The organism is Staphylococcus sp. NWU MKU2 (assembly GCF_033283605.1).
GTDB classification, from domain to species: Bacteria; Bacillota; Bacilli; order Staphylococcales; family Staphylococcaceae; genus Staphylococcus; species Staphylococcus haemolyticus.
In genome coordinates, this window is sequence record NZ_JAVSMH010000004.1 from 115,343 (window position 1) to 173,013 (window position 57,671).

The 57,671-nt window shown below is 34.0% G+C and carries 54 protein-coding genes, 3 pseudogenes and 1 other annotated feature (1 of these 58 cut by a window edge); of the genes and pseudogenes, 34 read left to right on the top strand and 23 right to left on the bottom strand.

The features are described from left to right. Window positions 1-316 precede the first annotated feature (316 nt). The 6 genes from rpmH to noc all read left to right on the top strand — a co-directional run bounded on the left by rpmH (window position 317) and on the right by noc (window position 6,053). On the top strand, window positions 317-454 hold the full coding sequence (gene rpmH / locus SBL15_RS08025; protein ID WP_000240855.1) for a 50S ribosomal protein L34: 138 nt from the start codon (window positions 317-319) through the stop codon (window positions 452-454). A gap of 111 nt (window positions 455-565) precedes the next feature. Beyond that, window positions 566-916, top strand: a complete 351-nt coding sequence (rnpA, locus tag SBL15_RS08030; protein ID WP_160380507.1) for a ribonuclease P protein component — start codon at window positions 566-568, stop codon at window positions 914-916. Window positions 917-1,069: 153 nt separating this feature from the next. Further along, window positions 1,070-2,449 (top strand): tRNA uridine-5-carboxymethylaminomethyl(34) synthesis GTPase MnmE, encoded by a 1,380-nt coding sequence (gene mnmE / locus SBL15_RS08035; RefSeq protein ID WP_053016916.1) that lies wholly within the window; start codon window positions 1,070-1,072, stop codon window positions 2,447-2,449. A 119-nt stretch (window positions 2,450-2,568) separates the two neighbouring features. Further along, entirely contained in the window at window positions 2,569-4,446 is a 1,878-nt protein-coding gene (gene mnmG / locus SBL15_RS08040) for a tRNA uridine-5-carboxymethylaminomethyl(34) synthesis enzyme MnmG (protein ID WP_011276914.1), read from the top strand. Further along, a complete protein-coding gene (gene rsmG, locus SBL15_RS08045) occupies window positions 4,446-5,168 on the top strand; it encodes a 16S rRNA (guanine(527)-N(7))-methyltransferase RsmG (RefSeq protein WP_107611647.1) in 723 nt (240 codons plus the stop codon). Before mnmG ends, rsmG begins: the two co-directional genes overlap by 1 nt. Window positions 5,169-5,213: 45 nt before the next feature. After that, window positions 5,214-6,053: a nucleoid occlusion protein gene (gene noc, locus SBL15_RS08050; RefSeq protein WP_053041805.1), complete on the top strand. Its 840-nt coding sequence runs from the start codon at window positions 5,214-5,216 to the stop codon at window positions 6,051-6,053. A gap of 394 nt (window positions 6,054-6,447) precedes the next feature. Here noc and SBL15_RS08055 read toward each other — a convergent pair whose 3' ends face one another. Continuing rightward, window positions 6,448-6,894, bottom strand: coding sequence for a helix-turn-helix domain-containing protein (locus SBL15_RS08055; protein WP_107611646.1), 447 nt, complete (start codon window positions 6,892-6,894; stop codon window positions 6,448-6,450). A gap of 561 nt (window positions 6,895-7,455) precedes the next feature. Continuing rightward, window positions 7,456-7,620 (bottom strand): annotated as a pseudogene (locus SBL15_RS08060) (replication initiator protein A); the annotation flags it as partial. Between the two features lie 115 nt (window positions 7,621-7,735). On the opposite strand from SBL15_RS08060, the gene SBL15_RS08065 reads away from it, so the two are divergent. From SBL15_RS08065 to SBL15_RS08080, 4 genes are all read left to right on the top strand, one after another. Beyond that, window positions 7,736-8,098 (top strand): DUF3147 family protein, encoded by a 363-nt coding sequence (locus SBL15_RS08065; RefSeq protein ID WP_016930935.1) that lies wholly within the window; start codon window positions 7,736-7,738, stop codon window positions 8,096-8,098. 18 nt (window positions 8,099-8,116) lie between these two features. Next, window positions 8,117-8,515, top strand: a complete 399-nt coding sequence (locus tag SBL15_RS08070; protein ID WP_053016914.1) for a DUF3147 family protein — start codon at window positions 8,117-8,119, stop codon at window positions 8,513-8,515. Next, the gene (locus tag SBL15_RS08075; RefSeq protein ID WP_107611931.1) at window positions 8,478-9,017 is read left to right on the top strand and encodes a TetR/AcrR family transcriptional regulator; all 540 of its coding nucleotides are present in this window, start codon (window positions 8,478-8,480) and stop codon (window positions 9,015-9,017) included. The genes SBL15_RS08070 and SBL15_RS08075 overlap by 38 nt, the downstream gene beginning before the upstream one ends. Window positions 9,018-9,274: 257 nt before the next feature. After that, window positions 9,275-9,847 (top strand): helix-turn-helix domain-containing protein, encoded by a 573-nt coding sequence (locus SBL15_RS08080; protein ID WP_107611930.1) that lies wholly within the window; start codon window positions 9,275-9,277, stop codon window positions 9,845-9,847. A gap of 57 nt (window positions 9,848-9,904) precedes the next feature. Here the strand turns inward: SBL15_RS08080 and SBL15_RS08085 are convergent, their stop codons facing one another. The 5 genes from SBL15_RS08085 to SBL15_RS08105 form a co-directional block, all read right to left on the bottom strand. Next, window positions 9,905-13,558, bottom strand: coding sequence for a Spy0128 family protein (locus SBL15_RS08085; protein WP_317955707.1), 3,654 nt, complete (start codon window positions 13,556-13,558; stop codon window positions 9,905-9,907). 513 nt (window positions 13,559-14,071) lie between these two features. Then, complete coding sequence (locus SBL15_RS08090) at window positions 14,072-14,266, bottom strand: VraH family peptide resistance protein (RefSeq protein WP_053041810.1); 195 nt, start codon at window positions 14,264-14,266, stop codon at window positions 14,072-14,074. A gap of 27 nt (window positions 14,267-14,293) precedes the next feature. Next, a complete protein-coding gene (locus SBL15_RS08095) occupies window positions 14,294-16,177 on the bottom strand; it encodes an FtsX-like permease family protein (protein ID WP_107611928.1) in 1,884 nt (627 codons plus the stop codon). Further along, window positions 16,167-16,925, bottom strand: coding sequence for an ABC transporter ATP-binding protein (locus SBL15_RS08100; RefSeq protein WP_053016909.1), 759 nt, complete (start codon window positions 16,923-16,925; stop codon window positions 16,167-16,169). The genes SBL15_RS08095 and SBL15_RS08100 overlap by 11 nt, the downstream gene beginning before the upstream one ends. A gap of 23 nt (window positions 16,926-16,948) precedes the next feature. After that, a complete protein-coding gene (locus tag SBL15_RS08105) occupies window positions 16,949-17,356 on the bottom strand; it encodes a YxeA family protein (protein WP_107611927.1) in 408 nt (135 codons plus the stop codon). 352 nt (window positions 17,357-17,708) lie between these two features. Here SBL15_RS08105 and lepB point away from each other — a divergent pair, with 352 nt between their 5' ends. The 4 genes from lepB (at window position 17,709) to SBL15_RS08125 (ending at window position 21,686) form a co-directional block, all read left to right on the top strand. Then, window positions 17,709-18,281 (top strand): signal peptidase I, encoded by a 573-nt coding sequence (lepB, locus tag SBL15_RS08110; protein ID WP_053018869.1) that lies wholly within the window; start codon window positions 17,709-17,711, stop codon window positions 18,279-18,281. A 238-nt stretch (window positions 18,282-18,519) separates the two neighbouring features. Next, a complete protein-coding gene (locus tag SBL15_RS08115) occupies window positions 18,520-19,593 on the top strand; it encodes a zinc-ribbon domain-containing protein (RefSeq protein ID WP_317955709.1) in 1,074 nt (357 codons plus the stop codon). Beyond that, on the top strand, window positions 19,593-20,999 hold the full coding sequence (locus tag SBL15_RS08120) for a zinc ribbon domain-containing protein (protein WP_107611925.1): 1,407 nt from the start codon (window positions 19,593-19,595) through the stop codon (window positions 20,997-20,999). Before SBL15_RS08115 ends, SBL15_RS08120 begins: the two co-directional genes overlap by 1 nt. 144 nt (window positions 21,000-21,143) lie before the next feature. Next, on the top strand, window positions 21,144-21,686 hold the full coding sequence (locus SBL15_RS08125) for a GNAT family N-acetyltransferase (protein ID WP_107609725.1): 543 nt from the start codon (window positions 21,144-21,146) through the stop codon (window positions 21,684-21,686). A gap of 490 nt (window positions 21,687-22,176) precedes the next feature. On the opposite strand, the gene SBL15_RS08130 is transcribed toward SBL15_RS08125, so the two are convergent. Together SBL15_RS08130 and SBL15_RS08135 are read right to left on the bottom strand one after the other, a co-directional pair. After that, window positions 22,177-23,901 (bottom strand): glycoside hydrolase family 3 protein, encoded by a 1,725-nt coding sequence (locus SBL15_RS08130; RefSeq protein ID WP_107611923.1) that lies wholly within the window; start codon window positions 23,899-23,901, stop codon window positions 22,177-22,179. Between the two features lie 18 nt (window positions 23,902-23,919). Beyond that, entirely contained in the window at window positions 23,920-24,756 is an 837-nt protein-coding gene (locus SBL15_RS08135) for an HAD family hydrolase (RefSeq protein WP_107611922.1), read from the bottom strand. 46 nt (window positions 24,757-24,802) lie between these two features. On the opposite strand from SBL15_RS08135, the gene SBL15_RS08140 reads away from it, so the two are divergent. The 8 genes from SBL15_RS08140 (at window position 24,803) to uidA (ending at window position 34,653) form a co-directional block, all read left to right on the top strand. After that, the gene (locus SBL15_RS08140) at window positions 24,803-26,020 is read left to right on the top strand and encodes a helix-turn-helix domain-containing protein (protein ID WP_107611921.1); all 1,218 of its coding nucleotides are present in this window, start codon (window positions 24,803-24,805) and stop codon (window positions 26,018-26,020) included. Window positions 26,021-26,417: 397 nt separating this feature from the next. Continuing rightward, window positions 26,418-27,056: a bifunctional 2-keto-4-hydroxyglutarate aldolase/2-keto-3-deoxy-6-phosphogluconate aldolase gene (locus SBL15_RS08145; RefSeq protein ID WP_107611920.1), complete on the top strand. Its 639-nt coding sequence runs from the start codon at window positions 26,418-26,420 to the stop codon at window positions 27,054-27,056. A 4-nt stretch (window positions 27,057-27,060) separates the two neighbouring features. Then, entirely contained in the window at window positions 27,061-28,071 is a 1,011-nt protein-coding gene (locus SBL15_RS08150; RefSeq protein ID WP_107611919.1) for a sugar kinase, read from the top strand. 15 nt (window positions 28,072-28,086) lie between these two features. Continuing rightward, window positions 28,087-29,490 carry a glycoside-pentoside-hexuronide (GPH):cation symporter gene (locus SBL15_RS08155; RefSeq protein WP_107613202.1) on the top strand — a complete coding sequence of 468 codons (1,404 nt, stop codon included), beginning with the start codon at window positions 28,087-28,089 and terminating at the stop codon, window positions 29,488-29,490. Window positions 29,491-29,505: 15 nt separating this feature from the next. Then, window positions 29,506-30,909, top strand: a complete 1,404-nt coding sequence (uxaC, locus tag SBL15_RS08160) for a glucuronate isomerase (protein WP_107613203.1) — start codon at window positions 29,506-29,508, stop codon at window positions 30,907-30,909. A 12-nt stretch (window positions 30,910-30,921) separates the two neighbouring features. Then, window positions 30,922-31,968 carry a mannonate dehydratase gene (gene uxuA, locus SBL15_RS08165; RefSeq protein ID WP_107611916.1) on the top strand — a complete coding sequence of 349 codons (1,047 nt, stop codon included), beginning with the start codon at window positions 30,922-30,924 and terminating at the stop codon, window positions 31,966-31,968. Window positions 31,969-31,987: 19 nt separating this feature from the next. Further along, window positions 31,988-32,830 (top strand): SDR family oxidoreductase, encoded by an 843-nt coding sequence (locus SBL15_RS08170; protein WP_053016890.1) that lies wholly within the window; start codon window positions 31,988-31,990, stop codon window positions 32,828-32,830. 17 nt (window positions 32,831-32,847) lie between these two features. Continuing rightward, window positions 32,848-34,653, top strand: coding sequence for a beta-glucuronidase (gene uidA, locus SBL15_RS08175; RefSeq protein WP_107636057.1), 1,806 nt, complete (start codon window positions 32,848-32,850; stop codon window positions 34,651-34,653). 80 nt (window positions 34,654-34,733) lie between these two features. Here the strand turns inward: uidA and SBL15_RS08180 are convergent, their stop codons facing one another. From SBL15_RS08180 to abc-f, 3 genes and pseudogenes are all read right to left on the bottom strand, one after another. Next, window positions 34,734-35,120 carry a VOC family protein gene (locus SBL15_RS08180; RefSeq protein WP_104948244.1) on the bottom strand — a complete coding sequence of 129 codons (387 nt, stop codon included), beginning with the start codon at window positions 35,118-35,120 and terminating at the stop codon, window positions 34,734-34,736. A gap of 39 nt (window positions 35,121-35,159) precedes the next feature. Further along, a pseudogene (locus SBL15_RS08185) lies at window positions 35,160-35,623 on the bottom strand (DinB family protein). Between the two features lie 206 nt (window positions 35,624-35,829). Beyond that, window positions 35,830-37,449, bottom strand: coding sequence for a ribosomal protection-like ABC-F family protein (abc-f, locus tag SBL15_RS08190; RefSeq protein WP_107614057.1), 1,620 nt, complete (start codon window positions 37,447-37,449; stop codon window positions 35,830-35,832). A 372-nt stretch (window positions 37,450-37,821) separates the two neighbouring features. On the opposite strand from abc-f, the gene SBL15_RS08195 reads away from it, so the two are divergent. After that, complete coding sequence (locus tag SBL15_RS08195) at window positions 37,822-38,595, top strand: inositol monophosphatase family protein (protein WP_107611912.1); 774 nt, start codon at window positions 37,822-37,824, stop codon at window positions 38,593-38,595. Between the two features lie 115 nt (window positions 38,596-38,710). On the opposite strand, the gene SBL15_RS08200 is transcribed toward SBL15_RS08195, so the two are convergent. The 5 genes from SBL15_RS08200 to SBL15_RS08220 all read right to left on the bottom strand — a co-directional run bounded on the left by SBL15_RS08200 (window position 38,711) and on the right by SBL15_RS08220 (window position 46,033). Next, a complete protein-coding gene (locus tag SBL15_RS08200) occupies window positions 38,711-39,454 on the bottom strand; it encodes a cyclase family protein (protein WP_107613207.1) in 744 nt (247 codons plus the stop codon). Between the two features lie 265 nt (window positions 39,455-39,719). Next, window positions 39,720-41,969: a 5-methyltetrahydropteroyltriglutamate--homocysteine S-methyltransferase gene (gene metE, locus SBL15_RS08205; protein ID WP_107611910.1), complete on the bottom strand. Its 2,250-nt coding sequence runs from the start codon at window positions 41,967-41,969 to the stop codon at window positions 39,720-39,722. Next, window positions 41,966-43,804, bottom strand: a complete 1,839-nt coding sequence (locus SBL15_RS08210) for a bifunctional homocysteine S-methyltransferase/methylenetetrahydrofolate reductase (protein ID WP_317955714.1) — start codon at window positions 43,802-43,804, stop codon at window positions 41,966-41,968. The genes metE and SBL15_RS08210 overlap by 4 nt, the downstream gene beginning before the upstream one ends. Continuing rightward, window positions 43,758-44,933: a cystathionine beta-lyase MetC gene (gene metC / locus SBL15_RS08215; protein WP_317955716.1), complete on the bottom strand. Its 1,176-nt coding sequence runs from the start codon at window positions 44,931-44,933 to the stop codon at window positions 43,758-43,760. The genes SBL15_RS08210 and metC overlap by 47 nt, the downstream gene beginning before the upstream one ends. Continuing rightward, entirely contained in the window at window positions 44,930-46,033 is a 1,104-nt protein-coding gene (locus SBL15_RS08220; protein WP_107611907.1) for a PLP-dependent transferase, read from the bottom strand. Before SBL15_RS08220 ends, metC begins: the two co-directional genes overlap by 4 nt. 71 nt (window positions 46,034-46,104) lie before the next feature. After that, window positions 46,105-46,512: a binding site (T-box leader), on the bottom strand. A 332-nt stretch (window positions 46,513-46,844) separates the two neighbouring features. Here SBL15_RS08220 and SBL15_RS08225 point away from each other — a divergent pair. The 4 genes from SBL15_RS08225 to ychF all read left to right on the top strand — a co-directional run bounded on the left by SBL15_RS08225 (window position 46,845) and on the right by ychF (window position 50,071). After that, window positions 46,845-47,675: a ParB/RepB/Spo0J family partition protein gene (locus SBL15_RS08225; RefSeq protein ID WP_317955717.1), complete on the top strand. Its 831-nt coding sequence runs from the start codon at window positions 46,845-46,847 to the stop codon at window positions 47,673-47,675. Between the two features lie 180 nt (window positions 47,676-47,855). Next, window positions 47,856-48,737, top strand: coding sequence for a mechanosensitive ion channel family protein (locus SBL15_RS08230; protein ID WP_011276872.1), 882 nt, complete (start codon window positions 47,856-47,858; stop codon window positions 48,735-48,737). 21 nt (window positions 48,738-48,758) lie between these two features. Continuing rightward, complete coding sequence (locus SBL15_RS08235) at window positions 48,759-48,962, top strand: DUF951 domain-containing protein (RefSeq protein WP_011276871.1); 204 nt, start codon at window positions 48,759-48,761, stop codon at window positions 48,960-48,962. 11 nt (window positions 48,963-48,973) lie between these two features. Next, window positions 48,974-50,071: a redox-regulated ATPase YchF gene (gene ychF, locus SBL15_RS08240; protein ID WP_037537775.1), complete on the top strand. Its 1,098-nt coding sequence runs from the start codon at window positions 48,974-48,976 to the stop codon at window positions 50,069-50,071. A gap of 142 nt (window positions 50,072-50,213) precedes the next feature. Here the strand turns inward: ychF and SBL15_RS08245 are convergent, their stop codons facing one another. Beyond that, the gene (locus tag SBL15_RS08245; protein ID WP_011276869.1) at window positions 50,214-50,405 is read right to left on the bottom strand and encodes a hypothetical protein; all 192 of its coding nucleotides are present in this window, start codon (window positions 50,403-50,405) and stop codon (window positions 50,214-50,216) included. A 65-nt stretch (window positions 50,406-50,470) separates the two neighbouring features. Next, window positions 50,471-51,277 carry a glycoside hydrolase family 25 protein gene (locus SBL15_RS08250; RefSeq protein WP_107611906.1) on the bottom strand — a complete coding sequence of 269 codons (807 nt, stop codon included), beginning with the start codon at window positions 51,275-51,277 and terminating at the stop codon, window positions 50,471-50,473. Window positions 51,278-51,567: 290 nt separating this feature from the next. Here SBL15_RS08250 and rpsF point away from each other — a divergent pair, with 290 nt between their 5' ends. Genes rpsF through rpsR form a run of 3 tightly spaced genes read left to right on the top strand, consistent with a single transcriptional unit; the run spans window position 51,568 to window position 52,688 of the window. Beyond that, window positions 51,568-51,864 carry a 30S ribosomal protein S6 gene (gene rpsF, locus SBL15_RS08255; RefSeq protein WP_011276867.1) on the top strand — a complete coding sequence of 99 codons (297 nt, stop codon included), beginning with the start codon at window positions 51,568-51,570 and terminating at the stop codon, window positions 51,862-51,864. 21 nt (window positions 51,865-51,885) lie between these two features. Continuing rightward, window positions 51,886-52,398 carry a single-stranded DNA-binding protein gene (gene ssb, locus SBL15_RS08260; protein ID WP_317955719.1) on the top strand — a complete coding sequence of 171 codons (513 nt, stop codon included), beginning with the start codon at window positions 51,886-51,888 and terminating at the stop codon, window positions 52,396-52,398. Window positions 52,399-52,445: 47 nt separating this feature from the next. Then, complete coding sequence (gene rpsR / locus SBL15_RS08265) at window positions 52,446-52,688, top strand: 30S ribosomal protein S18 (RefSeq protein ID WP_317955721.1); 243 nt, start codon at window positions 52,446-52,448, stop codon at window positions 52,686-52,688. A 207-nt stretch (window positions 52,689-52,895) separates the two neighbouring features. Here the strand turns inward: rpsR and SBL15_RS08270 are convergent. The 3 genes and pseudogenes from SBL15_RS08270 to SBL15_RS08280 form a co-directional block, all read right to left on the bottom strand. Beyond that, window positions 52,896-53,033, bottom strand: a pseudogene (locus SBL15_RS08270) (Ltp family lipoprotein); the annotation flags it as partial. A gap of 96 nt (window positions 53,034-53,129) precedes the next feature. Next, window positions 53,130-53,966, bottom strand: a complete 837-nt coding sequence (locus tag SBL15_RS08275) for an Ltp family lipoprotein (RefSeq protein ID WP_317955723.1) — start codon at window positions 53,964-53,966, stop codon at window positions 53,130-53,132. 203 nt (window positions 53,967-54,169) lie between these two features. Continuing rightward, complete coding sequence (locus SBL15_RS08280; protein WP_011276864.1) at window positions 54,170-54,427, bottom strand: hypothetical protein; 258 nt, start codon at window positions 54,425-54,427, stop codon at window positions 54,170-54,172. Between the two features lie 215 nt (window positions 54,428-54,642). Here SBL15_RS08280 and SBL15_RS08285 point away from each other — a divergent pair, with 215 nt between their 5' ends. Continuing rightward, entirely contained in the window at window positions 54,643-55,392 is a 750-nt protein-coding gene (locus SBL15_RS08285) for an amidohydrolase family protein (protein WP_317955725.1), read from the top strand. Between the two features lie 177 nt (window positions 55,393-55,569). Further along, complete coding sequence (locus tag SBL15_RS08290; RefSeq protein WP_011276862.1) at window positions 55,570-55,818, top strand: GlsB/YeaQ/YmgE family stress response membrane protein; 249 nt, start codon at window positions 55,570-55,572, stop codon at window positions 55,816-55,818. Between the two features lie 57 nt (window positions 55,819-55,875). Here the strand turns inward: SBL15_RS08290 and SBL15_RS08295 are convergent, their stop codons facing one another. Continuing rightward, window positions 55,876-56,109 carry a hypothetical protein gene (locus SBL15_RS08295; protein ID WP_107611902.1) on the bottom strand — a complete coding sequence of 78 codons (234 nt, stop codon included), beginning with the start codon at window positions 56,107-56,109 and terminating at the stop codon, window positions 55,876-55,878. A 454-nt stretch (window positions 56,110-56,563) separates the two neighbouring features. Here SBL15_RS08295 and SBL15_RS08300 point away from each other — a divergent pair, with 454 nt between their 5' ends. Together SBL15_RS08300 and SBL15_RS08305 are read left to right on the top strand one after the other, a co-directional pair. Continuing rightward, window positions 56,564-57,193, top strand: coding sequence for a LysE family translocator (locus tag SBL15_RS08300; RefSeq protein WP_107611901.1), 630 nt, complete (start codon window positions 56,564-56,566; stop codon window positions 57,191-57,193). Window positions 57,194-57,216: 23 nt separating this feature from the next. Further along, window positions 57,217-57,671, top strand: the 5' portion of a protein-coding gene (locus tag SBL15_RS08305; RefSeq protein ID WP_317955727.1) for a histidine phosphatase family protein. The gene runs 124 nt beyond the window's last position; only the first 455 of its 579 coding nucleotides appear in the window; it begins with the start codon at window positions 57,217-57,219; the stop codon falls past the right edge of the window.

Genomic DNA, 57,671 nt, shown 5'->3' on the forward strand with positions numbered 1-57,671 from the left:
ACAACAGCTTTGGGAAATAATTTATAAAGATGAATTTAAAATGAATAAAGTGTGTAAGACGCACGTATAGCGAAATGTATAAATATTAAAAAAATGGATGTTGACGAGTGGTTAAAAAAATAACATCTTAATGCAAATGCTGCTTGCTTTATAAATAGTAATTTGTTATATTGTAGTAGTTGCTTGAATTATGACTAGATAAAATTGAATTAAAACAAGAATTCTGATATCAGAAATTATAATTTATCTATTAAAATAATCAGGATCACTACAAGAGCGAGTGAGCTGGATAAATATGTAGATGGAGGTGTTTTGCATGGTAAAACGTACTTATCAACCAAATAAACGTAAACATAGTAAAGTTCATGGTTTCAGAAAACGCATGAGCACTAAAAATGGCCGTAAAGTTTTAGCACGTCGTCGTCGTAAAGGCCGTAAAGTTTTATCAGCATAAGATCACTGACTTCTCAGTGGTCTTTTTTTTCGTTTGAATAGGTATAAATTGAGATACGCTATATCAAAACTAACTTAACTAAGATGGCAAAGAATAAAATAAGCGAGTGATGTGAACGTGGAGAAAGCTTACCGTATAAAAAAGAACACTGATTTTCAAACGATTTATAAAAGAGGAAAATCGGTAGCAAATAGACAGTTTGTTGTTTATACCTATAATAGTAATAAAGATCATTTTCGATTAGGTATTAGTGTATCTAAAAAATTAGGCAATGCAGTGACTCGAAATAGAATTAAACGTGCGATAAGGGAGAATTTCAAAATTCATAAAGAAGATATTATTGCACGTGATATTATCGTTATTGCTAGGCAACCAGCTAAGGATATGACTACACTTGAAATCCAGGGTAGCTTAGAACATGTATTAAAAATTGCAAAGGTCTTTAATAAAAAGATTAAATAAGAGGGTAGGGGAGTTTTAGACGCCCGTTAGTCTGAGGTTAGACAAACCGAAGTCTTACCTTATGAGCGAAAAATCAACTTATTAGCAATTTTTATAGAAGCAAATTACAATGTTATAATGAAATTTTACTTGAATAAGGAGGCGAGGATAATCATGGATTTTGATACGATAACAAGTATTTCAACACCTATGGGTGAAGGAGCAATCGGTATTGTCCGTTTATCTGGACCACAAGCCGTTGAAATTGGAGATAAGCTATATAAAGGAAAGAAAAAGTTAGAAGACGTAGATTCACATACGATTAATTATGGTCATATCGTAGATCCTGAAACAAATGAAGTTGTTGAAGAAGTTATGATATCTGTACTAAGAGCACCAAGAACATTTACACGCGAGGACATTATTGAAATTAATTGTCACGGTGGTATTTTAACAATTAATCGAATATTAGAACTTACAATGACGCATGGTGCAAGAATGGCAGAGCCAGGCGAATATACAAAGCGTGCATTCTTGAACGGGCGTATCGATTTATCACAAGCTGAAGCTGTTATGGACTTTATTCGTTCTAAAACAGATCGTGCTTCTAAAGTTGCCATGAACCAAATCGAAGGGCGACTAAGTGATTTAATTAAGCGACAACGTCAATCCATTTTAGAAATTCTCGCGCAAGTAGAAGTGAACATTGATTATCCCGAATACGACGATGTTGAAGATGCTACAACTGAGTTCCTATTAGAGCAATCTAAAAAGATTAAAAACGAAATTAATCTATTATTAGAAACTGGAACACAAGGTAAAATTATGAGAGAGGGTCTTTCAACCGTTATCGTTGGTAAACCAAATGTAGGGAAATCGTCAATGTTAAATAACCTTATTCAAGATAATAAAGCCATCGTAACTGAAGTTGCAGGTACAACTCGTGACGTTTTAGAAGAATACGTCAATGTTAGAGGTGTACCATTAAGATTGGTAGATACTGCAGGTATTCGTGACACTGAAGATATCGTTGAAAAAATTGGTGTCGAACGTTCACGCAAAGCCTTAAGTGAAGCAGATCTAATCTTATTTGTATTAAATAACAATGAGCCATTGACACAAGAAGATCGTACATTATATGAAGTTATTAAAAATGAAGATGCCATTGTAATTGTTAACAAAACTGATTTAGAACAAAACTTAGATATAAATGAAGTAAAAGAAATGATTGGTGATACACCACTTATCCAAACATCTATGCTTAAACAAGAAGGTATTGATCAACTAGAATTACAAATACGAGATTTATTCTTTGGTGGCGATGTTCAAAACCAAGATATGACGTATGTATCTAATTCAAGACATATCTCTTTATTAAAGCAAGCTAGAAATGCTATTCAAGATGCGATTGATGCAGCTGAATCAGGTATTCCTATGGATATGGTTCAAATTGACTTAACGCGTACTTGGGAATTATTAGGTGAAATTATTGGTGAATCTGCTAGTGATGAATTGATTGATCAACTATTTAGTCAATTCTGCTTAGGAAAATAATAGTTTCTACCTTATAGCTATGTAACGTTTAAGAAATGATAAATATTAAAGAAACTGAGACGGTAGGAAGTCTTATTTATAAAAATAAAGACAAAGGAAATTTAAAGGAGGTCAATTAGGTGGTTCAAGAATATGATGTAATCGTCATTGGTGCTGGACATGCAGGTATTGAAGCAGGTTTGGCATCTGCAAGACGTGGCGCAAAAACACTAATGCTAACAATTAATCTAGATAATATTGCATTCATGCCATGTAACCCATCAGTAGGTGGTCCAGCGAAAGGTATTGTCGTTCGAGAAATTGACGCATTAGGTGGACAAATGGCTAAAGCGATTGATAAAACACATATCCAAATGCGTATGTTAAATACTGGTAAAGGACCAGCAGTACGTGCGTTACGTGCTCAAGCAGACAAAGTGTTATATCAACAAGAAATGAAACGTGTCATTGAAGATGAAGATAATTTAGACATCATGCAAGGTATGGTGGATGAATTAATTATTGAAGACAATGAAGTAAAAGGTGTCCGCACAAATATCGGTACTGAATATCGTGCTCAAGCGGTTGTTATTACGACAGGTACATTCTTACGTGGTGAAATAATCTTAGGTAACATGAAATATTCAAGTGGTCCAAATCATCAACTTCCATCTATCACGCTAGCTGATAATTTAAGAGAATTAGGGTTTGAAGTTGTGCGCTTTAAAACGGGTACACCTCCACGTGTAAACGCGAAAACAATTGACTATTCTAAGACGGAAATTCAACCTGGTGATGATGTAGGTCGTGCATTTAGTTTTGAAACTACAGAATATATCCTAGACCAATTACCTTGTTGGTTAACATATACCAATGATCGTACACATAAAGTCATCGATGATAATCTACATTTATCAGCTATGTATTCAGGTATGATTAAAGGAACAGGTCCTCGTTATTGTCCATCAATTGAAGATAAATTTGTACGTTTCAATGATAAACCTAGACATCAACTTTTCCTAGAGCCTGAAGGTCGTAATACAAATGAAGTTTACGTTCAAGGACTTTCAACAAGCTTACCAGAACACGTACAACGTCAAATGTTAGAAACGATTCCTGGTCTTGAAAAGGCAGACATGATGCGTGCAGGTTATGCCATTGAATATGATGCGATTGTGCCAACGCAATTATGGCCAACATTGGAAACTAAAATGATTAAAAATTTATATACGGCTGGACAAATCAATGGTACTTCAGGATATGAGGAAGCGGCTGGTCAAGGTATTATGGCTGGAATCAATGCTGCAGGTAAAGTGCTTGGTACCGGAGAGAAAATCTTAAGTCGTTCAGATGCATATATCGGTGTTTTAATTGATGACTTAGTTACAAAAGGGACGAATGAACCTTACCGCTTATTAACATCTCGTGCAGAATATAGATTATTACTACGTCATGATAATGCTGACTTGCGTTTGACAGATGTAGGTTATGAATTAGGTATGATTTCAGAAGAACGTTACGCGCGTTTTAATGAAAAGCGTCAACAAATTCAAGATGAAATCCAACGTTTAACTGATATTCGTATTAAACCAAATGAACACACACAATCTGTCATTGAGGCAAATGGTGGTTCACGTCTAAAAGATGGCATTCTAGCAATTGATCTATTACGACGTCCTGAAATGACATACAATACAATCTTAGAAATTCTAGAAGAAAGTCATCAATTACCTGAAGCGGTTGAAGAACAAGTTGAAATTCAAACGAAATACGAAGGCTATATCAATAAATCATTGCAACAAGTTGAAAAAGTTAAACGCATGGAAGAGAAAAAAATTCCGGAAGACTTAGATTATAGTAAAGTGGATAGTTTAGCGACTGAAGCTCGTGAAAAATTAGCTGAAGTTAAACCATTGAATATTGCACAAGCATCACGAATCTCTGGTGTTAACCCAGCAGACATCTCAATCTTACTTGTTTATTTAGAGCAAGGTAAATTGCAAAGGGTGAAAAATTAATGAATGGCGTAGAATGGCTAGCTAAAGAATTAAGTGAACATGGAATTGAATTGTCAGATAAACAAAAAGAACAATTTCAAATATATTATCGTTTACTTGTAGAATGGAATGAGAAAATGAATCTCACAAGTATTACAGATGAACATGAAGTTTATTTGAAACATTTCTATGATTCAATTACACCAAGCTTTTATTATGATTTCAATCAGCCTTTAACCATCTGTGATGTTGGTGCAGGTGCAGGTTTCCCAAGTATTCCATTGAAGATTGTTTACCCTGAATTGAAAGTAACCATTGTAGATTCTTTAAATAAACGTATTCAATTTTTAAATCATCTAGCTGCTGAACTTGGCTTAACACAAGTTAGCTTTGTACATGATCGCGCTGAAACATTTGGTAAAGGCGTAAACAGAGAAACGTATGACGTAGTTACAGCACGTGCAGTAGCCAGACTTACAGTGTTAAGTGAATTGTGCCTTCCTTTAGTTAAAAAGGGTGGCCAGTTCATCGCATTGAAGTCTTCTAAAGGAGAAGAAGAATTAGAAGAAGCACAATTTGGGATTAGTATATTAGGTGGCGTCTTTAGTGACTCTTATACATTTGATTTACCAGAAGATGCTGGTGAACGACAAATGATTATTATAGATAAACGTCGTCAAACATCTAAAAAATATCCTAGAAAACCTGGTACGCCTAATAAATCTCCTTTACTAGAAAATTAATAGCACCTACATGTTAAAATTAATTTTAAGAGGAGTGAATGGATAATGAAAAAGCCTTTTTCAAAATTATTTGGATTGAAAAATAAAGATGACATCGTTGGATACATTGAAGAAGATCGCAATTCTAGCGTCGAATCCATTCAAATTGAGCGTATTGTACCTAACCGTTATCAACCAAGACAGGTGTTTGACTCAAGTAAGATTACTGAACTTGCTGAATCTATTGACGAGCATGGTTTATTACAACCCATCGTTGTAAGACCGATTGAAGAGAATATGTACGAAATTATTGCGGGTGAACGACGTTTCAGAGCACTACAGTCACTGCATAAATCTCAAGCAGATGTCATTATACGTCATATGAATGATGAAGAAACAGCAGTTGTAGCATTAATTGAGAATATTCAACGTGAAAATTTATCTGCTGTTGAAGAAGCGGAAGCTTATAAAAAGCTTCTTGAGATTGGTGGCACAACGCAAAGTGAATTAGCTAAAAGTTTAGGTAAAAGTCAAAGTTTTATCGCAAATAAATTGCGACTATTGAAATTAGCACCTAAAGTGATTAGTCGTTTAAGAGAAGGCAAGATTACTGAGCGTCATGCTCGTGCTGTCTTATCTCTTAAAGAGGACGATCAAGAAAAGCTAATTGAACAAGTGATTAGCCAAAAATTAAATGTTAAACAAACAGAGGCACGTGTTAAACAGAAAATTGGACCAGAAAAAGTAAAAGCGCAATCTTTCCAATTCTCCAAAGATTTAACACAAGCACGTGACGAAGTTGGAAAAAGCATTCAAGCTATTGAACAAACTGGTATACGTGTAGAACAACGTGATAAAGAACATGATGATTATTACGAAATTAAAATAAAAATTTATAAAAAATAAGTAACTAAGTGTATGACTTATCATTTCTTAAAAAATAAATATAAAGAAATAAATTGAATTAATATTTTAGGTTTTAGGGCTAATTTCATGAAGTGATCTATTAGCCCTATTTTTTTGTATTTGGGATTAGTGTTTATCAAATATAGTTGAAAAAAGGGGGGTGCTACGACCTCCCTTTTTTCATTTAGACATAACTATGTTATCAATTTTTAAAAAATTAGAACATAAGAGGAAACACGCATTTATACTAAGAAAAATTATTGATGTTGTGAAGAATACTTAACCAAACTTGAAGACGAATGTTAGCATAGCGTGAACTATTAAGCCAAATATTTGATAAGTTTAGTTTTGGTATTGTTAAGATTTCCTAAGTTCAACATATACAAAGTAAAAACTACTTATAACTTTTTCCAAAGGTTTCATAAGTTAGCCAGCTTATTAGTAGAAATATGATTGCTATAGTTGTAACTAGATTACTTTGTAAAAATGGGAAGATATCTTGATGTGTAGCTAATCGAATACCTCTTAGTACAAAATTGAAAATTAAAATAATTAAGCCTAATAATCCTATGACTTCTCCAATACTAAAAAGTAGTGGGTGTTTTAGTTTCTTACTGTCTTCAACGATTTTATCTTTCAAAAAATCATCTCCTTTTAGAAGTTCATCTACAGTAATATCAAATACTTCACTTAATTCTATAAGCGTTTCGATATTTGGATAACCTTTTTCAAGCTCCCATTTTGATATAGATTGTCTACTGATATTAATTTTATTTGCTAGATCCTCTTGAGATAAATTAAGCCTTTTTCTTTCCTGTTTAAGTTTTTCGTGAAATTTCATTAAGTTATCCTCCTGTGTTTTAAATTTAAAACTTTTTAGAGTTGATTATAAGAATGTCATGGTTGCACTATGTAACCGTATAGTTGCATTAGGTAAATTTAAAGATATTACTACATATATTTATAAATAAATAACTTAAAGAGATGGAAATAATGAGATTTTACAAATGCCAATCTTTAAAAAGGTATTAGTCAAAGATATGATAAAAACTCTAATTGATTAACAAAATTGTTAGCTATTTTTCTATTTAGTATTTAAAAAATGTTCATTTTTCCAACCATTCCGTATTCTATTTTTTGTTCAATTCCTTGTGGTTCTAAGGATTTAAATTTTAAGACAACGGGAGTTGAAAATGGCGTTCGGTGTATTATTACAATACCCTTTTCTGTACTTATATATGTCTCTATATCAACGTTTTAGGGGTTAGAGAAGAGGCTTAACTATGCTAAGTGCCATCTATGACATCGTTCTCTCTTATACTGTTGTCGTGGAATACGAAATATCCTTTGAAAATAAAATGAGAGAATTGCTTATGCTAAATTTCTATCACTTCGAATAGTATTCTGCATAACCTAAGTATTTGCACAAATGCTTAAAGTAAATATTATTATTTTTATCTACCCATTCATTTTGGATGGATAATTCAAAACGATCTTTTAATAATACATACATAATTTTGGTTTCTGCTGACATTTTCTTAAAATATGCATCTTCAAATAAATATTTTGTTTGATACGACAATCATTTTTATTACAAAGTGCTGTTTACATAGCTAATAAATAGATTTACAATATTATTAAACGAAACGTATCGTTTAATAATTAAAGAAGAAGGGTTTATTGTGTTCGGAATATCCATTTCTAGTGCTATTCTTCATTTTGTTATTGGAGGTCTTGCAGTGGCAATTGCATCTATAATGGCTGAGAAGGTCGGTGGTAAAATGGGTGGCATTATCGCTACTATGCCGGCAGTCTACTTAGCAGCAATTATAGCCCTTGCGATAGATCATCGTGGCAATCAATTAGTTCAAATGTCAATTCATCTTAGTTCTGGTGCAATTATTGGGATTATATCGTGCATCATAACAGTCTTTCTAACGTCTCTTTATATTAGTAAAAGAGATTATAAAAGAGGTACAGGATTTGCATTAATATGTTGGCTTGTAATTTCTCTAGGTATATTTGTTGTTAGACATATGAATTAATCATTGGAGGCTTTTGTAATGAAATTAGCATTAATTAAATTCTTGGTTGGAGGATTAGCTGTTACACTTAGTTATATTATTTCTGTTATTTTACCTTGGAAAGAGCTCGGTGGCGTCTTTGCTACATTACCTGCAGTATTCTTAGTTTCATTGTTTATAACAGGAATGCAACATGGCGATGTCATTGCTAAGCACGTAAGTAGAGGTGCAGTGTTTGGCATGACGGGCGTACTTATTAGTATATTAGCAACATGGGCGATGCTTTATTTTACAAATCATTGGCTACTTAGTATTGTTATTGGATTTATTGCATGGTTTGTAAGTGCAGTAATTATTTTTGAAGCGGTTGAATTTATTTCGCATTTAAGAAGGGGAAAACATGGCTGGAAGACCGAAAGATCCGACAATCAATCATAAAATTTTTAATGAATTAGATCGAATGTTGGCTACGACACATTTTAGAGACATCACCATCGATCAAATTTCTGAAAACACAGGTGTGTCTAAAGCTACAATATATCGACGTTGGAAAGATAAATCTTCAATTATTGTAGATATGTTCGTGAGTAGAACACAGATTTTTGAAAATGAAAATAAAGATCTATACACAGGATTGTACCAATATTTAGTAAAGATAATGGATATTTATAAAACCAATCTTGGACGAGCGGTTATTGAAATATTGATTAGTAATCAACAAAACGACGCTCGTGAATTATTTATGCAAGGTTATTTTAAAAATAACCGTAAGATATTAAAATCTATCATAGCACATCACATAAAAGAAGAGGATCAAGATTTATTTATAGATATGATTTTCTCACCAATTTATTTCAATATTTTAATTAAACCGGAAACACTTGATGAAGCATATATTGAAAAAATGCTAGACGTTATCTTAAAATCTTTTAATCAATAATATCTTAATTAACAAAAGGAACTGCGTTTAAATAAATAGCGCAGTTCCTTTTTTAGACGTCGGGAAGTCTTATAAATACTGATAAATCAGCATGTAAAAGGACTTTGACAATGAAAAAGATGCGAATGACAAAGAAATTTGGTAGTTTTTTATATGAAGAAACGTTTCTATGGAGTTGAAGTGAGATACAACTATTAATGTCTATCTTGCTTCTAATCTAGGCAAGATTAATCTAAATGGTTAAGGAGTTATGGGTGATGGAAATCGGTCAACAAATTCGTAAATATAGAGGAAAAGAAAATTATTCCCAAGAGTACCTAGCTGAGAAATTATACGTTTCAAGACAAACGATTTCTAATTGGGAGAATGAAAGAAGTTATCCAGATATCCATAATTTATTAATGATGTGTACATTATTTAATGTTTCATTAGATGATCTTGTCAAAGGAGACGTGAAACGTATGGAACATGAAGAAATTAAAAAAGACATGGATTTTTGGACGTGGATGATGCTAATTTGGATGTTATTAGCATGTGTTTTAATAGGACCGCTTTTATTTTATTTAAGTTGGTGGGGTGTTGCGATTACCTATGTCATTTTTTCTATAGGTTTTTATAGTTCAACAAGGATAGATAAAATTAAATATAAACACGGCATGGATAATTACGATCGAATCGTAGCTTTTATGAATGGTCAAGATCCTAATGAAGTTCAGACTACTAAAACACGCAATTTCATTACGAGTATCTTATCATTTATCTTTGTAGTAGGGGCATTTGTAATCATATGCTGGTTGAGTATTTATCTATCATTTAAATTTTTACCATAACAAGTTAAATGGCCTATGAAACGCAATGCTTCATAGGCCTTTAGTAATTATAAGTGATTATTTATTACGTAATCTTCTTCTACCAATTAATAATACACTACCTAAACCTGCAAACATTGTTGCTAATAATGATTTATTCATATTAGCGTCGTCGCTACCAGTATTTGGTAGGTGTTTCGGTTGATTTGGTTGTTTAGGTGTTGGTGGCACATGATGTATCGGTGGCACACCTGGTTTTTCAGGTGGGTTGCCTGGCGGGTTAACTGGAGGTTGACCCGGTGTTTTAGGCGGATTATGTGATGGCTTGTTTGGCGTTGGTGGTACGGGAGGTTTAACAGTGTTGTTAAACTCAGTATCATTTACTCCAACGGATTTACCGCCTGAACTGTTGTAAGTTACAGTTGCTTGTAAATTACCTGTTTCTGGATTTTCAGTAACTACCACTGTTGCCGTAATTACCATTGTATCGTAAGCAATATTTGTGTCTGTTCCCACTTTTTCAGAGATTTGGTAAACGTAAGTGCCCACTTTATTGAATTTAATTGGTAAGAAATTCACTTTACCATTCGCATCATTTGTTGCTGATTGTACTGGATGATCAGGATTGTTTAAATCCGTTAAGATGAATGTGTAATCTCCACCTTTAAGTTGACCACCTTCTAATTTCTTAGTCACTTTGAATTCAAAGTTTACTGGTACTGATTTTACTTTGTTTACACGTTTTTCTGATGGTTTAGGAGGTGGTACTTCATTGCCACCTTTGGCTGGGTTAAAGAACTGAACAGATTGGTTCGCTACGTTAGTGATGTCCTTGTTTGCTTTGGCACTGTCTTTAATGACCCCGACAATATCTAATTTGTAGTAACGCCCAAATGGAATTTGCGCATTATCTAACACATGATCTTTAACTAGACTTTCTTTAGATGTAGCTGTGATGACACCATTCTCATCTATAATATCAAATAAGTTTGTAACGTCTTGTCCAGTAATACCGTCATATACCTTAATACTTTGAACATCTATGCTTGTTTCATCATAGTCATCAGTAATGCCTAATTTATTAATTTTGTTCTCTGATGTTAAGTGCGTTGTATCTAACCAAACTTGATACACAATTTTATCGCCACGATTAAGTGTTTTAGTATTGATGTTTTCTGGTTCGTTATTAGTTGTTTGATCCGCGTAAGGATTCACATTAGTATCTGCATATTTATTAGATAATTCACTATCATCATCTAATAATTTGCTTCCTGTAATATCATATTTCTCCACTGATAAATCAAATTTTTCAGGTTGGAATACCGGTGTTGGTGGTGTTGGCGGAACAAATGTATTGTTAAATTCAGTATCTGCTGGCGCAATGGATGTTGCTGTAAGTACATGTAAATCTTTAGTGATATTCACAGTTACAATTGCTTTCATAGCATCACTATTTATATTCGGTAAGTTACTAGGAACTTCTTCAACAGTATACGTGAAGGTCTTACCGGCATCGGCATTTGTATAAGTTGGACGTTTACCTTCAATAAAGTTGAAATTAATTTGACCTGTCGCATTATTTGTACCAGTAGCGATAACTTCGCCGTCAGCATTTTTCATAGTGAATTGAAACTCTTCATTATTCAACGGACGACCAACTAAAGATTTTGTAAAATGAACATCAAAGTCTAATTGCTTCGGTGCTACGTAATAGTTAGTGAATGCCTGATTATTATCATCATCTGAATCATATGCATAACTTACATTGGCATTTAAGATGCCATTTTCTTCAGTTACTATAACAGTCGCTGTAATCGTTAATGGTTCAGCATCGAAATTTGGGTTGAGATTTGCTTTATTTTCAGTAATTGTATAGGTATAAGTGCCTGGTTTTGTAAATGAAATCTTATCAAATGTAACTGAACCATCTGCTGCGTTCGTTTTTGATTGTGAAGCCTCTGGAATAGCAGGCGAATTAGGTCCTGCTACGATATTGAAAGTGAATTCTCCTTCAGCTAGCGTGTGTTCGCCTTTAACTACTTTATTTGCTTTTAAAGTGACTTCAACAGGGTCAATTGCTGTGTAGTAATAAATAATTGGATGCGCTTTAGCTAATAAGTTTTGTAAACGGAAGTTACTTCCACGTCCTACCTGTACACCGTTTATTGATTGATTAGGCGCAAATATATTACCTACAGCACCTTCGCCAGCACTAGCTGCTTGAATAAGAAATGGTAAATCGTATCCAGGTATATAGATTTGTTTACCTAAATCATTTTTATTTCTTTCACCAGGTCTTAACGTTGCTTCATACACTTTGACATAATTTGTTGTATCGATGCCTGTGTTTTTCGCAGATTCAGACATGTGATCCGCTGATAATGTCCAAATTTCAATACGTGTTGTATTATCTTCTCCGATAATTTCTTTGATACGTTTGACACCACCATTATTCGTTTCAGCATCCACGTATCTTAATCCGACTTGATATGGACGAGCCATTGGACCAGTCATATGATTAGGCTCAGCACTTTGATATAATTTGTAACCTTCAAATTCTCGTGAGTTTGAAGCGGTATAGATTTGTCCATCCAATCCTTTAATCGTGTAGTGAGCTAGTTCTTTTTCAGTGAAATCTGGTTGATATGTTTGAGCGTTTATATCGGTTTTATTTGCTTGATAAGTAGGGTTATTCTTATTAACAACACGATAATAAGTCGTTTCAGGAACAATGTGCGGTACATAATATTGTGGGTCAGTAATTGTTGTTCCTTCGTTCGCTTGGTTAAATAAATCGTAAATTTGTATACCACTTCGTTTATCTTCTAAGCTACCATTAGCATCTATTTCAAAACGTGCTCTAATTGTTGAAACCGTGTTTTTGAATGAGTCTAACGTATTTAAAAAAGTAAAATTAATATGTCCATATTTAGCTTTTTGAGGGTCGCGAGCAGCTACTGCTCTTTCTAAAGAATTTTCACCAATGGATACAGTACCAGGTGAATTGATTTGTTTCGTTTCCACTACAGAATTTGTCTCACCGTTAACTAACTCAATCGTTACGTCATTAGAGTCGTCGTAGGGTTTAGATAAACGATAGTAATATTTAGTTTGATATGCAGCATTAAATTCTTTAAGATCTGTTATCGCAAATGTAAATTGATTTGGATCAGGACTTTTTTCAAATACGACGTTTGGTGTTGGGATAGTATTTGAATCTTTAGGTTGTGGAGTGACAACATCTCTACTTTTAACAGATGCGCCATTGGCATCATCCATATTAGGTGTTGCAGTTGTCGTTGTGTCCTCTAGAACGCCTTCTGAAGCAATTGGTGACGTTGCAGAACGACGTGACCGCGTATGTGTTGTTGTCTTCTCTACTTGAGATGAAGCGGCAATGATTTGTGCCTTTGCTTTTTCTTTAACTGAGTTAGTCGTCTTACTAGTTGTTTGTGGTTGCGTTTCTGTTTTTGTTGTATTTTCTATATTTTTCAGGGGAATAGATTGAGATGGTGAAGCTGTATTTTGTACGTCTTCATGCGTTGAATTATTGACTTTCTTTTCAAAAGATTGTTGATTGGAAGCTGTGTCCGTTGTTGACGTACTATTATGTAATTCACTTGCATGAGCTACATCTTGAAAGCCAATAAATAAAAAGGCACCTAATAATACGGAGCCTGTTCCTATTGAAAACTTTCGAATAGAGAAGCGATACTTTGTTTTTTGTTGCATAACTTGATGTCCTTTCTTAGATGAATAAAATATTTCTGTCAATTTAATTATAAAATATATAAAATAAAAAACAATATTAATATATAATAATCATAATTATTAAAATAAAATGAAAAAGGGTAGGGAGTGGGACAGAATTCTTTTTAAATTCGTCGTCCCACCCCCGCAAGGATGACTAGAAATGAAAAAAGCTTGATTTAAGCGCATTTTCAGTTCAGTCAGCTACTGCGAATTTGCAAAATAGCTTCATCATATTATTTATGTCCCAGGCTCTACCCCAACTTGCTTAGCTTGTAGAATTTCTTTATGAAATTCTTTGTGTTGGGGCCCCGAACTTGCTTAGCTTGTAGAATTTCTTTGTGAAATTCTTTGTGTTGGGGCCCCGAACCCCGTATATATGACTAGAGCTGAGAAACGCTTGATTTAAAGCACTTTCTCAGCTCAGTCAACTACATTCTATTTGCAATGTAGCCATTTAATATATATTTGTTCAAAACACTTTGTTTTTTAATATTAGTTATTATTCTTTTCTTCATAACGCTTTAGAATATAACCACCACCAAGTAAGCCTACTGGCACTCCAATAAAGGGTGTCGCAATGCCACTTAAGATGAAGACGATAAGTACTAGCATAAGACCGTTAAACCAATTGACTTTCAAACTTAATAAATCCTCGTAAGATTTGCGAATTAATTCTTTAATATTCATTTAAACAACGTCCTTTCTTTTCAATTATTAAATAGAGTGTTTTACAATTCGATTTGCATGGATAAATGAGATTGCTGCAAAGATAAGGTAAACAAGTGAATAAACAATCATCACAATGATAATCGGTGTTGGAGAGTATTCTCCCATTAGTTTCATAAATACCATTGCAGCAAATAGTGCGTGTAATAATGCGATGATTAAAGGTAAACCGAAGTTGAATAGAATCTTTAATGCTAGACCTTTCGTCATATCCGTGTGTGTGAAGCCGATACGTCTTAATATGCGATAATTGTTAATTTCATCTTCAGTTTCATCCATTTGTTTAATATAGATAATACATCCCGCTGCGATGAGAAACGCTAATCCTAAGAATGATGTGACAAACATTAGAATACCGTTACTTTCATCTAGCATTTTCTTCGTGTCATTTTTTAATTCAACATTTGCACTTACTTTCTGAGCTAGTTTTTCCGCTTTAGAGAGGTCTTTATGATCTTTGATATTAAAACCGTAATGATGCATTAGTTGGTCCTTCATTTTCAATTTATTGAAATTATCTGGACTTACTTTTAAGACAGGACCACCTATAGAAACGGTCGACGGAATTACCTCATTGTCATTCTTTTTATTCACGTTTAATGTCATTTTTTGTTGACCTTGAAGTGTCATATCTTCATTCGTATGAACACTTACAATGCCAGAAAGCGGTCCTTGTAGGTTAGTAATGGTAGCATGGTTACCTTTAATATTTTTATCTGGCATAACAACGATACCCGTATTTTGCATACCTTCATTTGTTTTACTTTTTAAGGCATCATTTTTAAATAATTTCGAATTACTACCTTCAAAAGTTTTCGTGTCATATTGAATATGATTTTGTTTTAATAGTTTTTCATACTTTTGAGCTGATTGCGCTTTAGTAAAGTTAACATCTTGAGGTGAGGATACTTGAATCATATAATCTGTATTTGCTTTGCTAATTGCACCAAAACATAGAATAGTTACTGTCACTGCTGAAATAATAGCAATAATTGTTAGTGACATCGCATTTTTCTTCATGCGATGCATAATTGATGAAGTAAATACGACATCTGTAATTGAAATGCGTCCATGTTTAGACTTTTTCAGTGATTTAAATATGATAGATACTGAACTTCTAAAGAATAGATAAGCCCCCACAACGGTTAGAAACAGAATTAAGAAAGGTGTGATTAAGACCATTGTTAAAGCTTCGAACTTACCAAACATCTCAGTAGAAATATAATATCCAAAGATGATCATGATAATGCCTAGAATACCGGCAATAAGTTCAGGGACGGTAATTTTAGCTTTAGTAGCTTCTGATTTAGTACTATCTTTCATCATTGACAAAATGGTTCTTCTTTTTAGGAAAAGAAAGTTTTGGAACATAATCAAGATAAATGCTAGTACGAGCATCACAATTGTTTGTATCAATGCAGGAAATTCAAATCCGATTGAGACACCTACTTTCAAATGCATCATCTTCACTAAAATATTGAGTAGAATTTCAGAGCCTACAATACCAATTAAAATACCTATGATGCCAGTAATAACAAAGAATGTGAACTGTTCAATAGCTAGCATTCTTAAAATATTTTGTCGTGTTAGTCCGATAAGTTGAAATAGCGCAAATTCTCGTGTTCTACGTTTAATAAATAATTGGTTCGCATACATTAAGAAAATAATAATTGTAATAAATAGGAAAACTGCGCCTACTTTAGCACCTTCTTGGATTACTTTTGGAGAACCACCATTATTAATACTATGTGTGTACTGTAAAGTGACAAAGCTAAAGTATAAAATAATACTAAAAATGAGTGAAAAGAGATACAGTGCATAATTTTTAAAATTACTTTTTAAGTTTTTGAGTGTAATTTGATTAAACGTCATTTGCGACACCACCTAAGGCTGACTGTAATTGAATGATTTCATCATAAAATTCACGTTTAGATTTATCTTCTTGATGGATTTCTGAATGAATATTGCCATCTTTTAACATAATGACACGCTGTGCGAAACTCGCTGCAGATGGGTCATGAGTTACCATGATGATCGTGCTATTGAATCGCTCGTTCATATCTTCTAGACGGTTGAGTAAGTCTTGCGCACTTTTCGAATCAAGTGCTCCTGTCGGTTCATCGGCAAAGATAATAGACGGTTTATGAACGAAAGCACGTGCGGCAGCGGTACGTTGTTGCTGACCACCTGATATTTCGCTTGGATATTTATCGCTTAACTCATAAATACCGAGTGCTTCAGTGACTTCTTTATAATTTTGTTCCATCTCATCTTTACTTACTTTTTGAACGGATAGTGGCAACATAATATTTTCTTTAACGGTTAAGGTAGGTAACACGCTATAATCTTGGAAGATAAATCCAAGTTCTTTCTTACGAAATTGTGCTAACTGCTTATCTTTGAGTTGATTAATTTCATTGCCACTTACTTCTACAGTTCCTCCAGAAATACTATCGATGGAACTAATGACATTGAGGAGGGTAGTCTTACCTGAACCTGAAGGTCCCATAATAGCGACGAATTCTCCTTTATCCACTGAAAAGTTGATGTCGTTTAGGGCTTTATACTTTTGCTTATTTCCATATACTTTTGATAAATGATTGACGTTTAAAATTGGCATGTCGATCGCACTCCTTGTTTGATTTATAATTTTTCTTTTGCTTTAGTTGGAATTTCTGATTTTTTAACTTCTTCGTATGACAGAATTGTGTGAGATTTTTCGCGTACAATTAAGTAATGATTTTGTTTTAATTTTTTTGATGCTGTGTATTCAATTTTTTTAGATTTACCATCTTTCGTGTAACCAGTTTGATTGTAATGATAGATATAGAAGTCTTTTTCTTTATCAACGACTTCCACTTTAGATGGTTTCTGAGTCTTAACGTAATATTCATATGTTGGGGCTAAAGGATTGAGTTTGTTCCAGTCATTGATTGAATGATTGTTAGGGTGTTGATTGGAATAAGCATTTAATCCAAACAATCCTCCGATAACGATAATTGCAATGACAGCAATTGCAATGAATATATTTCTTAAGGTTTTCAATATCATCACTCCTTGTTTCTATTACACTTATAATTGTAGAAGGGTTGCGTCGCTACTGCCTTTATCTAACCTTACAAAGTCGATGTCATTTCTTACGAATATGAAAGATTGGGTTATTTTTTGAAAATGTAAGTAAGAAGGCATTCTTAAATGTGATAACTTGAATAGTAATCTTGTGAGAGGTTTGTTACGATGAAGCTATCAATAAGCACATTGAGGATGATTTTCTTGATGAGCTTAATTTTCAAAACGAAGTAAATTGACTAGCGTTACGGTTTTTAAAGATGAGTGAAACGACTTTGCAATATATTTGTGATAAAGTAAGTTGTGTTTATAAAAGATGATAGGCGGGGTTTAATTGAAAAAAGAGATAATTGAATGGATTGTAGCCATTGGTGGCGCACTCTTAATTGTAGGTATTGTATTAAAGTTTATTGGAACATCATACACAGTATCAGGTTCTTCGATGTATCCAACTTTCCAAGATAGAAATAAAGTGATAGTTAGTAAGATTTCGAAAACATTGAACCACATTGATAATGGTGATGTCGTTGTCTTCCATGAAGATGCACAACGTGATTTTATTAAGCGTGTGATTGGTACGCCAGGTGATAAAGTTGAGTATAAAGGTGATCAATTATATGTTAATGATAAAAAGGTATCAGAGCCTTATTTAGATTATAATAAGAAGCATAAACAAGGTAAGTATTTAACAGGTACATTAAAAACTAGTCAATTTAATGGCGCAAATGGTAAAAATAAAATTCCTAAAGATAAGTATTTAGTTTTAGGTGACAACAGACAAAATAGTGTAGATAGCCGTTTTGCTGAAGTTGGTTTAGTAGATAAGGATCAACTTGTAGGTAAAGTTGTTTTAAGATATTGGCCATTTAATAAATGGGAAGCTGGTTTTAACCCAGGCACATTTTAGAAAAAGCGATTAAATAATTAAAATTTTATTGGCGGTGGAGTCTTAGACTTCATCGCTTTTTTATTTCAGTTTAGCCAAGGCAATATTTAGATTATTATATTAAATACGCATATCTAAATAATGCTTTTTAAAATATATAATTATTTTGATAAAAAGTTTAAAATAATGTAGAAAGCAACACAAAATAAATGATATACTTTTTGAAGATTTAAAAAATAATAAAATTGGAGGGATTCCTATGCAATGTCCAAATTGTGGAAATGCTATCGAACCTAACGATTTATTTTGTGGTGAGTGTGGCCATAAAATAGATAGACAGTCTCAGACTATTAATTCTGCTGAAAAAGATATCTCTAATGCTGAAGCTAATGGCAGACGACACGATTCAACTGAATCATTAGGTGAAGGTAACGAAACGACATTAAATCAAAGTAATCATTTATCAAGAACAAACGAATCGAAACAGGATAAACATTCTAATGAAGAAGGTAAAGTGCGAGATCATCAGCATGTACCTGAACATACTACATCGACACAACAACATCAAATGCATCAACCTCAATCAAATCAGCACCAACAACCTCACAACAATGCATCACATACATATCACAATCAACAACAATACGATCAGTCATATTCAAACCATCAACAACCACAACAATCAAGCCAATTTAGTGACCATGCAAAAGAAGTGACAGAAGAAAGTAAAGGTTTCTTTAAAAGTGCTTTCGCTTCACCTGATCAAGTACTAAAAAGCCAACAAGCATTTAGTTTTAAATTGTTATTTTCTTTAATCATTGTCGGTTTATTAGTCGTAGCACTGTTACTTGCTATTGTAATTCCTTCATCAGTTGGAATGTTTGAAACACCGAAAAGCCAAATTATCTTTTCTGTTATTTTAGGTGTCATTTTATTCCTAGCAGTGATAGTGGGAGCAACATATGGTATTACGCGCTTAGTAGTTAGACAGCCAATTACATTTAAAAAAGTACTGTCAGATTTTGTACTTATTAATAGTGTTTCAGTCGCAGTACTATTGATTGCACTTATTTTAATATTCGCTAATTCTTTTAGCTTTGGTGGCGCATTATTTATGTTATCCATTTTATTAATCGTTGTTTCAGGTGTTTACATGATTGCCAAATATAGTGCAAATCATCATACTCGCTTTTCAAGTTTTTACGGTGTGATTATTTACATTATTGTCTTCGTCTTGTTTGTGACTATTTTCGGTGAATCTTTATTTAACCAAATTTTTGGAAACTTAATCAGTGAGTTCAATAATCTATTTGATGGGAGTTCGATTTACTAATGAAATATTGTAGTAATTGCGGTCAACCTCTTCGCGAAGGTGTGAAGGTATGTACAAATTGTGGGAAACCCGTTCAACAATCTAAAACAAATCACTCTAACACACAGCAAGATCATCACAACCAAAGTCGACAAGATAAGCATGAGCAGCATCAATATCAAGGGTATAATAACCATAATCAAAACGGTTATGCCGACAGACATGATCAACAACCGCGTAAAGGCGATAATAAAAAGACTTGGATTATTATTGCAGTTATAGCTGTATTGCTAATTGCTTTGATCGTTGCATTTTCAGTATTAAAAAATCAATTTTCTCCGGAAAAGCAAGCATCTAATATTGCACAAGCAATCAAGAAAGATGACGAAAAGGCATTAGCCAAAGAAGTTACAACTCAAAATGACCAAAAATTAAGCAAACAAGAAGCACGCGCATATTTAAACTACATCAAAACAGAAGATGACTCAAATAATGTCGGTAGTAATGTAGAACAAAGCGCGAAAGAAATTAAAGATAATCGTTATAATAATTTATCTGTAGATACTAATGAAAATAGTGTGTTAAATATTTCAAAGGATGGCAAGAAATTCCTATTTTTTGATAATTATTCATTCAATGTTCCACAAAAATCAGTGAGCATTTATCCAAGTAGTAGTGGAGATATTACTTACGAATACAATGGTAAGAAGCGTACGACAACGGTTACAGAGGATGATGAAAAAACGTTAGGTACGTTCCCAATTGGTGATTACAATTTAAAAGCAACAAAAGACATCGATGGTAAGAAATTCAAAGGTGCGTTAATGATTAACATGAGTGATGATGCTACCGCTTATGAATCATTTAAACAAAAACGTTTCACAGTTAGCGTTGATGGCGGCTATATGTTAAACAATGTGAAAATATACGCGAATGATAAAGAAATCGGAAGTGAATCATCTTCTGAAACATTTGGACCATATGACCCTGATGAAGAAGTAACCGTTTATGCACAAGGTACTTATGAAGGTAAAACGTTCAAATCAGATTCTGTTAATGTGACTAGTTCTGGGGAAGACGATGATGACGTAACAGATGTCACAGTTACGTTTGATGATGATGAGATTGATAAGTATATCGATGACAAAATGGATGCTGAGTCTGATAGTGATAGCGATGATTCTGATTCAAGTTCAGGCGAAGTGACACGTGATAACGTCATTGATAAAGTAGAATCATACGAAGGTCATACGTTAGATACGGATACTTACACATACAAAGAACCAGAAAAAACAGATGATGGTAAATGGGGCTTCTCATTTACTGACAAAGACGGAGATTTAGCCGGATCATATACCGTTGACACTGACGATGGTTATGTAACTGAATACGATGAAGATGGTGAAGAAGTCGGTTCAGGTTATTAATAAATTAATAGCGATTATGATAATGAGGTTTAGCGATTAAATTTAATTGCTCAGCCTTTTTTATAAAGTTTTAAATCAATTTATGTTACTATATATTTAATTTACCGAATAATTTGAAAATTTAAACTGGAGGCGATAGATATGATGTTTGGTTATCAAGTGAATGAACATGTGACGTTGAAGATATTAGAAGAACGTGAAGCGGAGCAACTTTTCAAATTAGTTGATGCGAATCGGGATTATTTAGGCGAGTTCTTGCCGTTTGTAGAATATACAACGGAAGTTGCGCACAGTAAGAAGTTTATTCAGTCGGCACTAGAACAGTTCACTCGTGGTGATGGCTTTCATTGCGGCATATGGTATGACAAGGAACTTGTAGGGGTCATCGGCTTGCATTATTTAGATCTTGTTAACAAACGGACATCTATCGGTTACTATTTGGCAGAGCATTTTCAGAAAAAAGGGATTATGACAGCATGCACAAAGGCGTTGATTCGCTATGTGTACGAAGAATTTGATGTAAATCGTGTGGAAATTCAAATGTCGACGCGCAATCCGAAAAGCAGGGCCATACCTGAGCGACTTGGTTTTACGCAAGAGGGCGTGTTGAGAGATAGTGAACGTCTACGTGGAGCGTTCTCGGATAGTTACGTGTATAGTCTATTAAGAGAAGAATATTATAAATAAGCATCTTATACTTATCAGTTCGATTTGATGTTGGATTTAGGTTATTCTGTATTTGAACCAATCTATTAATCAAAAATTGATAAGGAGTTTAGACGAATGAATAAAAAGAGTATGAATGAAGAACCTAAATGGTGTATAGTTTTTAATTATACTTCAACTATATTTCTTTTATTGGGCATTATAAGTGTCATTATTATTCCTTTCTCGGATATTATGAAAAATCTTGTCCCACTATTTTTCATGATGGGATTTTTAATTAACATTATTCCAAATATTTATAAGAGGAAACTTTTCATTGTGTATGTAGACATATTTCTCTTCATATTAGTAATAATAATTAGAATCATTTTATGATTATCGACATAAAGTCATAAAAAATATTTGGTTGATATACATTATCTTGAACATAGAAAATAACGCTAAGGTACGCTCACCTTTGAATAAGAGCGTATCTTAGCGTTCGTTTTTGTTTAATTTAAATATTATATGATTATAATTTAGCTTGCCATTTATCTGTCCAAACTAAATCATTTGGCTCACCTTTAAATTCTGACTCGCCCATAATTTTATCTACAACGGTTTCTAATGTTGTTTTGTTTGAATGATAAGCGTTAATGTATGCTTTTACCATTGTTACATCATGTAAGTGTGTTGTGAAATTAAGTGATGTGAAGACGGTAGGTACTTCATGAACGTACCATGGGATTTCGTTACTCATTGCTGTTGACCATCGAATTCGATAGTTATTTTCAGCGGCGTATCCAACAATATTAGCGAATACGAGTGCGGCATCTACATTATCACGGTATTCTAACGTCTTACCTTTAATACGGGTAGAACCATCATTGACCGTCACATTAAATCCACGCTCTTCTAAAATAGAAACTAAGTTCTTTTCGACACTATCATCTGATTTATAAATGCCATTTTTCTCTCCTTCAATGATATATAGACGTATGTTTTTATGTGTTTCTGGGCGAATTGGTAGTTGATCTAATGTATTCTTAATAAGTGTGATACCTAAATCAGCAGCTTCTTGTTGCATAGTTAAGTGTTCATCACAACCGATGACGCTAAGTTCTTCTTCATTTCTTTGTAGTGTGCCCTGTGATTGGCGTTGAGGTAAGTGTATTTTGGCTTTTAACCCTAAGATACGTCTCACTGCATCATTTAGACGGTCGTCAGTGATCACGCCGTCTTGGTAGCCTTTTAACATGAAGTGGAAATCTTCTTCTAAGTCGTTGAAGAATAGGAACATATCGCAACCGGCAGCAATCGCTTGAGGTACATAATCTTCACGTTTCATAGCTGCTGTCATACCTAACATATGACTTGCATCTGTAACGACTAAACCGTTAAATGCTAATTCATCTTTTAATAAATCGGTAATCAGTTCTTTAGATAGCGTCGCTGGTAAAATATCTTTATCTGCTAAATTTGGATTTAATTTTTTAGAATAATGAGGTAGTGCAATATGACCAGACATAATCATTTCAACCCCATTATTAATATGATTCTCATAGACTTTTCGGAAACTATTATCCCATTCATCTGTTGTCATTTCATTCACACCCAATACAAGGTGTTGATCTCGTTCTTCAGTGCCGTCACCGGGGAAGTGTTTAATGCACGTAATCATATCCTGTGTTTCATTAAAGCCATTGATAAAGGCATTTGTATATTTAATCACTGTTTCAGCATTGGTACCGTATGCACGTGTATTAACGATTGTATTACGCCAGTTTTTCAGAATATCAACGCATGGATCAAAGTTAATATTCACGCCGAGTGCTTGTGATTCACGCCCAGATACGTAACCGGCATTGTAAGCGACTTTGCTATCTTGAGCAGCTTCACATTGTGCTGCAGAAGCGATATACGTACCATCTTTACAAGCCCCATTACCACCAGAGTCACAGTTGGCAGCAACAAGTAATGGCACTTTACTGTTTTGTTGTAAGTCATTTAATAATGATTGAACTTGCTGTTTGTTTCCCCCTTGATAGCGCGCACCACCGATATGATATTTTTCTAAAATATCTTTATTTGAATCGTCTCCATTATTAAAGTCCCCGTCTTCTTCTAATGAGAATAAGTTAAAGAATAGTTGACCAATTTTTTCTTCATCAGTTAAATGTGACAAAGTATCTTCAACCCATTGAATTTGTTCGTCGTTTAAAAAGTAAGGTTTAGCTTTCAAATCTACTAATTTCATGATTATCGTGCTCCTTTTCTAGTCAAAATTATTATAAAATTGTTGAATTACATGTTCTTGAATAGTATTATCAAACTGATTATTAATGAACAAATTTAAATATTTGTCTTTAAATTCGAGCCAAGACGTCGCTTCGTTTCCGGCTAATATTGGATAAAACAATACATGATTATCTTGTGCAGCTTGCATATCACCTTTGGCATCGCCGAGAACGAGTACATGATTAGCATCATATAACCCTTTGAGTTGATTAATGCAATGCTTTTTAGTCCCAGCTTCTTGAGCGAAGATGCTCGTAATAAATGGTGTGAGTTGGTGTTCAGTCCATTCAGTCTCAACTGCAGCTAGGTTCGCAGATGAAACAATAACAATATCCGCGTTTTTATAGGCAAGTCTTAAAGCGTCCTCTACATATTCAAAAGGGCCGACGCTAGGTAGTCTTTGAATGAGTTGGTTAACGCGGTTAGACCAGTCTAACGCTAGACGTAATCCTTTCTTATCAGGATTTGATTCAATATCTTGTTGTAGTTGCGGATTTGAGAATGTTGCAGTCGTATCTACCCATTCTTTAATATCATGGTAGCCATCAACTGTACGTCTTTGTTGATGTAATTCGGTTAATATTTTTTCAAGACCTTGAAATCGATTAATGCCTCGCGTGATTTCATATAAATTAAATTGATTCCAACGGTTTAATACGTCTTCTCTAATATCGTCTAGGTTCCAAATATCGAGTAAAGCAGGACCAAATGCGCGTTCATGTTTAATTGTCATCGTATCCATGCCACAGCCATCTGAGTCCACGCAGATAAGGTGTTTATGTTGTGGTTGAAAATGTTCTAGTGAGTAGTTCAATGTTTTCAATCCTTTCTTGTAATAGTCATAAATGAGGGTGATTAATATGTTAAATCGAGAAGTTTTTGGTATTTTACAAACGCATGCTTTTGAACTTTTAATGGTATCTTTAGAACGATATGATTTGGAAGACATTAAGCACATAAGTAATCACTTGAAATCTCCTTTTACAAATACAAAGAGCAAACGCTATAAAGCTGAATTACAAAAACTTTTAGAAAATATGAAAAGTAATATGATTTACCATTACGTGAATCAATTCGATGCGCATTTTTTGATGTTTAAGTATAGAAAGTCGCATCAAGTTATTATATTAGGTCCGTTTTTGCTACACAGACCGAGTGAAAATAAATGTCTTGAAATGCTTCAAGAAGTACAAATTAAACATTCTAAACTTACCATCCTAAAACAATATCTTCTGCAAATACCAGTTTGTCAGTATAGCCAAGCGTTGAACATGACCCATTTGGCTGTTAGGTATTTGAAAAATAAAAATATACATTATAACGTTGAAGACATTGATTTTAGCTTTCACCGTAACCCAGAATCACATGCCAAAGATAAGGCGCAATATGAATTTACGTTTAATAAGATTAAAGAGCGATACGATATTGAAAACCGTATGCTAACGGCTATTCAGAATGGTAATTCTGATGAAGCACTTAATATATTTAAATTAATGAAAGTTTCAGTATCTGGTATAAGACGTGTTACTGACGACTTGTTAAACCATAAGTACAGAGGCTTTCTAGTTAACACCTTGTGCCGTAAAGCGATTGAAAAAGCTAACGTCAATTTGCTAACAATCAATGATATTTCAGGTAAATACGCTGCAGAAATAGACGATGCTAATACTGTCGAAGCGTTAGATCATGTGATGGAAAATCTCATTTATGATTATGCTCAGGCCGCTTTAAAAGTTAAATCTCTTAAGTATAGTTCCAACATTAATACGGTTATTCAACACATTAAAATTAATTTAGATCGTCCGCTTTGCCTTAATGAGTTGGCTGAATTAGTTGGGTTGGCGCCATCATATCTTTCTAGATTATTTAATCAAGAAACTGGACAATCTATATCACAATACATTATGGATTTGCGTGTTGAAAAAGGTCGAGATTTATTAATTCAAACGCCTATGAAAATTGATGAAATTTCAAATTACATAGGTTTTAAACAGCAAAGTTACTTTACTAAATGTTTTAAAGCTAAATATCAGTTATCGCCATTAGCGTATCGAAAACAATATAGTTCCATGAAGTAAAGAGATAGATAAAAAATTTCCAACTTTGCTTGCAATTTAAAATTATCACTCATTTGAATTAATCACTAGTTCAAGTAATAGAAAATTTAGAAAATTTGCTACTTTTTTAAATTTAAGGTCAATATTTTACTAAAATAATTAAAAATTTATAAAAAACATTAGAAATTTACACCGTTTTTTTGCTACTTATTTTAATAAAAAGCAGTTGGAATAACTGTCTATAAATAAAATAAAAATATGCTTTAAACCCTTTTATATCAAGCTTTTTAAGAGTTTGGGAAAAAGGGTTTATTTTTGTGTGAAAGCGATTTCTACCTCCGCTAAATTGACGATTTTTCAATTGCAAATATAATGAAGTTGGGTTGGCAAAGAAATTAGAAATAAGGAGCTTTGCAAAATGAAAAAAATAAAAATCTTAAATCAATTGCATGAAAATTATCTAGTAGCAGTTGTAAGAGGTAAAAGCAAAGATGATGCAATCGCTGCAGTTCAACAAATGATAGCAGGCGGTATATATAACATCGAAATTACCTTTACAACACCTCAAGCAGAAGAAGTCATTCGACATTTAAGTGAGACAAGTGATGATCACATTATCGTTGGTGCTGGTACGGTTTTAGATAGTGCAACAGCACGAATCGCTATTTTAAATGGTGCAGAATATATAGTAAGTCCTCATCTTGATGTCGAAATTGCTAAAATGTGCAATCGATATGCGATACCTTACTTACCTGGCTGTGGATCGGTGACAGAAATCGTACAGGCTATGGAAGCAGGTGTTGATTTAGTGAAATTATTCCCAGGAGACTTACTTGGAGCTAATTTCATTAAAAATGTACATGGACCAATACCACATATAGAATTAATGCCTTCAGGTGGCGTGTCTTTAGACAATTTAGAAGATTGGTATAACAAAGGTGCTTATGCGGTAGGAATTGGTAGTGCATTAATGAAAAATGCAAAAAATGGTAATGACTCAATAATTAAAGAAAATACAGAAAAATTTGTTAGAAAATATGAAATAGTAAGCGGGTGATTGTATGTCATTCATTACTTTTGGCGAGATATTAATGCGCTTAAGCACACCTCATCATCAAACCTTTGAACAATCACAAGCTTTTGATGTGCATTATGGCGGTGCAGAGATGAATGTTGCTATAGGTTTATCAGGATTAGGTATTAACACCACAATGATAACTGCATTACCTAATAATGACCTAGGCGAAAGTATCGTACAAAATATAAGACGCTATAACGTGAATGCTGATCATATTAAAAAGGCTAGTGGTAGATTAGGTCTTTATTTTACTGAAAGTGGTTATGCACAAAGATCAAATCGTCTTATTTACGATAGAAACATGAGTGTATTTAGTCAATTTAATAACGAAGATTATCAGATAGAACAATTATTAAAACATCATGAGTGGTTCCATATCACCGGTATTACCGCAGCATTGAATGATGAACTGTTCACATTTTTGAAAAAAGCAGTCAAAAAAGCTAAAGAATTAGACTTATTTGTAAGTTGTGATTTGAACTTTAGAGATGCGTTATGGGATTTTCAAACTGCTAGAAGAAAAATGTCTGAACTGTTATATGATGTGGATCTAATCTTTGGCTATGAACCGTTATCACTACCAGATGGTTCAGGTAATGATGAGAAAGATGGCTTAGATCGAGTCGCAGATATTGAAGAAATTAAACCATTTTTAGCAAAAATACATCAAACATACGACATTAGTTATATTGCATTTACACAGAGAAAAATTTTTAACCATAAAAGAAACCGCTTACAAGGATTTCTATCTACACCAAATCAACTCGCACAAACTGAAAAAGTCGATGTCGATATTCTTGATAGATTGGGTACAGGAGATGCATTTAGTGTCGGTATCATTTATGGAATTATGAAGCAATGGCATTTAGAAGATACTGTTCAATTTGGGATCAATAACATGATTTATAAGCACAACGTCATTGGTGATTATAGTTATGCCAATATTGAAAAAATAAATACGTCTATTGAAAGTAATAAAGACATCAATAGATAGAAAGAAGGCAGTATTATGGGAGATACAGTTGAAACAAGAGAGAAACAAAAAGTACAAAGTCTCAATAATATTCAAAAATCAACGTTAGGGTTTAAAGAAAAGTTATCTTATGGTTTTGGGGATTTAGGTAACGGCATGATGTTTGATATGGGACAAATTTACTTAATGATGTTCTTCACAGACATTTTAGGCATCTCAGCCTTCTACGGTGGTCTTGTATTTTTAGTCGCTAAAATCTTTGATGCGTTTGTTGATACAGGTGTAGGTACTATCGTGGATTCAAGAACGAATATTGGTCCTAAAGGTAAATTTAGACCATTTATTTTATATGGCACGGTTCCACTAGCAATATTAACGGTATTATCATTTACCGCGCCCAATTTTAGTGATACTGGTAAAGTCATTTGGGCTTTCGCCACATATTTAATGTTTAACGCAGCATATTCTGTCGTTAATATTCCGTATGGTTCATTATCAGCTGCAATGACTATGAATGCTGATGATAGAACACAATTATCTGTATTTAGAAACTTAGGCTCACAAAGTGCTTTGTTTATTGCGGGTATTGCCGTTGTACCATTAGTATCAAAATTTGATAATCATGCAATCGGTTATCCGGTAGTTGTTGGTTTGTTAGCAATCTTCGGTGTGATATTCCATTTGATTTGCTACAAAGGTGTTAAAGAACGTCACGTTATCGAACGTCCAAAAGAAAAAGGTGTGAATAAAAAAGCATTCTTTAATTTAGTGAAAAATGAAGCCTTTGCAGTCTTAGCTATCTTCACTTTATTAACAATTATGTCTATGTTCTTAGTGCAATCAACACAACTTTATTATTTCAAATATGTGTTAGATAAACCGAATCTTGTTGGATTAGTTAGTACACTGAACTTTATCGTCTTATTACCAGCGTTATTTGCAACGACATTTATTAGTAAAAAACTAGGCAAAAAATATACAGCACTTATAGGAATTGCGGGATTTGTGATATTCGAAGTTTTAAACTTCTTATTCTTTGGAGAAAACTATGTAATGTTCTTAGTCATGAATACGATAGCACAATTCTTCTTAGTCATTCCTAACACAGTTGTATGGGCATTCATTGCAGACGTTGTGGAATATGGACAATGGAAATTTAGATTACGTTCAGAAGGAATCACATATTCAAGTTATAGCTTTACTAGAAAAGTATCACAAGCACTTGCAGGATTCGTACCTGGATTAGCCTTAACTTTTATCGGTTATCAACCTAATGTGGATCAATCAGCTGGCACAATCTTTGGTCTTAAAGTCCTATTCTTTGCAGTACCAGCCGTGGCGTGTACCATCGCATTTATTATCTTCTTCATATGGTACCCACTTACAGATAAACGACATAAACAAATTGTTAAAGAACTTGCATTGAGAGAAGAAATTTAAAGGAGCGATTAATGTATGGCTTTTATAAATGAGAATTTTATGTTGAATAATGAAACAGGTAAACATCTATATCATGATTTCGCCAAAGATATGCCAATTTATGACTACCATTGTCACTTAGATCCTAAGCAAATTAGCGAAAATGTAAAATGTGAAGATATTACAGAGTTATGGCTTAGTGGGGATCATTACAAATGGCGTGCGATGCGTGCACAAGGTATTGAAGAACGCTACATTACTGGAGATGCTGCACCACTTGATAAATTTAAAAAATGGGCTGAAACATTAGAAAATTCAGTGGGTAACCCTTTATATCACTGGTCACAACTTGAGTTGAAAATGTACTTTAACATTGAAGATTTACTCACAAGTGATAACGCTGAAGAAATTTATCATCGTGCTAATGATTATTTAAAACAACATAAAGTAACAACGCAATCATTGATTACTGATTCAAATGTCAACTTAATTTGTACTACAGATAATCCAACTGATGATCTAAACTATCATGATGAAATTAAAGCACAGGATGGTTTTCATACAACGGTACTTCCTGCATTTAGACCAGATGATGTATTCAAAATTGGAGACCAAGCCTTTTCAGATTTACTAGAAAAATTAGAAAAGCTTACGCATAAAATTACATCACCTTCAGACTTCGTGGAGGCATTATATAAACGTATTCAATATTTCCATGATAAAGGTGGTCGATTAGCCGATCATGGTTTAGAAGAAATTCACTTTGAAGATTATACTGACAAAGACATCCAAGACATTTTCACTAAAGCCCTAAATCATTCAGGCATTTCATCATATGAACAATTCCAGTTCCAAAGCTACATGTTAAATGAATTAAGTAAGGCTTATCATCAACATGGTTGGGTTATGCAAATCCACTTTGGCGCAATTCGAAATAACAATTCTAAAATGTTTGAAAAAGTCGGCAAAGATGCTGGTTTCGATTCAATTAGAGACCAAGAGAATCTCGCTTATCATTTAAACGCAACACTAGACATGATGGAACAAGAAAGTCACTTACCTAAGACGATTCTGTATAATTTAAATCCAATTTATAATGACATCGTGGGGTCAACGATTGCGAATTTCCAAACTGAACCAGGCATTAAAAGTAAAGTGCAACATGGTGCCGGTTGGTGGTTCAATGATACTAAGAGAGGTATGTTAAGACAAATGTCATCATTAGCTGATCAAGGATTACTAATGCATTTCGTTGGTATGTTAACAGATTCAAGAAGTTTCATTTCATATTCAAGACATGATTACTTTAGACGTATATTATCTTCATTCATTGGGGACTTAGTTGAAAAAGGTGAGATCCCTAATGATGACAAACTATTAAAACGCATGATTGAAAATATTTGCTATAACAACGCTTATAACTACTTCAAATTAATATAGGGGGGTAAAACAATGAAAATGACATTTAGATGGTACGGCAAAGATGATCCAATCAGTTTGGAATATATTAAGCAAATACCTGGAATGAAAGGTATTGTAAGTGCAATTTATGATGTGCCGGTTGGTGACGTTTGGCCATTAGATAAAATTAAAGATTTAAAACAAGAAATTGAAGATGCAGGTATGGAATTATCAGTCATTGAGAGTGTACCTGTACATGAAGATATTAAATTAGGTAAACCAACACGAGATAAATATATTGAAAATTATTGTGAAACACTTCGTAATTTAGGGCAAGCAGGTATTAAAATTGTGTGTTACAACTTCATGCCAGTATTTGATTGGACGCGTTCACAATTAGACTACCGCTTAGATGATGGCTCTACTTGCTTAATCTATGATGAAAATGACGTCGAAAAAATGAATCCATTAAGTGGTGAATTATCATTACCAGGTTGGGATTCAAGTTATACGAAAGAAGATTTAAATCAATTATTTGAAGATTACAAAGAAGTAGATGAAGAAACATTGTGGGAAAACTTAAACTACTTCATACAAAAAGTAATACCGGTTGCTGAAGAGGAAGATGTTCTGATGGCTATACATCCGGATGATCCACCATGGAATATCTTTGGCTTACCACGTATCATCACTAATAAAGAGAATTTAGAGCGCTTCATTAACTTATATGACTCTAAATACAATGGTTTAACAATGTGCTCTGGTTCACTCGGTGCCGACCGACGAAATGACTTTGTCGACATGTTACGTTATTTCGGTGAGAAAGATCGCGTCAACTTTGTACATGCCCGTAATGTTAAGTTGATAGGTGATAAATCTTTCCAAGAATCTGCACACCTTTCTGAAAAGGGCTCAATCGACATGTACGAAGTCGTTAAAGCATTGCACAGCTTCGACTATCATGGACCGATTAGACCTGACCATGGACGTATGATTTGGGGCGAGACAGGTAAATCAGGATATGGGTTGTATGATCGTGCATTAGGAGCAACATATTTAAATGGTTTATACGAAGCGGTTAGTAAAAACAACAAATAAATAAAGGAGAAATGAACTTATGAAATTACCATTCGATATTGATTTAAAAGATAAAGTCGTAGTCATTACAGGTGGAACGGGTGTCATTGGTAGTGCAATGTCTACTGCCTTAGCACAAAGTGGCGCTAAAGTTGCGATGGTTGGTCTTAGAGAAGACGCGAGTGGCTTAGTTGAAGCAATTAAAGAATTAGGTGGCGAATCTCGCGTATTTCTAGGTGATGTGACGAATAAAGAAGACATGAAACGAATTAAACAGGAAGTTAATGATACGTTCGGTAGTGTCGATATTTTGATTAATGGTGCAGGGGGTAATGCACCTAAAGGCACTACAGATGACGAACACTTTGAGGGTAATTTAGATCAAGATAAACAAACATTCTTCAACTTAGATGAAGAAAGCGTTGGATTCGTAATGGATCTTAATTTCCTAGGTACATTTATTCCATCACAAGTCTTCGCAACTGACATGTTAGATAAAGAAGACGCAACTATTATTAACATTTCATCAATGAATGCATTTACACCACTTACAAAAATTCCAGCCTATAGTGGTGCAAAAGCAGCAATTAGTAATTTCACACAGTGGTTAAGTGTGTACTTCTCTAAAACAAATATTCGAGTGAATGCGATAGCGCCTGGCTTTTTACTAACTAAGCAAAACGAAGCATTGCTGTTGAATGAAGATGGCAGTTATACAGATCGCTCTAAAAAAATTATTAATGCTACACCAATGGAACGTTTTGGAAAGCCGGAAGAATTAGTAGGTGCACTACTATTCCTAGTTAGCAAAGAGGCTTCAAGCTTTGTTAATGGCGTAGTATTACCAGTTGATGGTGGATTCAACGCATATTCAGGTGTGTAAATATAGGAGGGATAAAGTTGCTATATCCAATTAATACAGAAACAAGACAACTATTCGATTTGTCTGGTATATGGAAATTTAAATTAGTAGGGTATAAAGAAGACGTAGACGTAAGTAAAGCGTTAGATACAGATGATGTTATGGCTGTACCTGGTTCTTATAATGATCAAGGTGTCATTCAAAGTATTCGACAACATGTTGGTGACGTCTACTATGAAAGAGAAATTATGATTCCAAAGCATCTTGATGGTGAAAGAATTGTATTAAGATTCGGTTCAGTCACGCATCATGCTACGGTTTACTTGGATGGTAAGGAAATCGTGACACATTCAGGTGGTTTCCTACCATTTGAAGTTAATATCACTGAAATTGCTACTATTGGAAGTCATCGATTAACTGTAAAGGTTAACAACGTACTGACACATAGCACATTACCAGTAGGCAATTATAGTGAACACGTTGCTGAAGACGGCACCGTTACACCAGTCAATGAACCTAACTTCGACTTTTTTAATTACGCAGGCATTCATCGTCCCGTAAAAATATATACAACTCCACATAGTTATGTTGAAGATATCGTTATTAATCCGGAGGTTAAAACGAGTGGAGAAAGTGTCGTCAATTATAAAGTAGCTGTACACGAAGGTAGTTCTAATATTAATCAAGTTAGGGTAACGATTATAGATGAAGAAGGACAAGTGGTTACGAAGCATGATGAATTTGAAGGTGCAATGTCTATTGATAATCCTCATTTATGGCAACCGCTTAATGCGTATCTTTATCATATGAAAGTTGAATTATTAAATGATGGTGAGATTATTGATGTGTACACAGAACGATTTGGTATTCGCTCTGTAGAAGTAAAAAATGGTCAATTCCTTATTAATAATAAGCCATTTTATTTCAAAGGTTTCGGTAAACATGAAGATACATTTTATAATGGCCGCGGTTTAAATGAAGCAGCTAATGTGATGGATATCAATTTGATGAAATGGATTGGCGCCAATTCTTTCAGAACATCGCATTATCCATACTCAGAAGAAATGATGCGACTCGCAGATGAACAAGGTATCGTTGTGATTGATGAAACGACAGCAGTAGGTGTACATCTTAACTTTATGGTCGCTTTAGGTGGTCAGTTAGAGCACGATACTTGGAAAGAGATTGATACGCATCAAGCCCATACAGAAGTCATAGAAGGTTTGATTGAAAGAGATAAGAACTATGCATGTGTCGTTATGTGGTCAATTGCTAATGAACCTGCTTCTAATGAAAAAGGCGCGAAAGCTTATTTTAAACCATTAGTAGAATTAGCTAGAAGTAAGGATCCACAGAAACGACCAGTGACTATTGTCACAATTCTTACTTCCCAACCGGATGTATGTGAAGTTCAAGACTTAGTTGATGTGCTATGCTTAAATCGTTATTACGGTTGGTACACTCAATCTGCAGATTTAGAAGGTGCGAAAAAAGCATTAGATAAAGAATTAGCACAATGGTCTGAACGACAACCGAATAAACCTATCATGTTTACAGAGTATGGTGCAGATACCGTAGCTGGAATGCATGCGATTGATGACCAAATGTTTACGGAAGAATATCAATTGAATTATTATAAAGCGAATCATGAAATAGTCGATAAATACCCACAATTTATTGGCGAACAAACATGGAATTTCGCAGATTTTGAAACGTCAAATGGCATTATCCGAGTTCAAGGTAATAAGAAAGGTATCTTCACTCGTGATCGTAAACCTAAAGCTATTGCACATTATTTTAAAGAACGCTGGCATAATATCCCTAATTTCAACTATAAATCATAGATAGAAAGTAAGAGTGGCGTATTTCATTAAAATAGACCTCATAAGATGAACGTTAATTTCATCTTATGAGGTCTAATTCTTTATTGTTCTACTATTTGAATTAAATTACCGCAAGTATCGTTGAAAATGGCCATTTTAGCACTACCCATTGTAGTCGGTTCAACGGTAAAGTGAACGCCTTTTTGCGTCAATGCATCATAGGTTTGTTGTACATTTTCTACGCCGAACATCGTAATAGGTATGTTAGCTTCGAATAGACGTTGTTGATAGTCGCCTGCAATAGGGTTGCCATTTGGTTCTAAGACCAATTGAGCACCATCTGGTTGATTCGGAGATACTAAAGTAAGCCATCTAAATCCTTCGCCTACAGGTTCATCTATTTTCTTTTCAAAACCTAAAATGTCTGTATAAAATTGTAAAGCTTCTTCTTGATTATCTACAAAGATACTATTCGCAATAATATTCATATTTATCCCCTCAAAGTATTTATTATGAAACTTGGATTACTAGGCCTGTTTAAGCACACGAGCCATTTCTTCAATTTTACCTGCATGTAATGGGACGTGAATGGCATTTAACACTAATAATTCGTTAAGTGTTTTGCAGCCAGCAATCGGTTGTTCAAGTTCCTGTGATAGTTGTTCATCAGTAAGTTGACGAGCACGATCTGGAATTGTTTTAAGTCCTCCCTAATCGATTCAATTGATGGTATGTCTTGTCCCTCCCAGTTTGCAGGACTAGAACCGTAACCAAATAATTTAGTATACGTTTCAATATCAACGACATTTTGACCACCCATTGATAAAGCAGAATCGAAAATAGTTAAAACATGTCCAAATTGCCAATGTAAAGTATTTGGAAAAACATCATTCTCTTTATCTAATACTTTCTCAACGTTCCAACTATCATAAACAGATAGTAAGTAGTTCACACCAGTATCAATCACATCATAGACTGTTTTAGTACTCATTTGCGTTTCCTCCCACATGTTTAAAGAATTGACTATTAAGCGTTTACCCGTTAAATAGGAGTTATAAGCATTACGATTAAAGTGCTAGTTTTATTTAGCGAATAGCGCATATTGGTTTCATGGATTTGATATGCAAAGTTTTAAAATATAGGAAAAAAGATAGCTGATTATCAACTATCCCTTTAATCGTATGAATGATGAGTTATTTATAAATATTCTTTTTCTTTAATATAGTTATAATTACCTTCGAATTTCTTTAAAGATTTGTTTTTTAATAAATAAGTAGTGTTAAATAATTTATTGAGAAAATAGATGTCATGTGAAACCGTAATAATTGAACCTTCATAATTTAATAGTGCGTCTTCAATGATTTCTTTTGCTTCTATATCTAAATGATTAGTGGGTTCATCCAAAATGAGTAAGTTATAATCAGTGTGTACAATTTGAGCCCATCTCAGTCTTATTTTTTCGCCACCACTTAGATCACCAACTTTTTTAAAAACATCTTTCCCATAAAACATAAAGTCAGCTAAAATATGTCGGGCTTCCGCCTCTGACACATTTACCTCTTCACGAAACTTATTTAATACGGTGTTGTTATCAGCATCATTCTCAAATTCATGTTGTGAAAGATAACCTATTTTTAAGTTGTTTGCCGTTTTAATAGTACCGTTATCAATTGAAACGACTCCTAAAATAATTTTCAATAAGGTAGATTTTCCAGTACCATTATCTCCAATTATAGCTATATGCTCGCCTCTTCTAACCAACATATTCACATTTTCAAATAATAACTTATTATACGTTTTAGTGACATCTTCCATCTCTATGACTCTGTTAGAAACGCGTGTAGCATCTTCTAATTCCATCTTCATATTTTTTGAGTTGAGAATTGGTTTATCCAAACGTTTGATGCGATTTAATGATTTTTCCATGCTTTTAGCTCGACGATACATGCCAGCATTGGGAGGGTTAGATTGGCTGGCCCACATTCTTAATTGTTTTATAGACGCTTTCATTTTTTTAATTTTCTTTTGCTGTGTTTTATATGCTTCGAATTCAATTAATAATCTTTTTTCACGCTCTTCTACAAAATATGAGTAGTTGCCATTATATGGATATAGATTTTTTTGATCGATTTCTATAATTTGATTTACTGTTTCATCTAAAAAATAGCGATCGTGTGAGACAACTACTGTAGCGCCGTGATAATTTTTTATATAATTGGTTAACCATTCAATAGATTTGAAATCAAGATGATTCGTTGGTTCGTCTAAGAGTAATAAATCTGTCGGCTTAATTAATATCTGAGCGATACCTACTTTTGTTCGTTCTCCACCAGATAAATCTTTCCACTGTGATTCAAGTAAATGCGTTATATTTAAGCCACTGGCTACTCTACGTATTTTAGCATCTATTTCATAGCCGCCATGTTCCTCATAATATGACTGCAAATTCCCATAGCGAAGCATTAATTCATCTATATCATTCACATCCATACTCATTTTTTCTTCTAATAATTTAAGTTGCTCAGAGATGATGTTTAATTCGCCGAATACTGATTTTAAACAAGTATAAACTCTTTCATTATCAGCATGATTAGGAATTTGATCTAAATAACCAATTTTTATATTTTTTTTCCAGCTTATAATACCTGTCGTGGGAGATTCTGACCCACATAGAAGTCTTAATAATGTTGTTTTTCCTTCACCATTTCGACCGACTAAGCCAATAGTGTCACCAGAATTGAGGGTTAGCTTAACATTGTCGAATAATGTTTCGTCAAGAAACTTTTTAGTAACATCCGTAGCATTTAATATATTCAATTTCCTTCCTCCATATTACCTATAAGGAAGGGAATGTTAGTGTCCGTTCCTTATAGAGCGATTAATAACTTCAAAAAAGACATACTCCACCAATTTTGAAATTACAATCGAAAATTTGTTGCGAATGATTTGTAGAAATCTGCAACAAAATGCTATAAGAAACATTTCGACACCTCCTAAAATACAAGTTATAGTCATTTTACATTAAACAACTGATTTCATAAAGCGGAACTCAAATAAAGTCATTTTACTTACTTAATATTGTTATGTATGATTAAAGTGTTCAAATTGCGGTAGTATAGACTTTCTGACATATAGATAGTGGAGAATGCCAATCAGATAAGTTTTTTAAAATTGAGAGGTGAGAAGGGCGTGTACTCAATTCAAGATATTGATCATCGTATTGAAGCATGGATAGCACAGATTGCACGTAAGGTTGATATGATGTTGAATGATGTGGCGGTTGAAACAAAAAAGCATGATTTGGATTTAGTGACGAATATCGACAAAGAAGTTCAAGCTGATTTCACTAAGTTTATCGAAGAAAATTATCCAGAACATCAGATTATGGGTGAAGAAAAAAGCAATCATGAGATTGATATGTATCGTGGCTATGCTTGGGCGATAGATCCCATTGATGGTACAACGAATCTTGTTAAACAACATAAAGATTATTGTTTAATAGTAAGTTTATTCTACAATGGAGAGCCATTATTAGCTTATACATATGAATTTTATCAACAGAAGTTATATAAAGCTGTAAAGGGTCAAGGTGTATCGATTAATGGCGTGCCACTTCATGTAGACATGTATCATCACCTCAAAGATGCGTTGATTTCTATTGATCCGAAACGTGCGAGTTCCGAATTACTAAAAGCGTTGATTTCACATGCGCATGGCTTTCGATTTATTGGTGCTGGTGGCATTGGTGCGTTGCGAACAATTACAGGGGATTTCGGAGCAAGTATTGATATGGGAGCAAACCTGTGGGATATGAGTGCACAAATATTATATGCGAAAGAGTTAGGGTTAGTTGTAACAGATATTCAAGGCAACTCTATCGATTTAAATCATGTTAAAGGTGCGATTATCGCGCATCCGGATATTCACGAAGACATCATTAATATTATAAAAACGTATCAATAAAATATCCTGCCACATCCTGATACTAGAATGTAATGGGAGATGTGACAGGATTTTATATAATATTAGGAAAGGTTTGGCTTTGATCGCTCGTTATCAAGCCTTCAAGTGTCATTATTTAAGGTTTAATCGCAAATGCACGTACTGGGAACCCAGGTGCGTCTTTCGGTTTCGGACTAATCGCGTAAATGACTGCACCACGCGTTGGCAATTGGTCTAAATTCGTTAACAATTCAAGCTGGAACGTATCTTGTCCAAGAATGTAACGTTCTCCAACAATGTCACCATTTTTAGCAGTATCTACCGACGCATCTGTGTCGAATGTTTCGTGGCCAATTGATTTTACGCCACGTTCTTCGATTAAGAACTTCAAGGCGTCTAATCCCCAACCCGGTAAATGTTGATTACCATCAGAATCTTTATTTTCAAATTGTTCAATGTCTGGCCAACGTTTCGACCAGTCAGTACGTAATGCTACAAACGTGCCTTCTTCAATACGTCCGTTTTTAGCTTCCCATTGCTCTAAATGGTCACGTGTGACGATAAAATCAGCATTTTCTGCAACTTCTTTTGAAAAGTCTAAAACGATAAGGGGTAATACTAACTCTTTTAAGTCTAGCTCTTCTAAGTAACGTTTATTCTCTACAAAGTGAATAGGTGCATCGATGTGTGTACCATATTGAGTGACGATATTCCAACGTTGCACGTAAAAGCCGTGCTCTTTGACTGTGAAAAGAGTGGAAACTTCACCTTTTTCAAATTCACTAAATCGAGGTATTTCAGGGTCAAAGGTATGTGTTAAATCAACCCATTCAGCTTCTTTCAGTTGATTTAGTTGATCCCATAATGGATAGTTTGGCATATACAACACCTCCAATTGTAATTGTTATTCTATGTTGATTTTGGCAGTGGCTGACTGAACTGGCCCATCGCTTTGGAAAAGCTCGCTTCAGTTCTAGTCATCTGTGCCGGGGCCGACCAAGTATTCAAAGTCACAATAGTTCAATAAAATGAGGCAGTGGCTGACTGAACTGACTCATCGCTTTAGGAAAAGCTTGCTTCAGTTCTAGTCATCTGTGCCGGGGCTGTACGACGAAATCACAAGTGATTTCTGTACAGCTCCCTCCCTACGCGGGTTTATTTTGATTATTTGATTCACGTTTTTTACGAACTGTATTTACAAGTACAGTTAGAGCGTCTTTTACTTCATCTTCTTTACGTGTTTTTAAGCCACAGTCTGGGTTAACCCAGAATAGTGAACGGTCAATTTGTTGTAAAGAACGATCAATCGCTGTAGCGATTTCATCTTCTGTAGGGATACGTGGACTATGAATATCATAAACACCTAAGCCAATACCTAAATCGTAGTTAATATCTTCAAAGTCTTTGATTAAATCACCATGGCTACGTGATGTTTCAATTGAGATAACATCAGCATCTAATTCATGGATAGCATGGATGATTTGACCAAATTGAGAATAACACATATGCGTATGAATTTGCGTTTCATCTTGTACTGAAGATGTTGCTAATTTGAATGAATTTACTGCATCTGCAAGATATTGTTCATGGTATTCAGAACGTAATGGTAAACCTTCACGTAAAGCTGGTTCATCTACTTGGATTACTTTTATACCCGCTTCTTCTAGCGCTAATACTTCTTCGTCAATGGCTAAAGCGATTTGGTCTTGAACGACTTTACGTGGTACATCTACGCGTTCGAATGACCAGTTTAAGATAGTTACAGGGCCAGTTAGCATACCTTTAACTGGTTTTTCAGTTAAACTTTGCGCATATACAGTTTCTTTGACTGTTAGTGGTTCAGTCCATTTTACATCTCCGTAAATTACTGGTGGTTTAACTGCGCGTGAACCATATGATTGTACCCATCCAAATTTTGTTACTAAGAAACCTTGAAGTTTTTCTCCAAAGAATTCAACCATATCATTACGTTCGAATTCACCATGCACTAATACATCTAAACCGATATCTTCTTGAATTTTAATCCAACGTGCAATTTCACTTTCTAAGAAGTTATTATAGGCTTCATCTGAGATACGTTTGTTTTTCCAATCGGCACGATATTTACGTACTTCTTGTGTTTGAGGGAATGAACCGATTGTAGTTGTTGGTAAGTCAGGTAAGTGTAAGCGTGCGTCTTGTGCTTTTTTACGCTCAGGGAAAGGTGACTTACGACTTGTTGGTACACTATCGAAGTCGTATTCTAGATTTTTGAATGATTGACTTTGGAAACGTTCATAACGTGCTTTCAATTTGTCATATTTTGCGCTATCGTTCTGGTTAAATAGTCGACGTAGCGCGTCTAATTCATCTAACTTTTCAGTGGCGAAACTTAAACCTTCTTCGACTGATTGCTCTAAAGTTTCATCATCTAATGATACTGGAACGTGTAATAAAGATGATGAAGGTTGGATAACGATATGTTTTGCGTGTCCTTGTAACGTTTCGATTAATTTTTTCTTAGCTTCGATATCTGCAGCCCACACGTTACGGCCATCAATAATACCTGCATATAATGTTTTAGATGAATCGAAGTCACCTGATTCAATTTGTTTTAAGTTATAACCGTTGTCGTGTACAAAGTCTAATCCTAAACCACCAACTGGTAATGAACTTAAGAATTTAACATTGGCACGTTCGAAGTAAGTTTGAATGACTAATTTGTCAGCTAAACCTGCTTTATCAAAGTAGTCATAAGCTTCTCTAGTAATAGCTTCATAAGCTTCGCTTTCATCAGTAACTAATACTGGTTCATCAACTTGGATATAGGCTGCACCAGCGTCAATTAATGATTGAAGCACTTCTTTATATAAAGGTAATAGTGTTTGAACTTTCTCTTCGAATGATTGATGTCCACCTTTAGATAATTTTACAAACGTAATAGGACCTACAATCACAGGGTGAGCGTTAACGTTAAGAGATTTCGCATAGTTAAAGCGATTTAATAAAATGTTGTGGTTCACTTTAGGTTCAACATTATCCCATTCAGGAACAATATAGTGGTAATTCGTGTTGAACCATTTAATGAGTGCACTCGCGACATGTTCTTTATTACCGCGTGCAATATCGAATAATAAATCATCGTTAACTTCGCGACCTTGGAAACGTTCAGGGATGATGTTGAATAATAATGATGTATCGAGAATATGATCATACAATGAGAAGTCGCCGACAGGTACACTGTCTAAATTATAATTTTTTTGTAATAGTAAATTTTCTCTATGTAGGTCACTTAACTTTTGATCCAATTCTGTTTTATCGATTTTTTTAGCCCAATAGCTCTCGATGGCTTTTTTCCATTCTCTTTTTCTACCTAATCTTGGGAATCCTAAATTTGAAGTTGTAATTGTTGTCATGATATTGCCTCCTTGTTTTGGGTAATTGCTTTAGAATATGCTGCGAGTTCTAATGAATAATCGATACGTTGGAATGGTGTGATAATGTATAAACCATTGAAATACTCATGCACTGTATCAATCAATTCTTTAGAAAGTCTCAAACTTAATGCTTTTGTTTTTTCTTTATCATCTTTTACTGCTTTAAATTGGCTTAATACGTCTTCAGACATTTTAATACCAGGCACTTCGTTATGTAGGAAAAGTGCATTGTTATAGCTTGCAATAGGCATGATACCTATAAATAGAGGGACGTTAAGGTGTTTCGTCGCCTCATATACTTCTTTAATTTTTTCTTTGCTATACACAGGTTGTGTAATGAAGTAATTCATACCGGCAGCTACTTTTTTCTCAAGGCGTTTTACTGCACCGTCAAGTTTGCGTACATTAGGGTCAAATGCACCAGCGATGTTGAAGTTTGTATGTTTCTTCAGCGCATCACCATCCGTGTTAATACCTTGATTGAAACTTAATGCTAATTCGGTTAATCCTTTTGAATTTACGTCGTAGACATTCGTGGCACCGGGTAGGTGGCCTACTTTTGAAGGGTCACCTGTAATCGCTAAAATTTCATTAACGCCAATAAGTGATAAGCCAAGTAAGTGTGATTGCAAGCCAATCAAATTACGATCTCGACATGTAATATGCACGAGGGGATCAATGTTATAACGTTGGCGTATGATGCTCGCTGCAGCGATATTGCTAACACGAACAGTAGCAAGTGAATTGTCAGCGAGGGTAACAGCATCAATGTTCGCTTCGTCAAGTTTGCCAATATTCTCAAAGAAGAGATCTGTATCTAAATGTTTAGGTGTATCGAGTTCGACAATAACTGTTGGTCCGTTTTTAACTTTTGTTGTTAAATTATGTTTATACGTATGTGTGACTGCTCGATTTGTCTGACGATTGATCGGAATGATGTTTTTATTTTTAACAGGCTTTAAATCTTTTACAGATGATTTGATATATGCAATGTGTTGTGGTGTTGTGCCACAACATCCTCCAATTAATCTCACACCCTCATTAATAAGTTCTTGTGCGACATCTCCGAAATATTGTGCATTATCGCTATACTTAAATTCGCTATTCTCAATATCCAGTAAACTTGCGTTTGGATAGCATGATAAGTAAGCCGTTTCTGGTAACTCAATATGTGAAAATGAGCGTTGCATGTGGTGTGGACCGTGATGGCAATTTAATCCAACAACATTGGCGCCACAGGCAACTAGTTGTTGTAAAGCTTTATTGATTTCAGTGCCATCGACTAAGTAATTCGTATTTGAAGCGGTCAATTGCGCGATGATAGGGATATCGTACTTTCGACGTGTTGTTGTAACAATATTTGTCAGTTCTTCTAAGTCGTAGTAAGTTTCGAATAATAACCCATCAACACCTTCTTCAACGAGTGTATCGATTTGATTTTCAGCGTGATACTGAATGGTGGACAAAGGCAATTCCTCTTGCTGTAAACTTCTGAAACCACCTACTGTGCCAAGTATGAAAGTATCAGGTCGTGCGGCACGTTTTGCGATGGCTACAGCTGCCTTATGAATGTCCTTTACTTTATGTTCCAAGCCAAAGCGTCTAAGCTTTTCAAAGTTAGCACCATACGTGTTGGTCTGGATAATATCGGCCCCGGCCTCTATATAAGAACGATGTATAGACTCTACTTTTTCTGGGTGTGTTAAGTTATAAGCTTCTGGACATGTATCTAAACCCTCTGAATAGAGAATTGTTCCCATTGCACCGTCAGCTACTAAAACGTTGTTCTGTAATTGATTCAATAATCGACTCATTGAAAGCCTCCTTTAATGCGTAGTTGAGGTCAGCAATTAATTCTTGAGGTTGTTCTAGACCTACGCTTAATCGGAATAAGCCAAAGGTAATGCCACGTTCATTTCGAACATCTTCAGGAACAGCAGCATGTGACATTGTGGCTGGATGAGATAATATCGTTTCTACACCCCCAAGACTTACTGAAACTAGGGGTAAAGTTAAAGCATCTACAAAGTGTTGTGCTTTCGTTTCATCTTTTAATCGGAATCCAATCACGGCACCGCCGCTATTTGCTTGTGATAAGTGTAATGAACTGTTTCCTGGATAATATACTTCGGCAATTTCTTCTCTTTCTTTTAAAAAAGCTACAAGTTTCTCCGCATTTGATGTTGATTGTTTAAACCGTACAGGTAATGTTTTTAAGTGTTTGGCTAATGTCCAACTATCATGCGCTGACAATGCAGTGCCCGTACCATTCTGTAAAAGATATAATGCATCAGCGACGTCTTTACGATTTGTAATGGCAGCGCCTGCGATAATATCGCTGTGGCCACCTAAAAATTTAGTAGCTGAATGAACCACAATATCAGCGCCAAGTGCAAGTGGTGATTGACCCAACGGTGTCATAAATGTGTTATCTACTGCTAAAAGTAAGTGATGACGTTTAGCAATCGCTGCTACTGCACGTATATCTGTAATTTTGAAACAAGGATTGGATGGTGTTTCTACGTAGATGAGTTTGGTATTCGGCTGAATCGCACGCTCAATTTCTTCAGGTTGTGTAGCATTAACAGTCGTAAATTGAATATCAAAGCGATTTAAAATTTGTTCTGTAAGTCTGAATGTGCCACCGTATACATCATCAGGAAGAATGACGTGATCATTTGCTTTTAATGTTAGTAATACCGCTGAAATTGCTGCGATACCTGAGGCGTACGCAAATGCATATTGTCCTCCTTCAAGTTTCGCTAATTTCTCTTCAAGAAGTTGGCGGTTTGGATTGCCACTTCTGGCATAATCAAATTTTGCATTGTCACCAAGCACTTTTTGATGAAATGTTGAAGAGTCATAAAGTGGTGGGTTAGCTGAATCGTAATCTACACCTCTGTGTTCATCAAAAATAACTTCGGTTTCTTTTGATAAGCTCATGAAATCACTCCTACTTTAGAATTCTCCAATGCTCGTAAAATATCTGACTCAATGTCGTTATAATCTTCAACACCAATGGATAAGCGTATAAGGTGTTCATCTATGCCACGTTTATCTTTTTCTTCATCCGGCATATCGACATGCGTTTGTGTGTATGGGAAAGTAATGAATGTTTCTGTTCCACCTAGACTTTCTGCGAAGATGCAGATTTCTAAATTTTCTAAAAATTCAGCAACGCTAAAGTCTTTATTTAGACGTAAACTCAGCATGCCCGTTTTACCACTGTATAGCACTTCGTCTATAGCACTAGAAACTTTACATCGCTCGGCTAACTTCTTAGCGTTTGCCTCTGACCGTTCAATACGTAAATGTAATGTTTTTAAGCCACGTTGTAATAAATAACTATCGATAGGAGACAATGTTGCTCCAATCATGTTATGCAATTGCCCAAGTTGCTCAGCTAATGATTCATCTTTAACAGTTACAACCCCAGCCAATACATCATTGTGACCGCCAATATATTTAGTTGCTGAATGGAGTACAATGTCTGCACCGTCTTCTAAAGGCGTGGATAAATAAGGTGTTAAAAACGTGTTGTCGATAATTGTTAGTAGATTATGCTGTTGACTTAAGATGTAATAAGGTTCAACGTCAATTTCGATCATTTGTGGATTCGAAATAGGTTCTATGAAAAGTGCCTTTGTATTGGGCGTAATAGCGTTAACAACTTCTTCATAATTCAGGAAATCAACATATTTAAATTTGATACCATATTGTTTTTCATAAAAGTCAAATAATCTAAATGTACCACCATATAAGTCGAAAGCGACTAATATTTCATCACCTGGTTGAAACAAGTTACATATGAGTTGTACTGCAGCCATGCCACTTGAAGTGGCAAATGAAGCAATGCCTCCTTCTAATTTCGCAAAGGATTCTTCAAATGCAGAACGTGTTGGATTCTTTGTTCTTGTATAATCATAGCCTGTTGTCTGACCAAGGTGAGGATGTTGATATGCAGTAGACAAATAGATAGGATTGGCTATTGCGCCAGTAATATCTTTAGTTAATGATATTTGTGCTAAATGAGTATCTTTCATGTCAAATCCTCCATTCAATTTTTTATCCAATAAAAAAAGCTTCCGTCCTTTAAACCCGATATGCATCGGATGTAAAGGACGAAAGCCTGTTTCGCGGTACCACCTTTATTTATTACTTTATTGCTAAAGTAACCTCAAACAGTACGCCATTTTGTGAATAAAAGTGTACTGAGATAGTGGACGCTAATTTAATCGTTATGTGACACTTTAGTCGAATGAAGGGGACACATTAAAAAACTCATTTAACTTGATTATAAGTAAATGAGTATTAACGATGATTAGCGACGTCTAGAATTCCAGTACGCCATTAAACAATAAATGTTAATACTGTATCGCTATAACGGGCGAACCCGTTGACACCTCATATTGGCATCAACACTCAAAGGCCATTTTCAAACTTTCTTTCAATGTCTCTTCTCAGCTTTGGAGACTCTCTGTATTAGCAGTGTAAGTTCTACTTTCCTTATTGCAGTGTGTAATTTGTGTTTTTTTTAAGTTAATTCATAGCTTACAGACCTAAATTACATTTGTCAATAACTTTTCTGAAAATTAAGATTATAAAGGTAATTCAGAAAACGCTTTAAGTATTGATAGCATAGTGATAATTGTATATAAAAAAATTTAATTTTTTCATTTCATTTGTCTAATCTACTTGTTAAACCTATTCTATATTTTTTAAAATAAATAAGTACTAAAAAATGCGCGCCATTGAATTTATAGTGTAAAAGTAAGTTTGTTGTGATTGTAAAAGACTAGTTCTTAGATAATGCTTCAAATATGATACCAATAATGGCTTAGAGAGGTGAAAATAGTGGGTCAAAAGCAAGATGAGCGATTGGTGATAAGTCAAAATGAACAAATTCAAAAAATTGATCTTTCTAAAATTAAAGCCAATCCATATCAACCTCGTAAAACATTTGACGATGATAGATTAAGTGATTTAGCAACGTCAATACAAACTCATGGTGTATTACAGCCCATTGTATTGCGCCAGACTGTACAGGGCTACTATATAGTAGTTGGCGAAAGACGATTTAGAGCATCTCAATTAGCAGGGTTAAACGAGATACCTGCCATTATTAAAGAATTGTCCGATTCTGACATGATGGAATTAGCAATTATCGAGAATTTACAACGAGAAGATCTCAATGCCATTGAAGAAGCTGAAAGTTACCAGCGCCTCATGAATGATTTAGGATTAACACAACAAAAAGTAGCGGAACGACTAGGCAAATCACGACCATATATCGCAAATATGCTAAGATTGCTAAATTTACCCAAAGATATTTCGAATCAAGTCAAAGAAGGTGCGTTATCTAGTGCACATGGACGCACGTTGTTAGGCATTAAAGATGTCACTATGATGAAAAAGATAAGTCAACAAGCCATACGTGAAAATTGGAGTGTTAGATATCTTGAACAGGTTGTAAATGAATTACAAGACGGTGGGCAGTCTAAAAAAAGCAAAGCAACAACGCAAATAAAACCTAAATTTATTCAAAAGCAAGAACGTCGACTAAAAGAAAAGTTTGGGTCTAAAGTAGACATTTCAACTAGCAAGAATATAGGTAAAATAACATTTGAATTTAAAACAGAAGAAGAATTTAAACGACTCATTCAAAAACTCAATGACGAAGTATGATACGTAATCAATCGTATTGATAGAGTGATACTCTATGAAAGAGTGAGTTAAGATGTGTTACATCTTAGGCTTTGCCAAGGAAATAAGTAATAAAATAAAGCTTAAGACGGATACATATTGCGCAATAAATGAGTATAATAATTTAATTATAAAAAAGTTTAATAGGGAGGTTACTATTACATGAATCAGGTCAAAAATGTATTGTCTTCATTATTTGAACCTTTAACTAAAATAGAAACATATGAAAATTTAGCTATTAAAATAGCATTAATTATCATATATATTATTGTTGCACTTATCGTCATAGCAATATTAAACAAAGTAATTGAACAAGCATTTAAAATTCAGAATCGCAGTAGCAAAGGCAATAAGAAACGTTCTCGAACGCTTATTTCTCTAGTGCAAAACGTAGTTAGCTACATTGTTTGGTTCATAGTGATTACTACTATCTTAAGTAAATTTGGAATTAGTGTTGAAGGTATCATCGCCAGTGCCGGTGTTGTAGGTTTAGCTGTTGGTTTCGGTGCTCAAACGATTGTTAAAGATATCATCACTGGTTTCTTTATTATATTTGAAAATCAATTTGACGTTGGTGATTATGTTAAAATCAATAGCGGTGGTACAACAGTAGCAGAAGGAACAGTAAAATCTATTGGCTTAAGATCAACGCGAATTAACACAATCACAGGTGAATTAACGATTTTACCGAATGGTAGTATGGGAGAAATTACTAATTTCTCTATTACTAATGGTTTCTCTATAGTAGAAATTCCGGTTTCTGTAGAAGAAAACTTAGACAAGGTAGAAAAGCGTCTAAATAAACTATTTACTGCAATGCGTAGCAAATATTACTTATTTATCACTGATCCAGTCGTAGAAGGTATTGATTCGTTGGATGAAACTAAAGTAACGTTTAGAATATCTGCTGAAACCATTCCAGGTGAAGGTGCATCCGGCTCAAGAATATTACGTAAAGAAATTCAAAGAGTATTTGTTCAAGAAGGTATTAAATTACCACAACCAATTTATATTAAAAATAATAATCAACAAGGCAAATCTTAATTATTATTGAGGGGTAATTTCATGACGTCAAATTATGGAATAAATGATATAGTAGAGATGAAAAAGCAACATGCATGTGGAACTAATCGATTTAAAATTATTCGTATGGGTGCTGATATTCGCATCAAATGTGAGAATTGCCAACGAAGTATTATGATTCCACGTCAAACGTTCAATAAAAAATTAAAGAAAATATTAGTATCAAATCAAGATACTGAAGGTTAGGAGAATGATTAATGGCTTTAACAGCAGGAATCGTAGGATTACCGAACGTAGGTAAATCTACCTTATTTAATGCAATAACAAAAGCGGGAGCATTGGCCGCTAACTATCCATTCGCAACAATTGATCCAAACGTAGGTATCGTAGAGGTGCCAGATTCACGTTTAAATAAATTAACAGAAATGGTTGAACCTAAAAAAACTATTCCTACAACTTTTGAGTTTACTGATATTGCAGGTATTGTAAAAGGTGCTTCTAAAGGTGAAGGTTTAGGAAACAAATTCCTTTCACATATTCGTGAAGTAGATGCAATTTGCCAAGTTGTACGTGCATTTGATGATGAAAATGTAACGCACGTATCAGGACGCGTAAATCCTTTAGATGATATTGAAGTTATTAATATGGAATTAGTATTAGCAGACTTAGAATCTGTTGAAAAACGTTTGCCTCGAATTGAAAAAATGGCGCGTCAAAAAGATAAAACTGCTGAAATGGAAATGAGAATTCTAACTAGAATCAAAGAAGCACTTGAAAATGGTGATCCTGTACGTAGCTTAGACTTCAATGAAGAAGATCAAAGATACGTTAACCAAGCACAATTACTAACGTCTAAGAAAATGTTATATATTGCCAATGTTGGTGAAGACGAAATTGGTGATGAAGATAACGATAAAGTAAAAGCAATTCGAGAATATGCAGCGAAAGAAGATTCTGAAGTTATTGTTATTAGTGCAAAAATCGAAGAAGAAATCGCTACATTAGATGACGAAGATAGAGAAATGTTCTTAGAAGATTTAGGCATTGAAGAACCAGGACTAGACGTACTTATCAGAACAACATATGATTTATTAGGCTTATCAACATACTTTACTGCAGGTGTACAAGAAGTGCGTGCTTGGACATTCAGACAAGGTATGACAGCTCCACAATGTGCTGGTATTATTCACACTGACTTTGAACGTGGATTTATCCGTGCCGAAGTGACAAGTTATGATGACTATGTTGAGCATGGTGGCGAACAAGGTGCTAAAGAAGCGGGTAAACAACGTTTAGAAGGTAAAGAATACATTATGCAAGATGGCGATATCGTTCACTTTAGATTTAACGTTTAATAATCACATCTAATTATTTATAGCGATATGCATAGTAAAAATTAAATATTTGATAAAAAAATAAAAAGCAATGTAAGTTTCGCTTGGCTTAAGTGACAGGAGACTTACATTGCTTTTTTTATATTGTTTATTTCATTATATCTTAAAAGAACGGTATAACTTTACTTGCTTCAATAATATCTTTGGTGCTAAAAAACTGTTTACCTTCTCCAGTGTAAGCAGGTTCTAGAATCATATTGGCTTTCGCACAATATAACCATTCTGGATTGATACCGCAATTTAAGACTTCTTGAAATTCTTGAAAATCTTTATTCCAATCTAAATCTAATTGCATGTTTAACACCTCGACTATATTATAGAACAAGTGTTCGTAAAAATAAAGTGTTATGTATAAATTTTTTAACTAGTAAACCAATTAGCAGTAACATTCGCATCTAAGTAATTCGCATCAACGTTTTGGTTTAGCTCAGGGGCATAGTAACTATCTGTGTATTGCCATAAAACTTTCTCTCTATTAGGTTCTTGCGTTTGATAAGCTGCTAACCAATAACCATCATAGGCACTTACAGCATTCGGAACGTTGTTGGTCATGAAGTTCTCATAAGAATAAAATAATACTTTTTTATTCCCTGCAAGTTGTTTCATTTCATCAGCCCAAGCTTTTGTAGCAGTGTCAGCATCACCAGAAGTGATTGAATTTTGTTCAAAATCATTTACATAGAATGAAGCTTTAGGTGCACGACTATAAAGCGTTTGAGCTTCATTTCGAGCATCATCAGCATTTTCATACAGGCTATATGAATAGACGCCGAATTTCATATTATTTTTATCTAATAAAGCTGAATTATTCTCCAAACATTGATCAACATATTCAGAACCATATTGACCTCTGATAATGATGAAATCATAATCTTTTTTTAGTTGTTTGACTTGCGCATCCGTTAAGTTTCCTTGCCATTCTGAAATATCTAACACACGATCGCCATTTTGTGTTGTGATTGCTTTAGATTTTGTTGAAAAGGTTGAACGGTTACTAGTAGCGTTGCTTTGTTCATTGGGATGATTTTTTAGATATTTTTGATATCCATACCCCATCGTTCCTTTTTGGCTACCTTCAGTCTGTTCAGAAGCGTTTGCATTTAACGCACCTATAGAAGTCGCCATAATAGTTAAACATGCAATTGATGATGTTGTTTTCTTGAACATTTGAGCTCTCCTTTAGATATTTTATTTTTTAAATATAATATTAATATGCAAAATGCAGTTGTGATGTTAGTACAAAAACTAATGATTCGCAACTTTATAATTGACACGATACATATGTAGAAAAATAAGGTTATAAACAATGTAACTTAGCGGAACTGATGCTGAATAAAATATATTGTAAAAAGTAATACTCTGTGCTATAATTCTTGATTGTGAGTAATGAAAATTATTCCTTGCTTATCGTTAGTATTCGATAGGCCGCATAGACCACAAGGAGGTGCAAGTATAAAATGAGAACATATGAAATTATGTATGTCGTACGTCCAAACATTGAAGAAGATGCTAAAAAAGCAGTTGTTGAACGCTTCAACGGTATCTTAGCTTCAGAAGGATCAGAAGTTTTAGAAGAAAAAGACTGGGGTAAACGCCGTCTTGCTTATGAAATTGAAGATTTCAAAGAAGGTTTCTATAACATCGTACGCATTAAAACTGATAACAACAGAGCTACAGACGAATTCCAACGTTTAGCTAAAATCAGTGACGATATCATTCGTTATATCGTTATCCGTGAAGACCAAGATAAGTAATAAATTAATGGGGGCGTTTTAATGATAAACAGAGTTGTATTAGTAGGTCGTTTAACTAAAGATCCAGAATACAGAACCACTCCCTCAGGCGTAAGTGTAGCGACATTTACTCTAGCAGTTAATCGTACTTTCACGAATGCTCAAGGGGAACGCGAAGCTGACTTCATCAATGTTGTTGTATTTAGAAGACAAGCAGAGAATGTGAATAATTATTTATTCAAAGGTAGTCTAGCTGGCGTTGATGGTCGCATACAATCACGCAGTTATGAAAATCAAGAAGGTCGTCGTATCTTTGTTACTGAAGTTGTAGCAGATAGTGTTCAATTCCTTGAACCTAAAAATGCTCAAGGTGGCCAACGTAATCAAAGTAATAACAATGATTTCCAAGACTACGGTCAAGGATTTGGTGGTCAACAATCAGGACAAAATACGTCTTACAATAACAATAATTCATCAAATAATAAACAACCTGATAATCCATTTGCAAACGCAAACGGACCGATTGATATTAGTGATGATGACTTACCATTCTAATAACAAAATGAACGTATAAAAAAATATTCCAAAGGAGGTAATTAACCATGGCAGGTGGACCAAGAAGAGGCGGACGTCGTCGTAAAAAAGTATGCTTTTTCACAGCAAATGGTATTACACACATTGACTATAAAGACACTGAATTATTAAAACGTTTTATCTCAGAACGCGGTAAAATTTTACCACGTCGTGTAACTGGTACTTCAGCTAAATATCAACGTATGTTGACTACAGCTATCAAACGTGCTCGTCATATGGCTTTATTACCATATGTTAAAGACGAAAACTAATATATAGGTATTGGTTAAACCCCATAGGCTTAAGGCTTATGGGGTTGTTTTTTGTGCTTTTAATTTTAAGTAAAGGACATAATAATAATTTTACATTAAACACTAAGTAGTACTATATCAAGAAAATCCCCACCAATACTAAATTAATAATTTAGCTTGAAGGGGATTTAATATTATAAATACTAGTATTTTATTGTCATAAAATCATTATTTTAAATGATCAACGGCATACTGTGCTTCTTCTTCAGTAAATTTGAAACCATCTTTAGAAGACAACATATCCTTAATATCTGATTTAGAAGTATCGCCATTCTTAGATAAAGATTTGGCTCTTTCTAGTGCATTCTCTTTGTAGTCTACTTTTACATTATCGGCAGCATATTTTGCTTCATCTTCTGTGAAATCGTCGTATTCTACTAACTTATTATAAAGTTCACTTTTTTATTCGATAGAGTCTTGCATATATCGTTGGGCATTTTTTAATGCATTCTTTTTAAAATCTGTCTTCAAATGTTTCATTGCGTAATCTGCTTCATCTTTCGTAAATTGACGCCCATCTTTAGACGTAAGTTCGTCTTCAAGTTGCGATTTTGAAGAATAAGATTGGTCACTGATATGTTTTGCTGTTTCTAATGCATTTTCCTTATAGTCAATTTTTGCATGCTTCATTGCATAATCTACTTGTTCACTAGTAAATTGACCTGAATTTTCATCATTTTTAAGATAATCAGTTAGTTCTTTTTTCGAAAAATGTAAGTTATCACTACTTTCTTCTGCAGTTTTTAACGCATTTTCCTTATAATCTACATCTTTTAAATGATTAACGGCATATTTAGCTGTACTAGAATTAAATTTATCACCACTACTAGAAGTCAATTGGTTATAGATACCTTTTTTAGACATGTACATCGATTTAGCATAAGTTTCAGCACGTTGCAAAGCTTCTTCTTTATCATTCCCGCCAGCTTTACGAGAGTTACCTTCTTGTTTGGATTCATGCGTTGCATTTTCACTATCACTTGATGAAATTGAGTCTGAGACTTTCATAAAAATCACACAAGCTGCTAGTACTAATATAATTAAAATAACTAGACAGCCACAACCGGCGCCGCATCCAATAAGCCAATATTTCCCTTTATTAGAACTATTGGAATCATCGTTTTGAGTACTTTCATTATTACTCACATTTTCATTTTTATCTTGATTATGTATATTGGTTTCTTGTGATTGTTCTTGGGATGAATTGGTATTATTTGGTGTCTCTTCATTAAATGCCATTAAAATATCCTCCTTGTAGTTGGTTAACACTTATTACAATCATACATAAATTAAAAATTACATACAATAGCTATTAAATTTATTTTATGACATTAATTTAAATTCAAGTCATTATATCGTGATTAATTTTATTTAAAACGAAAAATATGATAAAAAAGCCTGTCATACACTAAATATATAGTATGACAGGCATTTAATAGAAATTATAAACGAATATCGATATCGTCAATTTGCTGTTGATATTCTTTGTATTTACTTTCGACTAACATTTGATAAGGTGTGTCAAAGAAGTCTGCGAGAATCATTGCATCTTTAAACTTAGGTTCGTGTTGATGATTTTCCCATTCCCATAATTGATGGGGTTCATAATGTGTACCATATTTTTTATTAATTAATTCTGTTAATTCGTTAATTTCAAGATTTCGTTTAGTTCTTAAATTAAAAAGTGTATGTGAACTCATGAAACATAACCTCCTAAAAAACAAGTTTGAATTTAAATTATTTTTACTTACTTTCCAATTCATTAATTATAAGTAAATAATTTGAGTCTTTTATATACAACCTAAGTTATTTAACTATACTAGTCTTGTTCACAATAATTATCAAGTCTTTTAGCTGATAAATATTAATTATGTTATCTTTATTTCAAGAAATATAAATAAAGGGGAAATTTATAATGAAACTATTTGATTCGCATTTTCGTATCATTGATTATGATTTTCCGGTGAAGAAAAATAACGACTATATGCCTCCATCATTTAAGGTTAATGACTATTTAAATCATACTCAGCAATTAAATGTTGTTGGTGGTGCAATTGTATCAGGCTCATTTCAAGGGTTTGACCAAGATTATTTAATATCGGCTTTAAATCAACTTCAGGGACAATTTGTTGGGATAACGCAGCTACCTGCATCAACATCTGACGATGAAATTCTTCGATTACATGATGAAGGAGTTAGAGGTATTCGATTTAATGTTAAACGTGGTGGGTCTGAAGATATAGCGCTTATTAAGACGTTTGCGCAAAGAGTCTATGATTTAGTTGGCTGGCATTCTGAAATATATATTGAGTCCAAACAATTAAATGACTATAAAGAAATTATAAGTTCGCTACCTAAAGTATCAATCGATCATCTTGGCTTGACCGCAGACGGTTTTGATGATTTAAAAGCATTAGTCAAACAAGGTGTTTATGTTAAAGCAACAGGATTTGGACGTATAGAAGTTGAGCTTATTGCAGCCATTAAGGAACTAATTGACATTAATCCTGATGCCATTATGTTTGGTACAGATTTACCTTCCACGCGAGCAAAGCGCCCTTTTAGTGAACAAGATATTGAGTTAATTCAAAAGCATTTTGATGAAGAGACACAAGAGAAGATCTTTTATAAAAATGCATTTAAATTTTACAGAATTTCAGAGTGAAAGTCGAATTTGTAGTAGTGTAAAACGAATATATAAATTATCCATAATTTTTATAATGAGATTTGATATAAGTTTAAATAAAAATATAATAAAATTATATACTAATGTTTATTCTTGTTGATGCGTGGTATATATAAGAAGTATACAAAAATAGAAGATGTAAGGAGAGTTCTGAATATGGGCTTTATTGTTATGTTAATAGTCGGAGGATTAATCGGCTGGGTTGCCGGTATGATCATGGGTAAAGATATCCCAGGTGGTATCATCGGTAACATCATCGCTGGTTTAATCGGTTCAGCTGTAGGTAGTAAATTGTTAGGTACTTGGGGACCTGTATGGGGTGGCGTACCAATCATTCCAGCACTAATCGGTGCAATTATTGTTATTTTCGTTGTTTCTTTAATTTTAAAAGCACTTAGAAAATAATAGCAATATTAAGAGAGCTACTTTAATAGTAGCTCTCTTTTTTAGTTTAATGAAATTTTAATTAATTAGGGCCTGATGGCTATGAATATCTTCAAAATCATAGTTCTTTATAATCTCACATCCTAGTGGATGTCTACCATTATCAACGTGCTTATTAACTTCTTCTAATACTTCCAGAATTTCATACTCAGGCGTTTCAATATTAAATGAATACCTAAATACATGTCCGTGATCCGATTTAACAGTTGCCATGAGTTCGTCGTTTACCATTTTATAACCTAGTAATTCCATTATTGTTCCCCCCAATAAGTGTGACTACTTAGTTATAATGTAGCATGTAAAAATGCATGATGACAGTAATTTTACTTAAATGTTAATGATTATCATTTCACTTATCTTTTTGAGGGGTTATAGTTTAAACGTAGTTAAAATTGGGCATAAAAAGAGGGTGACGTCGGGTTAAGGCGTCACCCAGGAGTATTATGTTCATGAATATAAAAGACTTTGTAGTTATTATTTAACTACACCCTAATACTATCATGTTACCTACCATAATGACAATAAAAAGTGCTTAAAATATTAAAAAATTTCGTTTAGTACTAATATTTGTAAAAAGTTGTATTTAAGTTATTTATTAAACTTAAAATGATTGTGTGCTTATTAATATTTAGACTACGCGTAGACTTACATATTTATATAAGTTATGGCATAATTTTTATAATATTTGATTGAAGAGGGTGTATATATGGATGGAATAATAACGTTTATTACTATTACGCTACTTATTATCATTGTGCCTGGTCCAGACTTTTTGATTGTCATGAAAAACACAATCCATTCGGGCAAACTAAATGGTTCTATGGCAGCTTTAGGTATTACTTCTGCTCATATCATTTATACATCGTTAGCTGTATTGGGAATTATATATATTCTTACAAGTTTATATTATGTATTTTTGATTATAAAAATTCTAGGTGCCTGTTATCTGATTTATTTAGGCGTACAAAGTATTCGTTCAGCTCGTCAGTCGATGAACTTTAATACGGGTGGTATTAAAGTCAATGATGTGAGTTGTTTTACCTCATATCGACAAGGCTTTCTAAGCACAATTTTGAACCCTAAAGCGTTACTTTATTATGTGAGTGTTTTACCGCAATTTTTGTCAACTGGCGGCATTGAAGTGAAATCACAAGTAGCCATTTTATCTTTAGCAGTCATTATGGTTATCTTAATTTGGTTTTTATTCTGTGTATTTGTATTTCAATATATTAAATTATTATTCAGTCAGCCTAAAGTAAAAGCTATATTTGATTATACTGTAGGTTTTATTTTAATAGGATTATCAATTAATTTATTATTAAGCAAGAGTAGTTAAATTTCAGTAAAGGATTGTAGTATATGAAATTATATTTAGTGAGACATGGAGAATCACAATCAAATTATGATAATAAACATAATCGAGCTTATTTCTGTGGCCAATTAGATGTGCCATTAACCAAGAAAGGTATTGAAGGCGCAAAAAATTTGGAAAGCTACTTTAAAGACAAACATATTGATCATGTTTATATATCTGATTTAACTCGAACACAGGAAACCTATCGTTATATCTTTCCTTATGATATACCTTCTACTATCACTTCATTGCTTCGAGAACGCTCTTTAGGAGTATTTGAAGGAGAGTATAAAGATAAGTTAATGCAAGATGCACAATATCATCGTTACTTTAACGATCCTGAATATAAAGATTTTCGTCATAGTTTCACTCAAAAAGCGCCTGAAGGTGAAAGCTATAGAGATGTACATAATAGAGTTCATCAATTCTTTGAACAAATGAATATGAGTGACGATAAAAC

What these genes read in the sequence shown, in the direction of transcription:
- SBL15_RS08125 (WP_107609725.1), top strand. Translation starts at nt 21,144, where the DNA reads ATGTTTGGTTATCAAGTGAATGAACATGTGACGTTGAAGATATTAGAA.
- SBL15_RS08300 (WP_107611901.1), top strand. Translation starts at nt 56,564, where the DNA reads ATGGATGGAATAATAACGTTTATTACTATTACGCTACTTATTATCATT.
- SBL15_RS08130 (WP_107611923.1), bottom strand. Translation starts at nt 23,901, where the DNA reads ATGAAATTAGTAGATTTGAAAGCTAAACCTTACTTTTTAAACGACGAA.
- uxuA (WP_107611916.1), top strand. Translation starts at nt 30,922, where the DNA reads ATGAAAATGACATTTAGATGGTACGGCAAAGATGATCCAATCAGTTTG.
- SBL15_RS08290 (WP_011276862.1), top strand. Translation starts at nt 55,570, where the DNA reads ATGGGCTTTATTGTTATGTTAATAGTCGGAGGATTAATCGGCTGGGTT.
- SBL15_RS08295 (WP_107611902.1), bottom strand. Translation starts at nt 56,109, where the DNA reads ATGGAATTACTAGGTTATAAAATGGTAAACGACGAACTCATGGCAACT.
- noc (WP_053041805.1), top strand. Translation starts at nt 5,214, where the DNA reads ATGAAAAAGCCTTTTTCAAAATTATTTGGATTGAAAAATAAAGATGAC.
- SBL15_RS08105 (WP_107611927.1), bottom strand. Translation starts at nt 17,356, where the DNA reads ATGATATTGAAAACCTTAAGAAATATATTCATTGCAATTGCTGTCATT.
- rpmH (WP_000240855.1), top strand. Translation starts at nt 317, where the DNA reads ATGGTAAAACGTACTTATCAACCAAATAAACGTAAACATAGTAAAGTT.
- SBL15_RS08150 (WP_107611919.1), top strand. Translation starts at nt 27,061, where the DNA reads ATGTCATTCATTACTTTTGGCGAGATATTAATGCGCTTAAGCACACCT.
- SBL15_RS08140 (WP_107611921.1), top strand. Translation starts at nt 24,803, where the DNA reads ATGTTAAATCGAGAAGTTTTTGGTATTTTACAAACGCATGCTTTTGAA.
- SBL15_RS08075 (WP_107611931.1), top strand. Translation starts at nt 8,478, where the DNA reads ATGGCTGGAAGACCGAAAGATCCGACAATCAATCATAAAATTTTTAAT.
- SBL15_RS08145 (WP_107611920.1), top strand. Translation starts at nt 26,418, where the DNA reads ATGAAAAAAATAAAAATCTTAAATCAATTGCATGAAAATTATCTAGTA.
- SBL15_RS08220 (WP_107611907.1), bottom strand. Translation starts at nt 46,033, where the DNA reads ATGAAAGATACTCATTTAGCACAAATATCATTAACTAAAGATATTACT.
- SBL15_RS08170 (WP_053016890.1), top strand. Translation starts at nt 31,988, where the DNA reads ATGAAATTACCATTCGATATTGATTTAAAAGATAAAGTCGTAGTCATT.
- rsmG (WP_107611647.1), top strand. Translation starts at nt 4,446, where the DNA reads ATGAATGGCGTAGAATGGCTAGCTAAAGAATTAAGTGAACATGGAATT.
- SBL15_RS08090 (WP_053041810.1), bottom strand. Translation starts at nt 14,266, where the DNA reads ATGAATATTAAAGAATTAATTCGCAAATCTTACGAGGATTTATTAAGT.
- rpsR (WP_317955721.1), top strand. Translation starts at nt 52,446, where the DNA reads ATGGCAGGTGGACCAAGAAGAGGCGGACGTCGTCGTAAAAAAGTATGC.
- SBL15_RS08080 (WP_107611930.1), top strand. Translation starts at nt 9,275, where the DNA reads ATGGAAATCGGTCAACAAATTCGTAAATATAGAGGAAAAGAAAATTAT.
- SBL15_RS08055 (WP_107611646.1), bottom strand. Translation starts at nt 6,894, where the DNA reads ATGAAATTTCACGAAAAACTTAAACAGGAAAGAAAAAGGCTTAATTTA.
- SBL15_RS08095 (WP_107611928.1), bottom strand. Translation starts at nt 16,177, where the DNA reads ATGACGTTTAATCAAATTACACTCAAAAACTTAAAAAGTAATTTTAAA.
- mnmE (WP_053016916.1), top strand. Translation starts at nt 1,070, where the DNA reads ATGGATTTTGATACGATAACAAGTATTTCAACACCTATGGGTGAAGGA.
- SBL15_RS08180 (WP_104948244.1), bottom strand. Translation starts at nt 35,120, where the DNA reads ATGAATATTATTGCGAATAGTATCTTTGTAGATAATCAAGAAGAAGCT.
- SBL15_RS08115 (WP_317955709.1), top strand. Translation starts at nt 18,520, where the DNA reads ATGCAATGTCCAAATTGTGGAAATGCTATCGAACCTAACGATTTATTT.
- ychF (WP_037537775.1), top strand. Translation starts at nt 48,974, where the DNA reads ATGGCTTTAACAGCAGGAATCGTAGGATTACCGAACGTAGGTAAATCT.
- SBL15_RS08275 (WP_317955723.1), bottom strand. Translation starts at nt 53,966, where the DNA reads ATGGCATTTAATGAAGAGACACCAAATAATACCAATTCATCCCAAGAA.
- SBL15_RS08245 (WP_011276869.1), bottom strand. Translation starts at nt 50,405, where the DNA reads ATGCAATTAGATTTAGATTGGAATAAAGATTTTCAAGAATTTCAAGAA.
- rpsF (WP_011276867.1), top strand. Translation starts at nt 51,568, where the DNA reads ATGAGAACATATGAAATTATGTATGTCGTACGTCCAAACATTGAAGAA.
- uxaC (WP_107613203.1), top strand. Translation starts at nt 29,506, where the DNA reads ATGGCTTTTATAAATGAGAATTTTATGTTGAATAATGAAACAGGTAAA.
- metC (WP_317955716.1), bottom strand. Translation starts at nt 44,933, where the DNA reads ATGAGCTTATCAAAAGAAACCGAAGTTATTTTTGATGAACACAGAGGT.
- SBL15_RS08210 (WP_317955714.1), bottom strand. Translation starts at nt 43,804, where the DNA reads ATGAGTCGATTATTGAATCAATTACAGAACAACGTTTTAGTAGCTGAC.
- SBL15_RS08070 (WP_053016914.1), top strand. Translation starts at nt 8,117, where the DNA reads ATGAAATTAGCATTAATTAAATTCTTGGTTGGAGGATTAGCTGTTACA.
- SBL15_RS08120 (WP_107611925.1), top strand. Translation starts at nt 19,593, where the DNA reads ATGAAATATTGTAGTAATTGCGGTCAACCTCTTCGCGAAGGTGTGAAG.
- SBL15_RS08235 (WP_011276871.1), top strand. Translation starts at nt 48,759, where the DNA reads ATGACGTCAAATTATGGAATAAATGATATAGTAGAGATGAAAAAGCAA.
- SBL15_RS08100 (WP_053016909.1), bottom strand. Translation starts at nt 16,925, where the DNA reads ATGCCAATTTTAAACGTCAATCATTTATCAAAAGTATATGGAAATAAG.
- SBL15_RS08230 (WP_011276872.1), top strand. Translation starts at nt 47,856, where the DNA reads ATGAATCAGGTCAAAAATGTATTGTCTTCATTATTTGAACCTTTAACT.
- SBL15_RS08155 (WP_107613202.1), top strand. Translation starts at nt 28,087, where the DNA reads ATGGGAGATACAGTTGAAACAAGAGAGAAACAAAAAGTACAAAGTCTC.
- SBL15_RS08085 (WP_317955707.1), bottom strand. Translation starts at nt 13,558, where the DNA reads ATGCAACAAAAAACAAAGTATCGCTTCTCTATTCGAAAGTTTTCAATA.
- SBL15_RS08285 (WP_317955725.1), top strand. Translation starts at nt 54,643, where the DNA reads ATGAAACTATTTGATTCGCATTTTCGTATCATTGATTATGATTTTCCG.
- SBL15_RS08250 (WP_107611906.1), bottom strand. Translation starts at nt 51,277, where the DNA reads ATGTTCAAGAAAACAACATCATCAATTGCATGTTTAACTATTATGGCG.
- ssb (WP_317955719.1), top strand. Translation starts at nt 51,886, where the DNA reads ATGATAAACAGAGTTGTATTAGTAGGTCGTTTAACTAAAGATCCAGAA.
- SBL15_RS08280 (WP_011276864.1), bottom strand. Translation starts at nt 54,427, where the DNA reads ATGAGTTCACATACACTTTTTAATTTAAGAACTAAACGAAATCTTGAA.
- metE (WP_107611910.1), bottom strand. Translation starts at nt 41,969, where the DNA reads ATGACAACAATTACAACTTCAAATTTAGGATTCCCAAGATTAGGTAGA.
- SBL15_RS08200 (WP_107613207.1), bottom strand. Translation starts at nt 39,454, where the DNA reads ATGCCAAACTATCCATTATGGGATCAACTAAATCAACTGAAAGAAGCT.